A 57,671-nucleotide genomic window follows, 5' to 3' on the forward strand; every position below is an offset into this window, starting at 1 on the left:
CGACTGTACCGTATAAGCAGATTATTATTTCGACAGGTGAAGGTGCGAAGGCTGCATTATCTGCCTTTGATTATTTGATCCGCGCTGAGGGGTAATAATTTAAGAAAAAAGCCAAAGTATTTCTCAGATACTTTGGCTTTTGTTTATATTTTTTACTTTTAATCGGAATTTAGAACGCTTAGCCTAAGTTCTTTTTTTCTCTTTTTGTTTTATCTATTGTCTTTATTTACGCTTAGCTTAATGCTTAATTATGATCAAAAGATGACAAGAACATCATAAAAGTAATAGCGCTCTTCTTATTAACTTAAATAACGGTTTAAGTTATTTGTAAGTATATAGAATCAGGTACTTATACAGAAATTGAGTTATAAAATTTAAAATAATTAAATGCCTAATCATTCAATCTACCGATTCTAAGCTTTTTAAAATCTGACAATGATCTATTGTGGTTTGTGTGATACAGGATTGGCGCAGCAATTGAAGCTGTACTTGAAAATTTTGCAATTCAAAAATTTTACTTTCTACTTGTTTTAAATGCTCATCAATCAAATGATTAACTGCGTTGCAATCCCGATTCGGTTGCTGCTCAAGTGTTATTAGTAATTGAATTTCATTCAAAGACATATCTAAGGCACGACAACGCTTAATAAAAATTAAACGCTTTAAGACCTCATCATTATAATAACGATAATGATTTTCTGCGCGAAAACTGGGTTGTATCAGATTTTTCTTTTCATAAAAACGAATAGTATCTGGACTGAGTTGTGCCTTTTTTGCCAAATCTTTAATTAAATAATGTGGCGTAATTTTCATCATAAGACTTGACCTTGGAGTTAGTCCATAGTTTTGAATGAGCATAATACAACTGCTTTTAAAAGCAATGGAGAAAAGTATGACTTGTGGTTGCACCCCAGAACCGCCTCGCATAAACAGCAAGTTTAGGACTGCATTATGGATTGCATTGATTATTAATGCAGTCATGTTTTTGGTTGAGTTTATTGGAGGAACCTATGCGAATTCTTCTGCCTTATGGGCTGATTCTTTAGATTTTTTGGGTGATGCTGTGAATTATGGTATTTCACTGGCGGTATTGGGCCTGAGTCTATATTGGCGTGCAACTGTGGCTTTAATCAAAGGCATGACCATGGCTGCTTTTGGTGTAGTAGTCATCGGGAAAACGATCTCTGCCTATACACAGGGTATTCCACCTGAAGCGATCACAATGGGGATAATCGGGGTGTTCGCCTTAATTGCAAATGTTATATCTGCTGGATTTTTATATGCTTTTCGAGATGGTGATTCTAATATGCAATCGGTTTGGCTGTGTAGCCGAAATGATGCAATTGGAAATGTTGCGGTAATTTTAGCTGCGATGGGTGTATTTGGAACTGGAAGTTTAATTCCAGATATGCTGGTCGCTTTGATCATGTCAATATTAGGATTAACAGGTGGCTATCAGGTCATTAAAAAAGCAATTAAAGAACAACAAGACCATCCTAAATAGATTGAATTTTACGTATTTTTCATTCAGTTATAAGTATTATCATCATTTTGTTTAAAGAAGAGTGGTGCATCAAATTCAGATTTATAAAAATTAAAGCGTCATTTGATGCATTTTGCTCCAAAAATTTTCCCAAAGCTGTAAATATTGTTGAATGAGTTTCTCGTACTGAGATTGTTGATCACAGCTATAGCTTTGAGTAAGAAGGGCCCACAAATCTTCTTCATGGTTATTATCGTTGGCTAATTTTTCTGAATGATCGACTACACCATGACAAGCATAGTAACCTTCTGTGAATTCTGGATTATATTTCTCCAAATTTACTCTCAGCGCTTCGCTAAATTGAATAACTTGTAATTCTGCACAAGCTAAAATTAACAAGAGACCATTATAAGAGGATAGCTGATCTTGAATAAACTGATTTAAAGCATGTGCTTCTAAAACCACCTGTTCAGAATTAAGCGGTTGAACCTGTAAGGAGTTCAATAAATCCATATAATAAATGAGATGTGATTTTGCAGGCGAACTCAAACTTAGCTCATGCGTGTTAAAACCCAATTCATCTATTAAGTTCAGCGATAACAAATAACGTGCATGGGCTTTTGCATGAACACGGTCTGCATGATGAATATTCTCATGCTGCTCAAGTTGTAAGGCTTGATAAATGACCATGCTTAAAATATCGGTAAAGGTTTTTACAATTGCTGTAAAATAATTAAGATGGATAAATTTTAATTGATCAAGTGATAACATCTGATTATTTAAACGCGTTAAAATGGGATGTTCAAACAAGGGGTGCTGAGTACAGCTTTGTTTAAGCTGCCGAACTTCATTCACATGCTTATTCCACAAAGATGCTGGAATTGAGTGTTGAATAAACTCTAAAGCTGCTTTTCGTGCATATTCAGATTGTGTGAAAGAAAGCGTACTCATAAGGTAGAGATCAAATTTTAAGATATTTAATCATAGTAAAAAAAATATCAATACGCCACATTGTTTTATATAAAATACATTTATTTCAAATATTTGGCATTGCCATTTCTTGATGTGAGTGAATCTTACACATCAGTTTTTTTATGTCATAAAAAAATGATATACTATTACGTGTAGGTATTTGAATATTATAAAAATGTCCTTTTTTAATTTTTTTCACGGTTTATTCTTAAAATGAAGATAAGGTTGATAGGTAAATAAAATGTCTAAAAAAGACGACATCATACATACTGCACTGTATCTTTTTAATTCTCATAGCTATAACTCGATTGGAGTTGACCGGATTATTAGTGAATCCGGTGTTGCTAAGATGACATTTTATAAATATTTTCCTTCTAAAGCGAAACTCATTGAAGAGTGTTTGCATCGTAGGAATATGAATATACAAGATTCTTTAGGTTCTGCGATTGCGCAGTGTGAAAAAGATGATTATTTAGGACATATCAAAACCATATTTTTTTGGTATCAGGCTTGGTTTCATATGGACGATTTTAACGGCTGTATGTTTCAAAAAGCAGTTGAGGAAATATCTAAAATTTATCCATCCACCATGCAGCCTGCGACAGAATACAAAGAATGGTTATTGGAACGAATTCGTTTTGCCTTAGCACAGATGCAGATTAAACAGCCTTTACAATTGGCAATCCTGTTGACAAGCATTTTAGATGGCATGACTATACAGGCTCAAATTGATAAAAATTCAGTTAATATTGATGAGTACTGGAAACGGGTTGCTCAGTTGATTCAATTAGAATTAATGCCCAATTAATATTTTTAAGTGAATTCTTTTTGATCAATATGGAATTTTAGAAAATAAAAAAGCGTGTATATTTTTTATATCACGCCTCGCTGAAAGTTTCTTATTTAATATTTTAATCATTTTCATAAATGAAACTGACTAAAATATTAATGTTATGAGAAGTTTGAAAACTCCTTTCTTATATTATTTTTATGCTCCTAAAGTGCCCTCTGGATGTATTATTAATTCAGCTCAATGAAACAAAACAAGTATATACAGACCTGTCTGTTTATGTTTGAGAGTATAGATAGTTTTATTCCATAAGACAACAATTTGAGCTGAATTTTTGGTAAATTCTGACGAAAAAATATTGATTTGATTATAATTTAAACAATATTAAATTAAATTAAATAATTGAATTTAAAAAAAAACCGAGCAAATTGTTCGGTTTTTTAATATTTTACGTCTTATTTTTCAACAAATGCACGTTCAATCACATAATCGCCTAGTTGACCCATACGAGGTGATTCTTTCAACCCATGTTGATCAAGAAGCGCTACCACATCTTTCAAAAAAGCAGGGCTGCCACACAGCATTGCGCGGTCAACTTCAGGATTAAAACGCTCTAAACCAATTTTTTCAAAAAGTTCACCCGATTCAATTGCGGTCGTGACACGCCCTTGATTACGAAACTCTTCGCGAGTTACAGTTGGGTAATAAATGAGTTTGTCTTGAATTCCCAATTCTTGGAAAAACTCATGACTTGGAAGTTCATTTAGGATTAAGTCTTGATAAGCCAATTCTGAAATAAAACGTGTGCCATGCACAACAATGACTTTTTCATAGCGTTCGTAAGTTTCAGGATCACGAATCGTGGCTAAGAAAGGAGCAAGACCTGTACCTGAAGAAAGCAGGTATAAATTTTTACCTGGATTCAAATCGTCATGTACTAAAGTACCCGTAGGTTTTTTGGAAATTAAAATTTCATCGCCTACTTTTACTTTTTGTAAAATGGAAGTAAGTGGCCCATTTGGCACTTTAATAGAGAAAAACTCTAACTCTTCTTCATAGTTAGCACTAGCAATAGAATAAGCGCGCATTAAAGGCTTACCATTTACTTCCAAACCAATCATCACAAATTGACCATTTTTAAAACGTAGCGCTGTATCGCGTGTCGTTTTAAAACTGAATAATGTGTCATTCCAGTGGTGTACGTGAGTAATCTTTTCGACGTTGAAAGCAGCCATTAAAGGTCTCAATAAATTATCAAATTAGAACAGCTTACTATTCTAATCTAAAATCATTCTCGATAAACTGAATATAATGAATTGAACTTATCAGAAAAAGTGATTATGACAGACTTAAATCTGCCTATTATTGGGTATATGAATTCTCCTTATCTTGAAAAGTTTGGTATTCCTCGACAACCCAATTTGGTGCAAGTGGAATCTTATATTGAAATGGAAGTCCCCTTTAATGATGCATCTGCTTTTGAAGGAATTGAAGAATTTAGTCATCTGTGGCTCGTGTGGCAGTTTCATGACAATAAGAATCAGCACGAACAGACCAAATTCCGTCCACAAGTGAGACCGCCACGTTTAGGAGGAAATAAAAAGATAGGCGTGTTTGCAACACGTAGTATGTATCGTCCTGCACCGATTGGTTTATCTGTAGTGCAACTAAAATCTGTCAAAAAAATAGGTAAGTCCATTCGTGTTTATGTGACAGGAAGTGACTTACTTCATGGCACACCGATTATTGATATTAAACCTTATATTCAATATTCAGATGCAGTTCTACAGGCAGAAAGTGGGTATGCACAAGATGAACCTGAAAGAAAGGTGGTGGTCTGGAAAGATGTGGCAGAACAACAAAAACAATATTTAATTGAACATCAGATTTTAAAGAATCAAATGATTTATGAATTAGAACAGGTTTTATCACTCGACCCGCGTCCTGCTTACCAAAATAATCCAGAGCGCATTTATAAAATGAAATTTGCGCAGATGGATATCAGTTTTACGGTAGGTTTAAGTGAAGTCATGATTGTAGACCTTATTCCAATTGAGCAATTTAAAAAATAAGGGTGTTTCTTTTCATCCCGTGATTTTAAGCGAGATGAGTTTTAGTTTGTTATAGTGAAATGAGATCTGGGGGCGCAGCACAATGAATTTTAATTTTGAAATAGATACTGCATGGTGTTTAGAACAATTACAAAAAGATGGACGCATTACTGAACGCAATAAACTACTGATACAAACTACGCATCGTCAACGAGACCAACTTAAATGGCATCCGTTACAATGGATTGCTCAATTTAATTTGATTGATCAACTCCATCCACAATCCACTTTAACTTTAAATCGCTTATGTCAGTGGCTGGCAGAAAAAGCCCAGATCTCCTTTTATATTATTGATCCTTTGAAAGCAGATGTGCAGGCGTTGACCAATGTCATGTCGCAAGAATTTGCTGTACGCAACAGAATTTTGGCAGTTGAAATACAGCCTGATCAAGTATTAATTGCAACAGATCAACCATTTAAAAATGAATGGGTGGCAAATCTTGAACATAGTATTGCACCCAAAAAAATTCAGCGTGTATTGCTTAGTCCAGATCAGTTACAGCGTTATTTAGTTGAATACTATCAAGTTAGTCGTGCGGTGAATTCTTCGCAAAAAGCCAGCGCCTATGACCGAGATAATAAAGGGGTCGAAGCACTGTTGCAATTGGGAGATACTCAAAATCCTGATGCCAATGATCAGCACATTGTGAAGTTGGTGGATTGGGTTTTACAGTTTGCTTTCGAACAAGGCGCCAGTGATATTCATTTAGAGCCACGCAAAGATGCAGGTAAAGTGCGTTTTAGAATTGATGGGGTGCTGCATACTATTTATAAAATGCCTGCCAATACCTTAACTGCGGTCATTTCACGGATTAAAATTTTAGGCCGTATGAATGTCGCAGAAAAGCGCAAACCTCAAGATGGACGCTTGAAAACGCGAACACCTAAAGGACAAGAAACAGAGCTACGTTTATCGACTTTACCCACCGCTTTTGGTGAAAAAATGGTCATGCGTATTTTTGATCCTGAAGTATTGGTTCGCAGTTTTCAACAATTGGGTTTTGAGGGGGGATTACTGAGTGATTGGCAGGCATTAACTGCACATAGTCATGGCATTATTTTAGTGACTGGACCAACGGGTTCAGGGAAAACCACCACACTCTACTCTTCATTGAAACAGTTGGCCACGGAACAAGTGAATGTGTGTACCATTGAAGATCCGATTGAAATGTTAGAACCTAGCTTTAACCAAATGCAGGTCAATGCAGGTATTGATCTGGGTTTTGCGGATGGCGTGCGAGCACTCATGCGACAAGATCCTGATATCATTATGGTGGGGGAGATTCGTGACCATGATACGGCAAATATGGCTATTCAAGCAGCTTTGACAGGACATTTGGTATTATCTACTTTACATACCAACGATGCGCCTTCAAGTTTAACTCGATTGCATGATTTGGGTATCCAGCCATTTTTAACTGCAGCGACTATTTTAGGTGTTTTGGCACAACGTTTAGTCCGTAAACTTTGTCCACATTGTAAGCAGGAAAGCTTTATTAATGAGCAAGAATGGAAGCATTTAACCTTCGATTACTCTATTGAAATGCCCGATTTTGTTTTTCAAGCAATGGGTTGTGAAGAATGTAGACAGACGGGATATAAAGGACGGGTGGGTATTTATGAGTTTATGCCCTTAAGTTTAGAAACAAAACAATTGATTGGGGCAAATGCTCACTTGAATCAATTACGTGAACAAGCCAAGAAAGAAGGGATCGAACCGCTGCGTATTGCAGGTGCACGTAAAGTCCTCGATGGTATGACGACTTTAGAAGAAGTACTGCGTGTGGTACCTCTAAATTAATTTCTTGAAAATGAAGAGATCTTAAGATTCACCTCATCTTTATTTGTTTTAATCATTTTATCGAAATGATGAACAACAAAATGAGGATGTAACAATGAATATGATCTCTAAAGCAGCTTTAATTACCGGTTTAGTCGGAGCTTCTACATTTGCTTTGGCGAATACAGCCATTAATCAAACAGCGATTGCACCGACGACGACCACATCGGTCAAACAAGCTTTAACTTTAAAAGATGACAGCAAAGTGCAATTAAAAGGTTATGTTGTAAAATCTGTTGGCGATGAAAAATATCAATTCCGCGATACGACTGGCAGTATTACAGTCGATATTGATGATGAGTTATGGCAAGGTAAACCTGTCAATGCCACCACACCTGTAACACTGATTGGTGAAATTGATATTGATTATAAACCAGCAAAACGTGTTGAACTTGATGTAGATGCTGTCCAGTTTTAAATTGAGAACTTTGTCTAGTTAAGAATTTATTTAGAGAATCAGACAAACCATCTCAAATTTATTAGCGGATTTTCTTCCAAAAACCACATGAGTTGCTCATGTGGTTTTTTAAATTAAGTCATCTATAAAGCATGATATGTTAAGGTTCAATCAGGATTGAATTCGGGTACAAGAGATGCGGATTTTATTGGCAGAAGATGATGTATCTCAAGCAGAAAGCATCAAAACATGGCTAGAAATGGACGGTTATAATATCGATTGGGTCGATCGCGGGGATCATGCTATTTTAGCGATTGAACAACATCGTTATGATTGTGTGCTTCTGGATCGTGGTCTCCCTAAAGCAACAGGGGATGATATTCTGAAAGCCTTACGGCAACAGGAACAGCAAACCCCGGTTATTTTTATTACCGCGCGCGATAGCATTAATGACCGTGTAACAGGTTTAGATTTGGGTGCAAATGATTATTTGGTCAAACCTTTTAGTTTGGAAGAGCTTTCTGCACGAGTGCGATCACAACTCAGACAGCATCAGACGAGTGTAGGACCATGTTTGCACTATGCCAATTTAGTGTTAGACCCACACGCAAAAACAGTCAGTCAAAATGGTGAGACTATCAATTTAACGGCCAAAGAATTTCAGATTTTATTTAAATTGATGCAAAAACCTGAACATGTCATTACGCGGGATCAATTAGAAGAATCTCTTTATGCTTGGGGCGATGAAATAGAAAGTAACGCAATTGAAGTATTTATTTATCAATTGCGTAAGAAGATAGGCAGTACACTGATTAAAACCATTCGTGGCCTAGGTTATCGTATGAGTCAGAATTAATATGGCAAATCTTGTGTCTTTACAAAGCAAACTCGTCAAAACCTCATTGTTTAGCTCAATGGTGGCGGGTATGTTGGCTTTACTTCTTTTTGTCGCGATTTCACTGTATCAAACCATGCAAGTGCAAGATCAACTCATGGATGAAGTGAGTGATATGCTGTTAATTTCTGATGTGACGCGGGCTGCTGGACAACAGGTTGATGAGTTAAGTGATGAATTTGATATTCAATATCTATTAAAAGATCAACACCAAGTGCTAACGCAATCCAAAGATTTCTACATAGAAAAGCACAGTAAAGCTTTTGATGACAACTGGATTCCGGGTTATCACTTTATTTGGCAAGATCAGCAATTGTGGCGCACTTATGTAGCCGAAGATTCAGAACTTAAAATGTCGGTATGGGTGATGCAACCGATCGGTCAGCGCTTTAAAGAACTGGCTCAAAATATGCTGCTATATGGCGTTATTCTAATTTTATTGTGGTTGTTACAATGGGGGATTTTACATTATTCAGTAAAGCGACAATTTAAAATCATTCATCAATTATCCAAAGATATTGCTGAAAAAAATGCAGATGATTTAGCCCCTATTCAACAGAAAGCCCCACAGTTAAAAGAATTACAGCCGATGGTATGGCAACTCAATCAGTTATTACAACGCTTGCAGCAATCGTTGCTTGCCGAGCAACGTTTTACAGCTGACGCATCGCATGAATTGCGCTCACCATTGTCTGCAATTCAAATGCGTTTACAGGTTTTAAAACGAAAATATCCCGATTTAAGTCAAGATTTAGTGAGTATGCAAAATGATGTCAATCGGGGCACACAAGTTTTAGAGAATTTACTTTTACTGGCCCGATTGGATCCAACGAATACCAGTCAGCTTCCTAAAACTCAGGTTAATCTTCAGCTTCTTGTAACAGAGGTATTAGGTGCCTTGCAGCCATTTTCACTTGAGAAAAAAACAGATATTAACAGTCAGGTAGAATCTCAACTTTTTATTTTAGCCAATGAGAAATTGCTCTTTAGCTGTCTGCGAAATTTAATTGATAACGCTATTCGCTACACCCCAATCAATGGACAAGTCATGATTCAGGTTTATCAGCATGAAGACAAAATCATGATCAGGATTGATGATAATGGACAAGGTGTAACGCCTGAGGTATTGACTCATTTAGGTGAGCGTTTTTATCGAGTTTTAGGAACAAAAACGCAAGGTTCAGGCTTAGGAATTTCAATTTGTAAAAAAATTATCGATTTACATCAGGGGGATATTTCTTTTTCTCAATCAAGCTATGGTGGTTTAAGCGTTTTACTTCAATTACCCTTAACATTACACGCTTAAAAAGCAGTATGTTGCGCACATACTGCCTATTTCCACGATTATTATTATTTAGGTTTTTGTTGTTTTATTTGGTCAGAATGAGACGATTGTTCCGTGTTAAACGTAAACGATATTCTTCACCAGCATGCATAATTCTAATTTCTCGACCTAAAGAAAATAAGTTATTCGAATGCAGCATAGGTAATGAATGGGCTGCTTCGTTATTACGGGTAAATAAGCTAAATGGTGCGTTCATTCCGTCGACTCCGTGGTATATGTGGGAACGATTTAAATGATAATCATTATCGAATAGACCTGTCAATCAATTCTTTTAAATTTTATAAAAAACTTAAATTTACTTACACTTTGTAATATTGCCAGTTAAAAGGATAGAGCATGTTTAAACCGAGTATTGATATTGCGATTGGGATTTTGTTACATCAGAACAAAATCTTAGTGGGTTGGCGCGAAGCAAAACAACATCAAGGCAATAAACATGAATTTCCCGGAGGTAAGGTGGAAGAGGGTGAGACCCCATTAGCAGCATGCCGACGAGAAGTTTATGAAGAAGTGGGGGTGGGGTTAAAAGATTGGTCGGCATTTGATGTGATTCATCATGAATATGATGATGTCGTGGTCAATTTACATTTATTTCAAGCAATTGTACCTGAAGCCTTATTAAATGAAGTTCAACAGCCTTGGTCGTGGTATAGCCGTGAGCAATTACTCGATTTAAATTTTCCTCAAGCAAATGAGGGGATGATTCAACGTTTGTACTGGCCACATCAAATTAAAATTTCAGAACAGTTAGAAATAGCCAAATCACTCACGCAAGACCAGTTGTTGTATTGGCGGGTAGAAAGTACTCCAGAGCGTGTCATAGAGCTTTCTGAATTAAGTGTAGAGCATTTATCGAGACTTATTGTAAATACTGAGCTCTATCAGCAATTAAGTTCCATTCAGCAGCAGTATATAGCGACAATTCATTTAAAACAGACGCAAGTTTTGACTTTTAGTGCAGCAGATTTAAAAGTAGGTAAGCGATATATTGCGGCTTGTCATGATCTAGCTTCAATTCGACATGCTCAGAAAATAGGCTGTGATGCTCTTCTACTGAGTCCTGTTTTGGCTACAGAAACGCATTCAGAGGCGACAACGCTTGGATGGGAGCAGTTTGAAAAGCTTGCTTCACAAGTGGATATTCCTGTATTTGCATTAGGTGGAATGAAAGCGAGTGAGTTGAATTTAGCACAGCAACATGGAGCTTACGGCATCGCAGGCATTCGTTTTTTATAAGCCTTGAAATAAATAAAAAGAAGCGATCAGAAGAGATATTCACTCTTTGAATCGCTTCTTGGTATTAGGCTAATAACCCTTATCTATTGCTTGAGTGCTTTTTGCGCCTGCTGAATGGTTTTTTGATCATTTTGCTGCTGTGCAGCTTTCAAAATAACCAGCCATAGCTGTTTTTTCATCGCATTGCTTTGCGCATAACTGAGTCCACGTTGGGCTAACGCTTCGGCATTCACAGGTTTGTTTTTTTTCTGTGCAACCAACGCCAAATATAAAAAAGTTTCTGCAGATTGTGGTGCTAAGCGTTGTGCTTGCAAAGCAGCCGCTTCGGTTTCATTCCATTTACCCTGTTTATATGCAAGCTGTGCGTTTTGCATCAGTTTTTTAAAGGCAGGAAGTTGACGACCATCCTCAAATTGCTGAGTCTTTCTTTGCTCAGGTATAACAACTTGCATTTTTTTACGCTGAATTTCTTCACGTTCATAAGGTGTAATAATAACGCCAGAAGGGGTTTTAGTCTCTGGCTTTTCGGAAGAAGGTGATTTTTTGGAATCTTGAGAGGGAGGTATAGGTAAGCTTTGACAACCTACTAATACCACAATGCCCAAGCTTAAAGCTATTTTCGTACAAGTATTCAAACAAACATTCATGACCAATTTTCACCATTAGTTTTCATAACGACCACTTGAAATAATCTGAGTATTACTCGAAAGATCGCGTTGCATTTCAGTTTCACTTTCATGAATATAGTTTTCAATACTATCGTTTGGATCGACGGGCGCTTGAGTATTTTCCGTATCAGGATTGTAAACAGGTTCGACTTGGTAATAGGGTAGACCGCAAGCAGTTGCTTGACGTGGAACGCTATTCCGCAACAGTGGAATGTACATTGCACCTTCACAGCCTTGTGCAGATAAATGTCCCGTTGCACGATCAATCCACTGCCATTGCACATTTTCAGTTTGGCGTAAATTCACTGGCTTTTGGCGTAGCTGGTTCATGACATTGGTCCAAACAGGCAATGCTCCTGAAGAACCTGTTAAACCTGTGACTTTATTGTCATCCAGACCCAACCAAACAACACTTAAATAATTTCCTGAATAACCAGCAAACCACGAATCGCGTGTATCATTGGTTGTGCCTGATTTACCTGCCAATTTTAAATCTGCAGGTAATGTGTTGTAGGCTGAACGCCCTGTACCTGAACTCATCACTTGTTGTAAGCCATAATTCAAAATATAGGCTGCAGATGGATCAATCGTTTTTTGCACACTTAAGCCATAACGTTCGAGTAAACGTCCGTTAGAATCGACAACAGCACGAATCGATTTAATCGGATATTTAAATCCACCCGTTGCAAAATTACTATAAATACTCATCACTTCCATGGGTGACATATCAACTGCACCCAAGAAAATGGATGGATAACTCGGAATATTTGAAGTTACACCAAATTTTTTCAGGTGATTGCTAAAGGTCGACACCCCAAATTCTTGACCCAAGCGAACAGCTGAAAGGTTATAGGAATTTGCTAGCGCCGTAGCCATCGGCACAATACCGTGTTCGCCGCCGCTATAGTTTTTTGGTGTCCAGCTTTTTCCTTCACTTCCAATCGTTATATGACTATCTTCAATTGGACTTGCCCATGTATAACGTCCCGATTCTATTGCACTTAAATAGATGACGGGCTTAAGCAAAGAACCGACTTGACGCTTAGCATCTAAGGCACGATTAAAACCAGTAAAGTCTTGGGTCGAGCCGACAGCTGCAACCAATTCACCGTTTTCTGGATGAGAAATTAAAACTGCCCCTTGTAAATCTTTTAATCTTTTAGGATTAGCATTGCTTAAACGAGAAACAGAGTTTTTAAAGGCATCTTGTACTTGAATTTGAGCAATTGGATCAAGCGTGGTAAAGATTTTTAAACCTTGATTGGTTAAATCACCTTCTTGATATTCTGTTCTCAATTGGCGACGTACAATATCTAGAAAATCTGGAAAACGTGCAGGCCCAAGTGTAGGTTTGGCAATCACATTTAATGGTCGTGCAGTTTCTTGCTCAAACTGTTGTTGGCTAAGATAGCCCATGACCAGCATATTGTTTAAAACAAGATCACGACGTTTTTTTGCACCTTCTGGATTTTTCCATGGATTAAAAAGAGAAGGTCCCTGTACTAACCCAACCAAATAGGCTTGCTGAGCAGTATTTAATTCGCGCAAAGGCAAACCAAAATAGAACTGGGCAGCTAAACCATAACCATTAATAGAATAATTACCATTTTGCCCCAGATTCACTTCATTAAGATAAGCTTCTAAAATCTCATCTTTATCATAATGAAGCTCAATCAACATCGCCATAAAGGCTTCATTCACTTTGCGTTTTAAAGTTTTTTCAGGGCTTAAATAAAAGTTTTTGACCAATTGCTGAGTCAGCGTAGAACCGCCTTGACGTTTCCCACCGGTTACATTACTCACCAAGGCGCGTGCTGTACCCCGAATTGAAATTCCATGATGGTGATAAAAATTACGGTCTTCTGTGGCAATTAAAGCTTCGATTAAAGGTTTTGGTACATTCTTGAGTTTGATTAAGACACGATCTTCATTATGTTGGGGATATATTCCGCCAATTAATAAAGGCTCCAAACGCGCAATTCCTGTAGAAGAAGGCTTGGTTGCACTCACTTCTGAAATTTGGTTATTAGCAAAATTTACTTTGAGAATTTGCTCAGGTTCTACGCTATCACCAAAATCAAAACCGCGTGTATGAACGTATAACTCATTTCCAGAAGTCACATAACTACCAGATTTTGTATAACTTTCCGAGTTTTTGTAGCCTAGTAGCTTTAATTCTTGAGTAAAGTCTGTCTGATTTACAGGTGCGTTGGTGTAAACCTCCAAAGGACGTGCAAAAACTTTGGCTGGAATATCCCAACGTTGTCCTTCAAATTTATCTCTTACAATATTATCCATGCGTATTAAGTAGATACTAAAAACGATAAAAACGCCGATGACTAATATTGAGAAAATAAGGGCCAGTAAACCGATACCGCGTTCAGACTTCATCAATTGTTCTAAAATCCCAATAAATTGTGCTAATCATGCGAAGCTTTTCAATATTTTGCAATAATTAATCTGTGAATAAGCAGGAAAAATTATCCTGAAGAAGCCAATTTTATTGGGTTCAACGATTGTTTTTTAAATATTTTAGTGAGGGTTGACGAATATTTTTAAATTACGTTTTTAATTGAATCTCTTGAAAAGATATAATGAAGAATAACTGTTTTAAATGAGCTTAAGTTTATGAACACAACAGGAAATCATCTATCTTTCAATAGAGATCACGATTTTTGACATATTAGACGTGTGATTTTTTATTCAGCAATTCTATAAAGAATTAAATCGCTATTTAGGTGAATAATAAATAAATTACGATATGTATAAGGTGTTCAAAAAAGTTCAATAAACCAGACTTTAAATGCCCTGTAAATTTTTTTAAAATGCAGAGGGTTAATGCTATGATATAGATGGGTCGTAGCGGAGCGATGATGCAGGTGCAAATTTCACATAAAAGTTTTCGGAATATTGGGTTGATAGGGCGTCCAGATAAATCCTCCGTCGTTGAAACATTAAGTCTTATTCATGATCATCTTTTAAATCTGGGTCTACATCCTGTTTTTGATTCGGAAACAGCGAAATTAGTCCCTTATAGCAATACACAAACGGTCAGTCGTAGCTTATTGGGTGAAGTGGTTGATTTGGTGATTGTGGTGGGTGGTGATGGATCTTTACTGCATGCCGCAAGAGCGTTAGTTAAACACAATACCCCCGTCATTGGCGTAAACCGTGGTCGTTTGGGTTTTTTAACCGATATTAAGCCAACTGAAGTGATTTATAAACTCGATCAAGTTTTGAAAGGTGAATTTCAGCTTGATCGTCGTTTTTTATTGGAAATGGAAATTCGGTCTAAAGGTGAAATCATCTATGATGCGATTGCATTGAATGATGTGGTGTTGCATTCAGGTCGCTCGGTACATATGATTGATTTTGAAATGAATATTGATGGACAATATGTATATCGGCAACATAGTGATGGTTTAATAGTATCTACTCCGACAGGGTCGACAGCGTATGCCTTATCAGGTGGTGGACCGATTGTTCATCCAGGGATGGATGCAATTTCTTTAGTGCCAATGCATCCGCATACTTTGTCTTCACGACCGATTGTGGTCGGTGGGCACAGTGAAATCAAGATTATCATTCGTGAAAATCGTGTGCTACCGATGGTTAGTGCAGATGGTCAACATAGTGTTTCACTGAGTGTAGGTGACAGTTTACATATCCGTAAACATCCATTTAAATTGAATCTACTTCATCCGCCAGGTTACGACTTTTATATGGCATGTCGAACTAAACTTGGCTGGAATCAAGACTTTGACTCTTTACAACAGCAGGATTAAATGATGAATATTGAACAAATGTTGGCTGTACTCGATCCTGATATTGTTTCGCGCTTGAAGACAGCAGTAGAAATTGGAAAGTGGCCTAATGGCATTGTATTGACTCAAGAACAACGTCAAATTTGTATGCAAGCCGTGATTGCATGGGAAGCTCAGTATTTACCTGAAAAAGAACGTAGTGGTTATATTGATAAAGGACATAAAGAGGAAGGTGAAGAGTGTGATTCGCATGTTCCAGAACCTGAATTTAAACCAATTCGTTTTGTCTAAATATTTACTTTTAGATAAAAAAGACACTGAGGTGTCTTTTTTTTATGAGTTAATGATTTAAATCAAAGCCTATGATGGTCACATCAAGTTTCAATCTTTTAAGAAGTATTGTTTAGGTGTATTTTATTCGTGACAGGGTAAAATGCGGAGTGCTACTCCGCAAGAACACCGATCTCATATGATGAAATGTTGTTTTGTCATTAAAAAATTAATCCACTTTGAAACGTGTCGCCCAAAGCTGTTTGGCTTTTAATATGGCTTGATCATAAGAGTCATAAACGCCCATGGTATATAAAGCAATACCCATTGTTTCAGTAACGGCTATTTCACCATACTCATGGTTTTGTTTACCTTCCCATACCGCTTTAAATACATCTAAATCGAGTTGTTCTTCTATTGGGCTACGGTTAAGCGTTAATTTTGGTAATTCATGTTCATAAAGTTCACCATTTTGAATTCCGCAAATTAAAGTTTTAGCATCTGGGTTACGTTCAAATTCGCCTGCTTCACCTTTAATGACAGCACTATTTTTATAACCTAATTTAAAAGCAGCTTGTTGATGTGAACTCCGATAAGCAGGGTGAAAAATAGCCTGCAAGGTTGCTTTCGCATTGAATGGATTAATTAAACGTGCAAGCGTGTGAATGGGCGAACGTAAACCCATCACATTTCGCAATGCAATTAAATCGCTTAATTTGGGTGAAATGACATGTAGAGGAATAAAAGCAAAATTAAATTGTTGTAATTGTTGTTCCACATCTATTTCATTTTGGCAAATATGATAACCGAAGTATTCTAATACCTGTTCGGTATATACGCGATTAAGGGTATGTCCAGAAGCACCATGCATGACGATTTTATAACCTTGTTGTGCCAGTGTTAATGCTGCCAGTAAAAACCAAGGATAATGTTTACGTTTGCCCGCATAAGAAGACCAATCTAAATCTACATGCAACGCTTTAAAATGAAGTTGATCACGTGTTGCTTGCACGAAACCTGCTAACTCATCAACAGACTCTTCCTTGACACGTAACAGCATTAAGAATGCCCCAAGCTGTACGTCTAAAACTTCATCATTTAAGATCATACTAAACGCTTGATAGGCTTCTTCATAACTGAGCGAGCGAGCACCACTTTTGCCTTTACCAACAATACGAACAAATTGGGCAAATGGATGCTCAATATTTTTATAAAGATTTCTTTTTGTATCCATGCCAATCACAGTATTTCGTATCAAAATGAGTTTCCTCACTATGACATAAAAATAAAATGAAGAAAAAAATAATATCTATATTAGACTAATGTCTGAATGGATTTTGTGTGAAAAACAATCGAAAAGGATACGTGTTAACATTTTTTGATCTAAATTCAAGTACACTTTCTGCTTATAGAATTTATTTAAATTTTCATGATCTCCTTAATCCATTTTTATGACAGCTCATTTAAAGACCAGCTGTAAAATGGGTTATTTCACTTATGAATATTTTCTCATCTTTAGATCGGGTTTTCACAAGAACTCATTGTCTTTTTGCATCTTGTAAAAAGGTCAGGGTTGTATATTCGTAAGAATAGGCAAGACAAAATAGATATTTCTGCGTGCGGAAATACATGAAGAAGTTATGATTATGGCTAAAAAACCTTTATACAAATCACTTTATTTTCAAGTGATTGTCGCTATTATTGCCGGCGTGCTCATCGGTCATTTTTTTCCAAGTGGAACACAACTCGTTAATGGTGTTGAAAAACATGTACCCGGTCTGGGAGAACAATTAAAACCTTTGGGTGATGGATTTATTCGTCTCATCAAAATGATTATCGCACCTGTTATTTTCTGTACTGTCGTGAGTGGTATCGCAGGTATGGAAAGTATGAAATCGGTGGGTAAAACCGGTGGTATTGCATTACTTTATTTTGAAATTGTTTCGACTATTGCCTTATTAATTGGCCTGCTGGTCATTAATATTGCTAAACCCGGTGTAGGCATGAATATTGACCCTGCCTCTTTAGATATTTCGGGTATTTCTAAATATGTGGAATCAGGGCAGTCTCAGTCTACTCTTGATTTCTTCATGAATATTATTCCAAATACTGTGGTGGGGGCTTTTGCGGAAGGCGAAATTCTTCAGGTATTGTTGTTTGCAATTTTATTTGGTTTTGCTTTACATAAATTAGGCGAGTCAGGCAAACCTGTACTGAAATTTATTGATCAAGTATCACATGTATTCTTTAATATTGTGAACATGATTATGAAACTTGCGCCAATCGGTGCATTTGGTGCCATGGCCTTTACGATTGGTAAATATGGTATTGGTAGCCTTGCACAATTGGCTCAGTTGATTATCTGTTTCTATATTACCTGTTTACTGTTTATCTTCATTATTTTAGGATCTATTAGCCGTTTCTGCGGTTTTAGTATCTTAAAAATGATTCGTATGATTCGTGAAGAGCTGCTGATTGTATTGGGCACATCTTCTTCAGAATCGGTTTTACCCCGCATGCTGAAAAAGCTTGAAATTGCGGGTTGTGAAAAGTCAGTCGTCGGTTTAGTCATTCCAACAGGTTATTCATTTAACTTGGATGGGACGTCTATTTACTTAACCATGGCCGCTATTTTTATTGCACAAGCGACCAATACACAACTCGATGTTTCACATCAGGTGACATTGCTGATTGTGCTTTTGATTTCCTCGAAAGGTGCAGCGGGTGTAACGGGTTCAGGTTTCATTGTGATGGCTGCAACATTATCTGCAGTTGGACATATTCCAGTAGCAGGTTTAGCGTTGATTCTAGGTATTGACCGTTTTATGTCAGAAGCACGTGCATTGACTAATCTTGTAGGTAACTCTTTAGCGACGATTGTTGTAGCAAAATGGGTCGGACAATTAGACACAGAAAAGCTTCATCATGCTTTAAATAACCCTGAATATATAGATGCCAAAATGCTGGAAGAAACCAATTCAGCACATCATTAAAATATCATTTAAAAAATAGGAAGCTGCGGCTTCCTTTTTTATTGGCTAAAAAATCACGCATGATGAGGCAAATGGAACATGACAGATCACTTTAAAATGAATAGGATGAGCAGAAGAAAATAAACAATAACCCGATACAAGGATGCTATATGTTGGCTTATGATGCTGATTTAGAACTATTTCGTGATAATTTCAAACGTTTTATGAGTGAGCATGTCGCTCCCCATTATGAACAATGGGAACATGAAGGCATTATGCCGCGTTCTATTTGGAATTTATTGGGTGAGAATGGTTACTTGTGTATCGATGTGCCAGAAGAGTATGGCGGTTATGGCGTTCCTACGCATTATTCGTTGATGTTGGTTGAAGAGTCTGCGCGTGCGGGGTTTTGTGCTTTATCAACGGGAATTTCATGCCATTCTGAAATTGCAGCACCTTATATTTTGCACATTGGTACAGAATCACAAAAACAATACTGGTTGCCTAAAATGGTGTCTGGTGAAGTTGTTGGTGCAATTGGGATGACAGAACCTGGTGCAGGTTCAGATTTACAGGCGATGCGAACCAATGCCATTTTAAATGCTGATCATTACCTGCTCAACGGTTCAAAAACATTTATTTCAAATGGTCAGCATGCCGATTTGGTTATTTTAGCAGTAAAAACTGATCCTCAAGCACGCGCAAAAGGCGTATCTTTAATGTTGTTAGATACCCATTTAGACGGTTTTAAAAAGGGAACCAATCTCAATAAAATTGGTTTACATTCACAAGATACTTCAGAGTTATTTTTCGATAATATTAAAGTGCCCAAAGATCAACTCTTAGGGCAAGCAGGACAAGGTTTTGCTTACTTAATGCAGGAACTTCCACGTGAACGTACTGCGATTGCTTCAACGGCAATCGGGGCAATTCGTGGTTCTATTGATGTAACCGTTGCCTACGTTAAAGAGCGCCAAGCATTTGGTCAAGCGATTGGTCAATTCCAAAATACCCGTTTTGTTCTTGCTCAAGCAAAAATAGATGAGTTAGCCACCGCTGCTTTTTATAATCAAAATGTCGAACTGTATATGCAAGGCAAATTGGATGTAGAAACTGCAGCTGCCTTAAAAAGTTTTGCAACCGATATGCAAATGAAGATTGCCGATAATTTATTGCAACTTTTTGGTGGCTACGGATATATGTCTGAATACCCAATTTCACGTTTCTTTGTCGATGCGCGTATTCAACGTATTTATGGCGGAACCAATGAAATTATGAAAGAAATTGTCGCACGTAGCTTATTGGGCCGTTAATTACTGCGTTAAAAAGAGTTGAAGGACTCTTTTTAACGCCCTAAAACCAGCAAACTTTCTTGAATAAATGCGGGTAAATCCTCGGGTGAGCGAGAAGAAATATATAAATTATTATCGTTCACTACGCCAGCATCACGGTAAACAGTACCCGCATGAATAAGATCGGGTGCAATCCTTTGAATGGTCGCTATTAAGGGACTATTGACTACTTCAGTATTAATTAGAAGTGAAGAGCGATCACAAATTCAAAATTACAAGTGACTAAATTAGCGATTTTTTTTGACATTATTATTCTCCGAGTGCTTTATTGAGAATTTTATAATATTGATTAAAAAAACAACATAATGATTAATTTCAATATTTTGATAATTTTTGAGACTTCATTATCATTTGATTGCCCTGCAAAAAAATCAGGAATAAAATCAAACACTCATTTCTCATTGTACAATCTAAAATATAAAAAATCTGATTAAACTCAAGACCAATTCAACTTAATGCCTGATCTGAGTTTTAAAATGATTATTCAAGAAGGCTGATTAGATCGATAAATGATGCAGACATATATGTTGAAATGAGTTCTAGATTGAAATGAAACTTCAAATTATTCACCAAACAAAAATTAAAATGATGGTGATTTTAAATGCCTTAAAATTGATGAATAAATCAACTGTATGTTTTTAAGACTGAATCAAGCAAAGTTTGATTGCGTAACATTTAAAAGCTAACTATTGTTATACTGTTTGCATAAACCGTTTTTGTAACAGGGCGATATAACAATGATCAACGATGATCAAAACACGATGACTTCTCTAGACCTTCCTAAAATCCGTGAAGATATTGACTCTGTCGATCAGCAGATTCAACAACTGATCAATCGCCGTGCAAAATTGGCGGAGGCTGTTGCAAAAGCAAAATTTGCATCAGAAGAAAATCCAATGTTTTATCGTCCAGAGCGGGAAGCACAAGTTTTACGTAATGTCATGGAACGGAATGAAGGCCCTTTATCTGATGTCACTATGGCGCGTTTATTTCGTGAAATTATGTCTGCTTGTTTAGCGCTTGAAGCACCTCAAAGTATTGCATTTTTAGGGCCAGTTGGCACTTATACTCATTCAGCAGTATTGAAACATTTCGGTCAAGATGCCATTGTGCGTCCGTTGCCTACCATTGATGAAGTGTTCCGTGAAGTGGAAGCGGGTAGTGCACATTATGGGTTAGTGCCTGTTGAAAACTCATCTGAGGGTATTGTTAATCATACTTTAGACTGTTTTAAAGCCTCACCTTTAAATGTAATTGGTGAAGTAGAGCTGCGCATTCATCATCAGTTTTTAGTTTCATCGAATACGCAAAAAAATAGTATTAAACAAATTTATGCCCACCAACAAACATTGGCGCAATGTCGTGGCTGGCTTGATGCGCATTATCCTGGGGTCGAACGCGTTGCATTAAATTCAAATGCAGAGGCGGCACGTCGTATTCGTAATGAATGGCATTCGGCTGCGATTGCATCGGATGTCGCTGCAAATATTTACGAGTTAGAAATTCTACAGAGCAACATTGAAGATAATCCAGAAAACACCACGCGTTTCTTGGTCATTGGACGTGAAAAAGTGCCGCAAAGTGGCAATGATAAAACGTCTTTACTTATTTCTGCACACGATCGTGCAGGAGCATTGCTTGAGATTCTTGCGCCTTTTGCAAGACACAATATTAGTCTTACCAGCATTGAAACACGTCCAGCCTTACCTGAAAAATGGGCGTATGTCTTCTTTGTGGACTTAGAAGGGCATGTTGAACAGGACAATGTTAAGGCAGCGATTGAAGAAATTCGTCCTTTGGTCAAAGAAGTTCGAGTTTTGGGTTCTTATCCAATCGCGGTATTGTAATCAGGGTTTATGAAATAGTCATGTCACAACCTCTATTTAAAAAAGTTGCATTTATTGGGCTCGGATTGATTGGTTCAAGCTTGGCTCGAGTAATCATTGCTGAAAAATTAGCAGATCAAATTGTGGCATCGACACGTTCGCAAAAAACATTAGATGATGCTAAAGCACTCGGATTGATTAAAGAAGGTTATAGCAACCCTATAGATGCTGTACAAGGTGCAGACCTTGTGGTTTTAGCTTTGCCTGTGCGTGCGACACAGAAAATTTTGGAAACCATCAAACCGTATTTATCAGATCAGACCATTATCACTGATGTAGGTAGTACCAAAGGTAATGTAGTTGAAGCAGCCAAAGCTGTCTATGGTGAAAACTTGCCGGCAGGTTTTGTTCCAGGTCATCCGATTGCAGGGGCAGAACATACCGGTGTGCATGCAGGTAAGGTTGATCTATTTGTTCATCATAAAGTGATTTTAACACCACTTCCAAGCAGTGGTGACTGGGCTGTAAATAAATTAATTCAATTGTGGCAAGCTGCGAAAGCAGATGTAATTTGCATGGATGTTGATAAACACGATGAAGTGTTGGCACATACCAGTCATCTTCCGCATTTGATGGCATTTAACTTGGTTGAACAATTGGCTAGCCGAGAAGATAATTTTGATATTTTTCGTTATGCTGCGGGCGGATTTCGAGACTTTTCCCGAATTGCCGCCAGTGATCCGCATATGTGGCATGACATTTTTTTTGCCAATAAAAAAGCAATTTTGAAGGCGGTAGACGGCTTTGAAAAACAGCTCGCAACGTTACGTCAATTAATTGAAGATGAAAACTCACAGGCTTTAATGGGGGTGTTGGGACATGCGCAAGCCGCACGACAACATTTCAATCATATGCTTGCCAATAAACCTTTGATGGAGAAAAATAAAGTGACACAACAATTTACTATTTTACCCGGTGCGAAAACTTTCCAAGGTAAATTTACGGTACCCGGTGATAAATCAGTGTCACATCGCTCCATCATGTTTGGCGCAATTGCAGAAGGTACAACGCGTGTTACCGGTTTCTTGGAGGGTGAAGATGCTTTGGCGACTTTGCAGGCTTTTCGAGATATGGGTGTCAGTATCGAGGGGCCTAAAAATGGTGAAGTCACCATTCATGGGGTGGGCATGCACGGTTTAAAAGCCCCTGCTAGTGCTTTGTATATGGGGAACTCTGGAACCTCCATGCGTTTACTTTCAGGTATGTTGTCTGCACAAAAGTTTGATTCGGTGATGACGGGTGATGCATCGTTGTCTAAACGCCCAATGGAAAGAATTGCTCAACCTTTGCGTGCAATGGGTGCGCAAATTCAAACCACGGGCGAACGTGGTACACCACCTGTGTCTATGATGGGTGGTCAAAATCTACAAGGCATTCATTATGATTTGCCTATGGCTTCTGCACAGGTGAAATCAGGTATTTTATTGGCAGGTCTATGGGCAAAGGGTGAAACTTCAATTACTGAGCCTGAACCTACGCGTGACCACTCTGAACGTATGCTACGTGCTTTTGGTTATGATGTAAAAACTGAAGGAAATCGTATTTCATTACAAGGCGGTGGAAAGCTGATTGGGACTGACATTCAGGTTCCATCAGATATTTCTTCAGCGGCTTTCTTTATGGTCGGTGCTGCAATTACTGAAGGTTCAGATATTACCTTAGAAGCTGTTGGTATTAATCCAACACGTACAGGTGTAATTGAAATTTTGAAACAAATGGGTGCAGACTTAACTGTAGAAAACGAACGGATTGCAGGCGGTGAACCGATTGCAGATATTCGCATTAAAGGCACACGTACTTTAAAGGGTATTCATATGCCTGAAGATCAAGTTCCTTTGGCGATCGATGAATTTCCTGCACTTTTTATTGCAGCAGCATGTGCTGAGGGTCAAACCATTTTAACAGGAGCTGCGGAGCTTCGAGTCAAAGAGTCTGATCGAATTCAAGTGATGGCAGATGGTTTAAAAACGATGGGAATTGACTGCACACCGACGGATGATGGCATTGTTATTGAAGGTCAGGGCAAAGCGGGTGACTGGTCTGCAATTTTCACTGGTGGTGAAATTGAATCACATCATGATCATCGTATTGCCATGAGTTTTAGTATGGCGGGTTTACGTACTTCAGGTGCAATTAAAATTGTAGGAACAGAAACGGTTGCAACCAGTTTCCCAACCTTTACTGAACTGACCAATCAAGCAGGGCTTACTATTCAAGTGAGTGAATAATTGGTCTGATATTTGTTATTTGTTTGAAAACAACCAAGCTTTTGCTTGGTTGTTTTGTTTTTATTGCTTATTCTAAAACCATACAATAAAAATGAACTTGGATCAGGAAATGAGAAAACTACAATTTACCGCACATTGTGAAAAGCATAATCTGGCTTCAGCACAGTCCAATGATTGTGATACGACTCAAGCTTATGTAGCGGATCTTTTGGCACAGCAACTTGAACAATATGGCTTTAAGACTCAAAATATCTGCACAGATTCAAAGCAATTGTCGGTAAGTGTGGAAAATCATCCATTACCTTTATCTGTCACTTGTCGAAAAAAGCCTGAAAATGGCCTATTGATGTGTGAAATTTCTTCACATCCTGAAGAGGAGCAGGATTGGTTTTCAAGGATTGAAATACAAAGCGTGATTAAACAACTGGCGCAAGCGGTCGAAAATACGTTAAAGCAAGACGAATCTTTTGCTGAGTTTGAGTGGAAAGGCTAATTGAATAGATAAAAAAATGCTGAATTGGTTTTTCACAATTCAGCATTTTTTAGGACAGAACAAGTTTAATATTTTGATGGGTCAACGCGCTTATAACTGGATGTGCTATAAGACTTATTCCACACGTAACCAAGTTTGGCTACGTCCCACAGCAGAAACGCCTAAATAACCTCTCAAAAATAGTTTTTTCCCATTTGGACTAATTTTACCTTTTAGGCTATACAGCTTGCCTGAAACGGGATCAATGATTTTGCCATGAGTATATTAATATTATTTTCAGTCTTTAAACCTGTAATCACTTGCATACCAATAATAGGCTTATCTGTGTAGGGTGCAGGGCAGTTGGTGCAGAACTCTTTTGGTGTATAACCTAGACGAGGAGTTGCTTTCAGTGCAGTTCCAGCATAAGTCCCATTGGCTTGCTTTTCAATTTTCACCAGACCTTTGGGTTCTCCAGTTTTATCATCGATATAACGCCAAGTCCCTATAATGTCCTGAGCACAGACTGATGTGGTGGCTATAGTGACTAAAATTGCCCCGAGAATTGTTTTCATAAAATCCCTGAATATTTTAAAAATTATTTAAATGAATAGCTCTCACGAGCTAAGATTTTGATTGTATAATTTATTATTTGAATAATGATATGCAGAATATATCAAGTTCAAGAGTAGATTATTGCATAAACTACCATTAGTAGAATTAAACTCTTACTTACTTTTTAAACAGGCATTTGATGGGGATAATACTCATTGAGTTTAGCGCTCAAAAGAAAGCTTAAAATTATTTTGGGAAGACAATAAATATAACGGACGACTAATGAAGCTGCTTGAAATGGCGTATTAAGCGTTTGAATAGAAAAAGAGATACGTCTAGATTAAAAATAAAAATTTCAAGAAAGAAAGGGACTAATGTTAGATAGCCATTTCTTTCTTGAACTTAGTAATGCGTTAAATCCGCAGGAAACGTGTAATCGCAATACGTAACTGTTTTAAGTAACCTGTAAAGAAATGATTCGCACCAGGTAAAACAGTAATCAGATGGCGTTGTGGTTTTGCCCAAACAATCAGGTCAGATAATAAAGTCACTTCATCACCTTCACCATGAATGAACAAAATATCACCTTTAATTTCAGGGGTGACATAGTGACGTAAACCAGCAACAGTTGCAGTGGGCAAACCACATAAAATGACTTGTACTGGCTTAATTTCATCTGGCAGGGCGTGGTAGCTTTTTGCCATAACATGAGCGCCAAAGCTGAAACCACCGACATAAAAAGGCAGACCAATATGCTTAGAACGAACTTGTTTAATGACTTCTAGAGTATCGTCAGTTTCACCAAAACCTTCATCATGAAGACCTTCACTTTGGCCAGAACCACGAAAACTGGGGCGATACACAATACAACCACGCTCCATAAACATTTGTGCCAAAAGTGTAGGAACTTTATGTTGGGGCGTACCGCCTTGTAATGGATGAGGATGAGATACAACCGCGAATCCTTTCACTTCACCCTGTGGATAATCTACAAATACTTCAATTTTTCCAGCAGGTCCTTGAATGAAAATTTGCTCGGACATATGACAACCGACTAATAACAGGAGAATAGGCTATTTTACCGATAATGTTCAGTAAAAACACAAATTGGAAATAAAATAACGCTGCTGTTATAGTCTGTTTAATTATTTTTTGATCAGGTTGTCCATGCTCGCCTTAATTTCTCCTGCAAAAACGTTAGATTATGAATCTGCTTTACCCATGGATCTTTTTACATTACCAAGATTGTTGGAACATTCACAAGAACTTATAGACATAAGTCGTAAGTTATCTGTCTCAGATTTATCCAGTTTAATGCACATTAGTGAAAAAATTGCCAAACTGAATGTCGAACGCTTCAATGATTGGCAATCAGAGCTCAATTTTTCAAATGCACGTCAGGCAATCTTTGCTTTTAAAGGGGATGTGTATACTGGTCTAGATGCCTATCATCTTAAAGATACGGATATTGAGTTTGCTCAACAACATTTGCGTATGCTGTCTGGATTATATGGTTTATTGCGTCCACTCGATTTAATGATGCCTTATCGTTTAGAGATGGGAATCAAATTAAAAAATGCCCGTGGGCATAACCTATATGAGTTTTGGGGTAGTCATATCACAGATTTAATTCATCAAGATTTGGAAGAAACCAATTCTAATCTGTTGTTAAATCTTGCTTCGGATGAATATTATAAAGCTGTGATCTCAACTCATTTGAAGGCTGAGATTATTAAGCCTGTATTTTTGGATCAAAAAAATGGTCAATACAAAGTCATTAGTTTCTATGCTAAAAAAGCACGTGGCCTGATGGCACGCTATATGATTGAAAATAAAATTGAGAAGGTTGATGAATTGAAATCATTTGATATTGATGGTTATTCTTTTGATGCGGCCAGTTCCTTAAAAGGCGAACTGGTGTTTAAACGCAATGAGCGAATAGCCTAAGCAATATTATCAAAAAGGCAGAGTCCAATGCAGACAGATCTTCAACAGTTTAAGCAATATTGGAGTCTGCTGGCTATCGCTCATCAATGGTCCGATGGCTTAAGTTTAAAGGTCTATCAGCGGCTTGAGGCGGCTTATACAGAGCCGCATCGGTACTATCATAGCGTACAGCATATTGTAGAATGTCTGACTCTATTTCATCAGATCAAAGCTCAGTTGAATGATCCTCTTGCCGTGGAAATTGCAATCTGGTTTCATGATGTGGTTTACCAACCACAAGCTTGTCATAATGAAAAGCAGAGTGCACAACTCATGAGTGATTATTGTGCCGATATTTTGACTTCAAGTCAGCTCAAAAAAGTGTTTCGCTGGATTGAAGCAACGGAGCAACATCTACCTACATTTGAAACGGATTTACAATATTTACTGGATATTGATTTGGCTATTTTGGCTAGTTCTGTTGAGCGTTTTGAACAATATCAACATCAAATCTGGCAAGAGTATCAATGGGTTGAACCAGATATTTATAGAAAAAAACGTCAGCAAGTACTGACTTCTTTCTATCAGCAACAACCCTTATATCATACTTGCTTTTTACATGAAAAATTAGAACAACAAGCCAAATTAAATCTCGTGAATGCTTTAACGAAAAAGGCTTAAAGTCCTTGCTTAAAGTCCCTTAAATGCTTCTAGTGCACGCAGTCGGCTTTGTTTTAAATCGACCATGGGTTTGGGATAATTGAGCTTGAGATCAGGATTTCGTGCATAGGGATCATGAATACTCTTTGCATCTAAATGTGCCAATTCAGGTAACCAAGTGCGGATATAATCACCTTGTGGATCAAATTTTTGTGACTGACTCACTGGATTGAAAATACGAAAATAGGGCACTGAATCCGTACCTGTGGAGGCGCACCATTGCCAGCCACCATTATTTGCGGCCAAATCTCCATCAATTAAATGTTGCATAAACCATTGTTCGCCTAGCCTCCAGTCTATTAAAAGATTTTTAGACAGAAACATCGCTACAATCATGCGAACACGATTATGCATCCAGCCAGTCGAAAGCATCTGGCGTATGCCTGCGTCTACAATAGGAATACCCGTTTGACCCATTTGCCAAGCGTTTAAAGCTGTTGAATCTTCAATCCAAGCAAGCTTTAAAGTATTTTCTTTGAAGGGTAAGTGTTTAGAAACTTGAGGAAAGTCAAATAAAATATGTTGATAGAACTCACGCCACAAAAGTTCATCCAGCCAAATTTGTTGACCCTCATGATCAATGTGAAAATGACCTTGTTGTTCACAAAATAATGCTTGGATACATTGGCGAATAGACAATATCCCGATATTTAAATAAGTTGAGAGTTGACTGGTGCCATCTAAATTGGGGAAGTCGCGCAGAGTTTGATAGGTACACATTTTATTTTTTATAAAATCATCGAGCAATTTTACTGCGTGCTGTTCAGTCACAAACCATAATTCTGCACTTGAACAAAAAGAGGCACGGCCCATCAACGCTTCAAAACTTGGAACAGTTTGAGAGAAATTTTCTATTTGATAGGATAAATTTTGTTTTTCAGGTTTTGGATAGCATGTGGGTAAGCTGATACTTAAGCGCTCGTAGCAGTTTTTTTTGAATGCGCCAAATACTTTATAAGGGAGATCAGATTTATTGCGAATTGTGGCAAGCGGGAATAAAGTCCGATCATGATAAAGCTCAACTGAAATATTTTTTTTCTCAAGTAAATATTGCAAGTCAAAATCACGTTTAAGTTCATTAACCCCTAATTCAATATTGGCATGTACTGTTTGAACTTTTAGTTCTGCACACACTTGAGCAATTGCTTCTGGAATATTTTTCCATAGAGGAACTTTTAATACAATCAGAGCAATATTAAGCTGTTCTAAATCCACTTTTAATACGTTTAACTGGCGTAGATAAAAATCAATTTTAATATCGGCATCATCATGTAATGCCCATTGTTCAGGAGATAAAATGACAAGCGCAGCTGTTTGGCCTTGTTGTGTTGCGTGCCAAAGCGCAACGTGGTCATTTAGACGTAAATCTTGTCTGAACCAAAGTAGTTGCATCTATTTTACCTTAAGTCGGTAGTCTAAAATAAAAGAATTATAAACAAGAAAATTCAAAAAAGAGGAAACAAATTTTAATCTAAACTTAAAAGTCTAAAACAGAATTTGATATCAGTATTTTTATTTCAATATTGACTGAATTGGCAATAAATTGAGTAACTAAAATATACTTTTGATTATATTCTTCTAAAAAATTTGTTATGATGAGTAAAGTTTTTTTAGAACATTATTATTATGAAAAAGCTCTTGATTCCCATTTTAGTCATGGCTGTCATTCTTCTCGGGTATTTTATTTTCCAAGAATCAAAAACAAAAAATGAAGAAGTAAATCGCATCATCCATGAAATTTCTGCTTTAAATGTACAGATTCATTCACTCAATTTTAGATATTTCATGATTTAGTCATACGCTCACTGAGCGTCTAGGTGCTCTTTTTAATTCGCTTAAAATAACGTTGAAAAGTCTGGCATTCTAGGATTTTTGATCAAATAAAAAACTATATCTTATTGAATCTTATTTAAAAATAAATTTTAGAAACAATCAAAAATCATTGTGTTATAATTTGTTCGAATCAAAAATGAATCATTTTATTCATTCACCAAATATTTGATTTCTGAGCTCAGTAAGCTGCATAAAAATTATGCGGCTTTTTTGTTTAAAGTTTTTCCATTTAATGTATTTGAGCTGTTTTAAAATGGTTGAATTTTTTATAGAAATACTAATATATCAATTGCTTAGATAGTTATAAAAGGAATGATTGATTTTTCTAGTCACTCATTCCTTTTGTCGCATGCTGACGGCATAAAGTTTACTTTAAAGGGTGAAGTTCATGATGGCTCCTAATCCATCTTCAGAGAATCTGCTTGAGCGCTTATTTAAGTTAAGCGAAAACAAAACTAATTTTCGTACCGAAGTTCTTGCTGGTGTAACCACTTTTTTAACCATGTGTTACATCATTATTGTCAATCCTATGATTTTATCCGAAACGGGAATGGATCATGGTGCAGTTTTTGTCGCAACGTGTCTTGCAGCTGCGATTGGTTGCTTAGTGATGGGGTTGATTGCCAATTATCCAATTGCCCTTGCACCAGGCATGGGTTTGAATGCTTACTTTACTTATTCAGTTTGTATGGGAATGGGCGTTCCTTGGCAGACTGCTTTAGCCGCAGTATTTGTATCGGGTTTGGTTTTCATCGCGATCAGCATGTTTAAAATTCGTGAAGCGATTGTAAATGCTATTCCTATGTCATTAAAGTTGGCCATTGGAGGCGGAATCGGTCTTTTTCTTGCTTTGGTTGCATTAAAAAATGCCGGTATTATTGTCGATAATCCTGCGACTTTGGTGGGTTTAGGTGATTTAAAACAACCCTCAGTGTTACTTGCATTGCTCGGATTTTTAATGGTTGTAGTAATGCATCAGTTTAAGGTTCGTGGTGCGATTATTATCAGTATTCTGGTCATTACCGCAATTTCTACCGCATTGGGTTATAACCAGTTTCAAGGCGTGGTGGGAGAAATTCCATCTATTGCACCTACATTCTTGCAAATGGATTTTGAAGGTCTATTTACTGCAAGTTTGATTGGTGTCATTTTTGTCTTTTTCTTGGTCGATTTGTTCGATTCTACAGGCACATTAGTGGGTGTCTCTCATCGTGCAGGTCTATTAAAAGATGGTAAATTACCACGTTTAAAGAAAGCATTATTTGCTGATTCTACTGCTATTGTAGCGGGTGCAGCATTGGGAACGTCCTCTACAACGCCCTATATTGAATCATCTGCAGGTGTAGCTGCAGGTGGGCGAACCGGTTTAACCGCAGTTGTTGTTGGGATAATGTTCTTGCTTTGTCTTTTTCTTGCACCTCTTGCACAATCTGTACCTAGTTTTGCCACTGCACCTGCCTTGTTATTTGTTGGTGTGTTGATGATTCAGGGAATTGTGCATATCGAGTGGGATGAAATTACGGAAGCTGTCCCTGCATTTTTAACCATTGTATTTATGCCATTTACCTATTCAATTGCTGATGGTATTGCAATGGGTTTTATCAGTTATGCATTAATTAAATTATTTACAGGTAAAGCAAAAACTGTGCCTTATATGGTGTGGATTATCGCTGTGTTATGGACACTAAAATTTGCCTTATTTGGCGGTTAATTTTCTAAATTTACAGTAGGGTGTAAACTCAAGTTTGCACCCTTTTTTATTTATTAAGGATCAGGTATGAATCAAATTGAGCTCATTCGTGTTTTGCCAAAAGCAGAATTGCATGTACATATTGAAGGGACATTTGAGCCAGAGCTGATGTTTGCGATTGCACAGCGTAATCAAATAGAGATTCCTTATCAATCCGTCGAGGAAGTCAGACAGGCCTATAACTTTCATAATCTTCAATCTTTCCTCGATATTTATTATGCAGGTGCTGCTGTTTTGGTGGTTGAACAAGATTTTTATGATTTGGCTTGGGCTTATTTTGAAAAATGTGCTGAAGATAAGGTGATGCACACAGAAATGTTCTTTGACCCACAAACGCATACAGATCGTGGTGTTGCATTTGCAACCGTTATCAGCGGTTTGCAACGTGCTTGTGATGATGCACAAACAAAACTAGGGATTAGTTCACATTTAATTATGTGTTTTCTGCGTCATTTAAGTGAAGAAGCAGCATTTGAAACCTTAGAACAAGCTTTACGCTTTAAAGACCAAATTATCGCTGTTGGTTTAGATTCAAGTGAAGTGGGACATCCGCCTGCCAAATTTGAACGAGTATTTGCAAAAGCACGAGAACAAGGTTTTTTGGTGGTCGCACATGCAGGTGAAGAAGGGCCAGCAGAATATGTGTGGGAGGCTTTAGATGTTTTGAAAGTCAACCGTATTGATCATGGGGTGCGTTCTGAAGAAGATCCTAAGCTGATGCAGCGTTTAATTCGTGAGAAAATGCCTTTAACAGTATGCCCGTTAAGCAATTTGAAACTGTGTGTGGTTGATGATATGGCGCAGCACAATATTCGCCGTTTATTGCAACAGGGCGTACATGTAACTGTAAATTCAGATGATCCATCATATTTTGGTGGTTATATGAATGATAATTTCATAGCAATTGCGGAAGCTTTAGATTTGTCTCATGAAGAAATAAAGCAATTGGCCAAAAATTCGTTTGAAGCTTCTTTTATTACTGATCATGAAAAACAGAAGTGGTTAAAACAGATTGACGCTTTAATCTAATCAAGCGTATCTAATTGAATTTTTATTCAGTCTATCTGTTTAAATAGGTGGGCTGAATAAGCACTTTAATGTTCTGCATCCATGAGGTTTTGACATGAAAAATTTTTTATTTTGGATATTCATGACTGGCTTGTTGGTACTTTTAGTGTGGTTGTTGATCACCGATTCAAAATATTCATTAACACAAAAAATACTAAAACCTGCAGTCGAGCAAAGCTGTAAAACTGAATTAAATCAATCGAAAATTTGGCAGTCCACTGCATTTTTTGTCGGTAAAACACGTCAAACAGAATTACAAAATCAAATTTGTACATGTGTTGGTCATCACGCACTCAAAGATATTCCAAGTAAAGATTTACTTAATGCCTTAGTCAATCAATCAGCCAAAAAAAAGCTCACGAAACAAGTGGTTTTCAACAGTCTATCAGGCTGTACACAAGAGGTATTAGCTCTATCTTTTAAATAAAAAGTCGCCTCAGTCCGTGCATCTACCTAGGCGACATTTTATTCAAATTTTTTAAAAGATTATTTCTGACGTGTCATGCTTTTTAAAACATTGTCTTTATCAATAAAATGATGTTTTAGCGCAGCAGCAAGATGTCCAATCACGAGAAAACCTGCAAACCAAGATAAGTAAATATGTACAGGTTTAACAATGGCGAGTAGTTCTGGATTATCTTGAACCAAGCGTGGAATTTCAAATAAATATAAAACAGGTGCAGGATGTCCTGCGCTCCAGCTAAATAAACAACCTGTAATTGGTAGAGCAAGTAACATTAAATACAGTGCTAAATGTCCAAGATGTGCCAGAACTTTCATTGTGGCTGACATGCTGTCTGGAAGTTGAGGGGCAGGATGTGTATAACGCCAGAACAACCGAATCACCACTAAAAATATAATGGTGGTTGCAATATTTTTATGCAAACTAATCACTTGTCCTTTAAAGCTACCATCGACGTCATAGCTTAAAAAATTGCCGCTATAAAATCCAATCAGCCAAGCTGCAATAAAAATGATGGCCATGATCCAATGCAGCATTTGTGCAGTACGCGTATAATAGGGTGAAGAATTCTTCATGTTTTTCCAACACATTATTTTTTAGTTTAAATATGCTAATCAAATTCAATCTTTAAAAAAATCTTAAATATAGAACGAAGCGTATAATTTTTGAAACACTCTGAATGGTATGCTTTTTACTCAAATCAATTTAAGAACTGAAATTATAACGAAATATACATTTCTTATCACAAAAAGATTCGTCAGAATACGCCCAACATCTTGTAGATCTTTGGATTAAATTGTGAAAAAAATAATTGCTTTATTTATACCTTTAACTTTGGCTTTAACAGCATGTGTGTCAACAGGCACAGCGACCAATACAACAGGAACAACAGGTTCTCAATCAGCAACTCAGCAATTGGGCACTGCAGCGCTTAAAATTGCGATTAATACCAAATGTACTACTGAGTTAAACAACACACCTGCATGGCAAACTGCAACTCGACTTATGACGGATACACAAAAACAAAATATTCAGAGTGAAATCTGTGGCTGTGTGAGTGAAAAAGCACCTCAAAGTGTAACTGCTGTAGATTTAGCGACTGCTGCAATTGATCCCGCAGCGCGTAATACAATTGTTTCAAATGCAGTCACTAAAACCATTAATGCATGTGTGGCTGAAGCAGTACAATAAATTCTTTAGAACGAGAGTAAATAGGCTGACTGGTTCAGCCTTTTTTTTAATAGGTAGGTTAAGTTGTGAAAATTGCGGGTGTGGATGAGGCAGGGCGTGGTCCTTTAGTCGGTTCAGTAGTGGCTGCTGCAGTAATTTTGGATCCTGATAATCCAATACAGGGATTAAATGACTCTAAAAAGCTTTCCGAAAAAAAGCGAGAATCATTATTTGTAGAGATACAGGAAAAAGCACTGGCTTGGGCAATTGCTGAAGCAAGTCATGCCGAAATCGATGAGATGAATATTCTTCAAGCTTCATTGCTGGCCATGCGTCGAGCTGTAGAAGGCTTAAATATTTCGCCTGAACATGTTTTGGTAGATGGCAATAAAATTCCGCAAGGACTTGCGATGAGCTGTGATGCAGTTATAGGGGGAGATTCAATTCATGCGGAAATTTCTGCTGCCAGTATTTTGGCAAAAGTCACGCGTGATCGTGAAATGGTAATACTTGATCAGCAATATCCACAATTTGGATTTGCTAAACACAAGGGCTACCCGACCAAGGCACACTTTGAAGCGATTGCTGTGCATGGCGTAATTGAGCAGCACCGTCGCAGTTATGCACCTGTTAAGAAAGTTTTGGCTTTACTTGAACAAAATTAAATTTTAGAAAATTTAAAGCGGCTTATGAAAGCCGCTTTAGAGAATGCTAGTTTTAATGTTTAACGATTAAAACTATTTTCAGTATTTGGGGTGAAACTCTCTTCTTCAAAAGAGGGCTGGTAATCTTGATCGAGATTTTGAAGATGTTCATGCATAGCGCGTTCGTGTTGAATACGTTGATAAATTTCTTCACGATGAACAGACACTTCTTTTGGAGCATTTACACCAATTCGAACCTGATTTCCTTTAACACCAAGTACAGTTACACTGACTTGATCCCCAATCATTAACGTTTCTCCGACGCGTCGAGTCAGAATCAGCATGTTTATCTCCTTGCAAAATGCTAAACCTGCAATTGATCTAAAATTAACGAAACACAACCTTAAAATAAGTATCAAAGAAAATTTTAACTAGGCCATGTAAAAAACATCGCATTAGATACTATCTTGTTAAAATTTTCTTAAAATCTTAGGGCTAATATAACAGAGCCACTATAAAAAAAACTAGAGTGGCCCTGATTTTTTGTATCGTTTTTAAAAATTGTCTAACAATGACGATTTTTGACAGTATAGGTTATGCGCGGACGCTAGATTCACCATGTTCACGGTCTAAACCAAATGCAGTATGTAAGGTGCGAACGGCAAGTTCTAAATAGTTTTCTTCAATAATTACAGAAATTTTAATTTCTGAAGTCGAAATCATTAAAATGTTAATGCCTTCTTCAGCTAGCGCTGTGAACATTTTACTTGCAACACCCGCATGCGAGCGCATGCCAACACCGACAATTGATACTTTTACAATATCTGAGCGGGTAGCAACTTCACGTGCACCGATTTTTTGTGCTGTATCTTCTAGAATAGCTGTGGCTTTTTTCAATTCACCGCGGTTAACTGTGAAAGTGAAATCAGTTGTACCATCTTCTTCAACGTTTTGGATAATCATATCCACTTCAACGTTAGCATCGCCAATTGGACATAAGATTTTAGCTGCAATACCTGGTTCATCAGGCACACCTAGAATCGTTAATTTTGCTTCGTCACGGTTAAATGCGATACCAGAGATAATTGGCTGTTCCATGTTGTCTTCCAATTCAGTAGTAATAAGAGTGCCGACGTTTTGTTTAAAGTCTTCGTCAAATGCACCATCGTCGTCATTATCAAAACTTGATAATACACGTAAAGGCACTTGGTATTTACCAGCAAATTCAACTGAACGAATTTGAAGAACTTTAGAACCCAAAGAGGCCATTTCAAGCATTTCTTCAAAAGAAATACGATCCACTTTTTTTGCTTTTGGTGCAACACGTGGGTCGGTGGTATACACCCCATCCACATCTGTATAAATTTGGCATTCATCTGCTTTTAGTGCAGCAGCAAGGGCAACACCAGACGTATCTGAACCACCACGACCTAAAGTGGTGGTATTGCCATTTTCATCGAAACCTTGGAAACCTGCAACGACAATGACACGGCCTGCATTTAGATGCTCAGTCATGACATCGGTATCAATCGCTTCGATGCGTGCTTTAGTATAAGCACTATCTGTTTTAATACCGACTTGGCGACCAGTCAGTGATTTAGCTTCAACCCCAATAGAGTTTAATGCCATCGCTAACATGGAAATCGTAACCTGTTCGCCTGTAGAGACCATTTGATCAAGTTCACGCGGATCAGGAGTTTCGGTAATGGCTTTGGCTAAAGCAAGTAGGCGATTGGTTTCACCACTCATTGCCGATACAACCACAACAATCTTGTGACCGTGATCATGCCAACGCTTTACACGACGAGCAACATTTAAAATGCGCTCTGGAGTACCCATAGAGGTACCACCATATTTTTGAACGATTAATGCCATAGTTGTTCCATAAAAGCCATGATGCTGAATTACCTCTTCAGCATCAGTTACACAAAAAGTGAAGTTTTATTTTGCAGCAAGCCAAGCATTTAAATCTGCCATCACTGTTGCAAACTTCTCGTTCAGTGGCGCGCCACCTTGTGCCAAATCAGGTTTACCACCACCTTTACCACCTAATTCCGTGGCTAGATGTTTGATAATGTCACCTGCTTTAATAGTGTTAGTAAAATCTTTTGCTACCGAGGCAATAAGACTTACTTTATCACCCTCTACACCTGCAAGCACAATCACTGCATGTTCTAATTTAGATTTAATCCCATCATGCAAGTGACGAAGCGCTTTCGCGTCCATATTTTGCACAGTGGTAATTAATGTAGAACGACCAGCAATAGTTTCAACTTGGTTTAAAAGTTCCGATGCTTGGAAGTTAGCCAGTTTTTGATTCAGTTGTTCAATTTGTTTCTGCAATTGATACGCTGTTTCAACAGTTGCTTCAACTTTTTCAACAGTTTGATGATTTTGTGCTTTTAAGAGGCCATTGATGGATTGAATATCGGCATCTGCTTTTTGAATGACTTCAACTGCTTTAGTGCCTGTCACAGCTTCAATACGACGAATGCCTGCTGCAACACCACCCTCAGAGGTAATTTTGAATAACCCAATGTCACCCGTGCGCTTGACATGAATACCACCACACAGTTCAATCGAGAAATTTTTCTCCTTAATCACTGAACCCATAGAAAGCACGCGGACATGATCACCATATTTTTCACCGAACAACATCATTGCACCTTTTGCTTTGGCAGATTCGATGTCTAAAAGTTCAGTTGAGACTAAGGTATTGGCAATCACTTCACGGTTAACAAGGCGTTCAACTTGTTGAAGTTGTTCAAAGGTTACAGGTTGATCATTGGCGAAATCAAAACGTAAAATGTCACTCGCAACCAATGAACCTTTTTGCTGAACATGTGCACCTAAAACTTGACGAAGTGCTGCATGTAAAAGGTGAGTTGCAGAGTGATTACGCGCAGTCGCTGCACGAATATCTGCTTTTACAATCGCTTCAACAATTTGAGCGGCTTTTAAGCTACCCATCGTGACAATACCTTGATGGACGAATGCACCACCTGATTTTTTGGTATCTTGAACTTCAAAGATACCCGTATCGTTTTTGAATAAACCTGTATCGCCAATTTGGCCGCCACTTTCTGCATAGAAAGGGGTTTGATTTAAAACGATAAGTGCTTCATCACCTTCATGAACTTCATCAACTTGCTCGCCATCTTTGTAGAGTGCAATAATTTGCCCTTGACCTTGAGTCAGGTCATAGCCATCAAACTGAGTTTCACCTTCAACATTGACAATGCTGTTGTAATCGATAGCAAATTTACCTGCATCACGTGCACGTTGACGTTGCGCAGCCATCTCTTTTTCAAAGCCTGCTTCGTCAATGGTTAAATCACGTTCACGTGCAATATCTGCGGTTAAGTCTGCAGGAAAACCATAAGTGTCGTAAAGTTTGAATACCGTCTCACCTGGGATTACATTACCTTTTAAATGAGCCAATTCGCCTTCAAGCAATTTCAAACCTTGCTCAAGTGTTTTGGCAAATTGTTCTTCTTCTTTAAGTAATTGCGCTTCGATACGCGCTCGATGAATTGCCAGCTCAGGGTAAGCCTCACCCATAACTTCAATAAGTGGTTGTAGCATTTTGTAAAAGAATGAACCTGTAGCGCCCAATTTATTGCCATGACGGACAGCACGGCGAATAATGCGACGTAATACATAACCACGACCTTCATTAGAAGGATTTACACCGTCTGCAATTAAGAAGCTGCAAGAACGTGCATGGTCAGCCACAACTTTCAGTGAGGCAGGGTAATCAACTAATTTGTTATTTGCCGCAGCGTCTGCTTCAATTTTTGAGGTATCTAAACCAATAATTTCGGCTGCATTTTTGAGTAAATGTTGGAACAGGTCAATTTCATAGTTAGAATTAACATGTTGTAAAACAGCTGAAATACGCTCTAAGCCCATACCTGTATCGACGGAAGGAGCAGGTAAAGCATGCAATACACCATCAGCAGTGCGGTTGAATTGCATGAAGACGTTGTTCCAAATTTCAATGAAACGGTCGCCATCTTCTTCAGGTGTACCTGGTAAGCCACCCCAAATATGATCCCCATGATCGAAGAAAATTTCAGAACAAGGACCACAAGGACCTGTGTCGCCCATCGCCCAGAAATTGTCTGAAGCATATTGGCCACCTTTATTATCGCCAATACGGATAATACGGCTGGCATCTAGGCCAACTTCTTTGTTCCAAATTTCAAATGCTTCATCATCGGTGTGGTAGACAGTGGCATAAAGTTTGTCTTTAGGCAGAGCCAACCATTCTTCACCCGTCAGAAAATCCCATGCAAATTTGATTGCATCACGTTTGAAATAATCGCCAAACGAGAAATTACCCAGCATTTCAAAAAATGTATGATGACGTGCGGTATAGCCAACATTGTCTAAGTCATTGTGTTTACCACCAGCACGAACACATTTTTGTGACGATGTTGCGCGAACATAATCACGTTTTTCCAAACCAAGAAAACAGTCTTTAAACTGGTTCATCCCAGCATTGGTAAACAATAAGGTCGGGTCATTGGCGGGTACAAGTGAACTCGACGCGACACGTGTATGCCCTTGCGATTCAAAGTAACGCAAAAATGCTTCACGAATTTCAGCTGATGTCATAAAACGAGTACTCACAACCAAGTCACTCCATATATTTCGTATTGGCGAATAGTGTGCCAAGCATTTTCATGAAAATGAACTGCTTTGACGCACTGTGCTTAAAAATTTAAAACGCCAAATTATAACGGAAAAAGCCGTATGCACCAATCACTTTAAGTTGAATTAATGATAATTCTATTGAATTGATGTCATGCATTTTTTATTAAAATCGTAGCTTTAGCCTTAAAATAATACAGGTCTTCAGCGGTATTTTGAGATAAAGATAGTGTAGGCATTTTAAGCAAATATTTTAAAGATAAGCAAAAGTAAAGTGAGCTGTAAAATAGGTTTTATGAGGGATTATTCTATTTGATAAGCACAATTGCTAAAAAGAGTAGGGAGAATACGCTGAAATCTATTAACATATACAGGTGTTTACATTTACCCCAAAGTTAAGGATATCTGATGCAACGAGTAGCCATTAATGGTTTCGGGCGAATTGGCCGTAATGTTTTACGTGCTTGGTTTGAAAATCCTAAAGATTTTCATTTTGATATCGTAGCGATCAATGATGTGGCAGATGTGGAAACCTTAATCCATCTCTTTAAATATGATAGTACTCATGGACGTTTTAAAGGAAAAGTTGAAGTCTCAATAGAAGATGAACAGATTTATTTGAATATTTCAGCGGGTGTAGCACACTTAAAAGTACAGGTTTTTTGCCAAGCACAACCGGAACGATTGCCTTGGAATACTTTAAATATTGATGTGGTCCTTGAGTGCACAGGATTATTTCGTTCACGAGAGGCTGCCACTCAACATATTCATGCAGGCTCGAAACGCGTGATTATTGGTGCTGCACCGTTCGATAGTGTTGATGCAGCGATTGTATATGGCGTCAATCACCATGAAGTCAAAAGCACAGATCAAATTATTTCTAGTGTATCGTGTACTACACAGGCTTTGGTTCCATTGGTCAAAATCATTGATGATGCGTTTGGAATTGATACTGCTTTAATGACCGAAATACATGCGGTGACAGCAGATCAATCGGTGCTCGATCATGCACACCGTGATTTACGTCGTGCAAGAGCTTCGGGTCAAAATATTATTCCTACTACATCTTCAGCTTTGGGTGCACTTAAACAAGTCATGCCCAAAATGGAAAACCGCATTGATGGTTATTCAATTCGCGTTCCGACCATCAATGTCGCTGCTATTGATTTAACGTTCATTTCGTTGTCACCGATTACAGTACATAAAATGAATGAAGTTTTAATTAAAGCGGCACAATTTGATTATGCTGAAATTATGGAGGTGACCGATGAACCTTTAGTTTCATCGGACTTTAATCATTCACCTTATTCTTTAATTGTCGATTTGAGTCAAACATTAGTGGTTGGTCATCAAGCTAAAGTTTTTGCTTGGTATGACAATGAATGGGGCTATGCCAATCGCTTACTTGATTTGTGTGAATCATTCACTTAAAAGCTGAGTTTATTTGTTTATACAAGCTTGCCTGTAATTACTCCTTTGTTTTTTTGGTTTATTAGATGAATTGAAGGGGCGAATTATTATTTGATAAAAAATAAAGAGGAAGCGTTAAATTTTAAGATTAAATTGGATATGATGAGTGAGAAATAATAAAACACAATAAGAGTAAAAAAGATGCTAATCATGATTTGGGGCTTTATTCTGCTACTGGCGATAGCTGTTATATTTTTAATTTGGATGGAAATTAAAACTCAAAATAATGCCATCAATGACCATAAAGTGAATCATCAACTGAAAGAAAAAGTGGCTCATTTAGAAAATAATCTAAAAAAATCTTTAGAAATCATGCAAGATTTGGCTAAGAAAATGCATATCCAACAAGAAGTGCTTGATAAAACTACAGCTAAATTAAGTCAGGTCGAACTCCAAAATGCAGAATTAACGCATTTGTTGGCAAAAGTGGTCACCTCTATCCGTAAAGAGTAGAATAAGCGAACACTTCTGGTTCGATCAGGTGTTTCAAAAATCCTTACGCTCTGCAAGTGAATAGTGATAAGTAATCGAAAACTTGACATACAGCGCATATCCTTTAGTTATAGTCAGTTCATCGCAAGACATCACGTTCCAAATACTTTTGTTAATCGCTTGTTTTGTATTATTTTTAATCATACTAGATGTTTTAATAAAATCGAGTCATCTACTCTAATTGAATAATCAGGATTAACCGTCTTTTTATGAAAAAGTCAGGTGCATCGCTATAATTATCGTGCTAAAATATGAGAAATCGGGTGTGTTCCCGATTTTTTTATGCGGATAACTTCCGCGCTGACAGAATTTAGGTTTACAACATGCCCATTTCAGAGACATGGTTATTACCTGATGGTGTAGCTGATGTATTACCCGAACAGGCGCAAGTGATTGAAACTTTGCGTCGTGACGCACTCGATTTCCTCGCCTCTCGAGGTTATCAATTGGTGTATACGCCATTTATTGAATACATCGAATCTCTATCTTCTCTTTCAGAATCGAATCAAGATTTAGACTTAGCCACTTTTAAAGTTATCGATCAAATATCAGGTCGTTTACTTGGTGTGCGCGCAGATATGACACCGCAAGTGGCTCGTATTGATGCGCATGTGAACCCAGTAGAAGGTGTGGCACGTTATTGCTATGCTGGAACTGTTTTACATACTAAACCTCAAGGTTTTAATACTACACGTGCACCTTTACAGTTAGGTGCAGAATTATTTGGTTCAGACAGTATTGATGCTGATGTTGAACTGATTGATGTCATGATTAATTTGCTTGAACAAGCAGGATTAGCAGACGGCATTCATTTAGATTTAGGGCATGTTGGTCTGTTCCGTAGTATGGTTAAACAAGCAGGTTTAAGCAAAGAAATCGAAGGTTTGCTTTCAGACCTGTATCAGCGCAAAGCCTTGCCTGAACTTGCAGAATTTACACAATCATTAAAATTTGGTGCAGATTTTTACACTTTGGGTCGTTATGCGAGTGATTTAGACGCATTGCAAACGCATTTAAGTGCTGAAATTTTTGCTGATGTTGCATTTAAGCAAACGTTTGCTGCATTAAAAACCACCCAAAATCAAATTCAGAACCGTTGGCCCAATCTACATATTGGGATCGATGTGGTAGAGCTGCGCTCATATCACTATCACACGGGTTTAATGTATGCCGTTTATGCACCAAACCGTGCTGCACCGCTTGCACAAGGTGGTCGCTATGATGGTATTGGTCAGCATTTTGGACGTGCGCGTCCTGCAACAGGTTTTAGTTGTGATCTTTATGCCTTAAGTGCAGGCCAATTTACAGATTTAAATGTAGTGGTCGCACCAAAAGGTGTAGATACAGATTTGCTTAAAGCCATTTCTAATGCGCGTACCCAAGGTTTTAGTGTAATCCAATTACTCGGTAATGACAGTCTAAGTTCAATCCCACATGCCACCCATGAATTGGTGAATGTGGCGGGTGAGTGGAAGGTCGAAAAGATTTAATGATTTGAGTTGGTTCTAAACCACTAATTTAAGTTTTCAATTTTAACAGCATGATGCAATGAGGCTATTATGGGCAAGAATGTTGTGGTACTTGGTACCCAATGGGGCGACGAAGGTAAAGGTAAAATCGTTGACCTGCTCACAGATCAAGCGGCTGCGGTAGTTCGTTACCAAGGTGGACACAACGCTGGTCATACACTCGTGGTTGGTGGTAAGAAAACTGTATTACACCTCATTCCATCGGGTATTTTGCGTGAGAACGTACTTTGCTTAATTGGAAACGGTGTTGTACTTTCACCGGCTGCTCTAATTGAAGAAATGGACATTCTTGAAAAAGAAGGTGTTCCAGTTAAAGAACGTTTACGTATTTCTCCAAACTGTCCTCTTATTCTTCCAAACCATATTGCACTTGACCAAGCGCGTGAGAAAAAACGTGGTAACGCGAAAATTGGTACCACAGGTCGCGGTATTGGGCCGGCGTATGAAGACAAAGTAGCACGTCGTGCTATTCGCGTTGCGGACTTGGTTCGTGGCGGTGAAGCTCTCGTTGCTCAACTGACTGAATTGTTGGATTACCATAACTTCCAATTGACTCAATATTATGGTGTTGAAGCGATCAAGTTAGAAGATGTGATTGCACTTTGCGACCAATGGCGCGAAGTCGTTGCTCCACTGGTCGTAGATGTGACCACTGAATTACATAATTACCGTAAAAACGGCGAGAACATTATGTTTGAAGGTGCGCAAGGTTCACTTCTGGATGTTGACCATGGTACATATCCGTATGTGACTTCTTCAAACACGACTGCGGGTGGCGTAAGTTCAGGGTCGGGTTTAGGGCCGTTACATCTTGATTATGTACTTGGTATCACTAAAGCATATACAACACGTGTGGGTGCTGGACCATTCCCAACTGAATTGGTTTATGACGCTGCAAATGACGTAGGTGATGCAATTGGTAAGCACCTAGGTGTAATTGGTCATGAGTTTGGTGCTTCAACTGGTCGTCAACGTCGTTGTGGTTGGTTCGATGCAGAAATTTTACGCCGTTCAGTCGATGTAAACTCACTTTCTGGTATTTGCTTAACTAAACTTGATGTTCTAGATGGTTTGGAAGAAGTAAAAATCTGTGTAGGTTATGAAGCAGCAGATTCAGGTTGTGTCGGTTCATCCGATGCGCTTGCATTTGAAAGCTTAAAACCAATTTATGAAAGTATGCCAGGTTGGTCTGAATCGACAGTAGGTGCAACCGATGTTGCGCAATTACCTGAAAATGCGATTGCATATGTAAAACGTATTGAACAGTTAATTGAATGTCCAATTGATATTATTTCTACAGGTCCTGACCGTGCAGAAACAATAGTATTGCGTCATCCATTTGATGCTTAAGCTAAGTTAATCAAATATGAAAAAGCCTCGCTTAATGTGAGGCTTTTTTGAGTCAGCTATTTCTAAACACTTATTCTTTTATATATTTTAGGAAATTTTGGGGAGACTAAAGTTGCAACAAAGAATTCTGTTTAAATCATGCGTGCTTGTTAAAATACAGCATATAAAATGAAAAGCAGGCGATGCGGAATGCATAAAAATATTTCGGGAACGATTTTTTATTCCTTACTTTTTGCGATGGGGGGGACTCCAACGATTGCAATGCTGATTATTCAAGCACAAACGCAAGACCCAAAGATTATATATAGTGCATTTATTGGACTCACGGTGATTTTAGCGTGTATTTTGGTGCCTGTTATTCTTATTCAAAATGCTATTTTATTTTTTAAAAGAAAAAATGAGCAGCTTGAGCAGAAAATCAAACCACTTTGCCAAGTATATTTGGTTTTAAATGCATTTTGTCTGATTTATTGGCTTATTTTTCAGTTTCTTAACTAAGTACGTTTACATAAATGATATGAATGTGGATGCAATAATAATTTAAAGCAGAGCGACTATTACTTATAATCTGCTTAAAACTGATATCTATTTTCAAGGCGGAGATTATTATAATGAATAACAAACTCATATTAAGTTTGTGTGTGGCAGGCATAGTTACAATTTCAGGTTGTACGACAGTTGCTGACATGGCGGGGGCAGATTCAGCGACTCTCAATGTGGCAGCTGCGCAAGGTTTTAATAAAACCATTCAGGAAGCCAGTGCCAATAAAACCTTAGATACTTCATCTGCAACTTATAGACGAATTAATTCGGTATTTTCACGTTTAAAACCCTATGGTGATCAGATCAATCAAACGGGCCAAAAGTTTAACTGGCAATTGGCAGTTTTAAAGTCAGATCAAGTGAATGCTTATGTGGCACCCGGTGGTAAGGTTGTATTTTATACAGGCATTGTCAATAAACTGAATCTAACTGATGCTGAAATTGCCGCAGTGATGGGCCATGAAATGGTGCATGCTTTAGAAGAGCATTCCAAAAATAAAATTGGTGCACAAGCTTTAACAAATTTGGCTTTAAATATTGGACTGAGTGCTGCAGGCAATAATGTAGGACAACTTGGTGCTGCTGCTGCACAGTTGGGTTCACAAGTGGGTGTAGGCTTGCCTTATTCACGTAGTCTGGAAAGTCAGGCTGACCAAGGGGGATTGCTTCTTATGGCCCGTGCAGGTTATAACCCACAAGCAGCTATTACACTTTGGGAAAAGATGAATAAATTAGATGGTGCAGGTGGTTCATCATTCTTGTCTACTCATCCATCAAACAGCCAACGTATTGAAGCGATGCGTAAAAACTTACCTGCTGCACAAGCGATTTATAACAAGCGTTAATTATTGATTTGATCAATAAAAAAGGATGCGCTAAGCATCCTTTTTTATGCCATGCATTTGGCAGTAAAGTTAAAATTTTAGAACCAATCACAAGCTTACATTGTTGGCTTTTTCCGATTCGTGTAGAAAGCTGTGTATCAAAACTAATCTAAGGCGCTGGATTCGGTTGTTGGCGGTGAATGGCTTCAATCCCTTCTAAAATATCGGTAGACAATTCAATTTCAAATGCTTGAATATTCTCTTTCAGTTGATTTAAATTGGTGGCTCCGATAATTGTAGTATTGACAAAAAATTGTTGTTTAATGAAAGCCAATGACAGTTGTGTCAGAGTTAAATCATGTTGTTCTGCAAGTTGTGCGTATTGCTCGGTTGCCCATTCACTTTGTGGATTGCTGTAACGACTAAAACGAGAATATAAACTGATCCGAGTATTTACAGGACGTGCACCATGGCGAAATTTTCCTGTTAAATAACCAAATGCTAATGGTGAATAAGCTAGTAAGCCGATGCTTTCATGATGTGCAATTTCTGACATGCCTATTTCATAGGTGCGATTTAGTAGGTTGTAAGGGTTTTGTACACTCACGAATTTTTCCAAACCTAATTTTTCTGCCAAATGTAAGAATTTCAAAGTTCCCCATGGAGTTTCATTGGAAAGACCAATATAGCGAATACGCCCATTTTTAATTTCATGGCTTAAAGCTGTTAGTGTTTCTTCTAAAGCGGTTATCTCATCAGTATTCTGTGCTTCAGTGTTGCCATAACCCAATTTTCCAAAAAAATTGGTAGGGCGTTGAGGCCAGTGTAATTGATACAAATCAATATAATCAGTTTGTAAACGTTTTAAAGAACCATCAATTGCAGAACCAATGTCAGCAGCATTAAATCGTGTTTGTCCATCACGAATATGGCTACCGCCTTGTGAAGGGCCAGCAATTTTAGACGCGATAAAAAGTTGGTCACGCTGCCCGCGCTGCGCAATCCAATTCCCTAGTATCGTTTCAGTTGCACCTTGAGTCTCAGGCTTAGGTGGTACAGGATACATTTCCGCAGTGTCCCAAAAAAATAAACCTTGATCTAGTGCATATTCAAGTTGTTCAAAAGCATCTGATTGGGTATTTTGTTCACCAAAAGTCATGGTTCCTAAACATATTTCAGGCAGAAGAATACCCGTATTGGCTAAAGCTTTAAGTTGCATGCAGAATGGTCCTTTCATTTTTTCATGATCAAATTTAAAAATATCTCAAATAAAACGTGCTGATTTATCTATATGAGTTAAATCATAAATTGTTTTAGCATGGCTATAAAATTTACAAAATGATACCGATAAAATGAAGGCATAAAAAAAGCAAATCTTAGATCTGCTTTTTTTATGGCTTCATTTTATTAAATTGATATGAGCCCTTATTCTTCATCCTCATCTTTAATGAGGGAAGAATCTATCTCTTCTGAAGCCACATCAAAAATAAGAATGGCTTTGCCTTCTGTTTCGATCATGCCTTGTTCTTCAAGCGTTTTTAAAACACGTCCGACCATTTCGCGGGAACAGCCGACAATACGGCCAATTTCTTGACGCGTAATCCGAATTTGACGACCATTGGGTAAAATCATAGCTTCAGGTTGAGATGAAAGGTCGATTAAACAGCGTGCAATACGTCCAGATACATCGATAAATGCAAGGTCAGTCACTTTACGTGTGGTATTTTTTAAGCGACGTACGAGCTGTGCAAAAACGGCATAGCTTAAATCGGGATACTGTTTGCTCAATTCATGGAAATTCTCATAGCTTATTTCAGCAATTTCACATACGTCACGTGTGCGAACTTCGGCAGTACGTTGTGAGTTAGCTTCAAATAGGCCCATTTCCCCAAAAAAGTCCCCTGCATTTAAATAGGCAACCACAATTTCACGTTCATCATCTTCACGTAAAATAATAGAAACTGAACCTTTTAAAATTAAATACAGTGATTTAGATTCAGTACCTGCATCTACAATCGCAGTGCGCTTTGGGTAGCGGTTAATATAGGCACGTTTTAACAATGCTTTAACAGACTCTGGTAATTGACCAGGAGAAAGGGCGTCTGTACTGAGTTGTGAAAAGTTTGCAGTCATGCTAACGGTTTCCCGATTATGGATAAAATAATAGATCGCACAAGACCTAATCTGAACTTGCCATATAAGAGATGAAATTCCGTATCAACTCAATTTATGTTAGTGTTAAGGCACTTCGTAAATTTATAGATTTTTTTGGGTAGTTGCAATGCAAACAAGTGTTCATTGGCTAGAGAATGTTGCTTTTGAAGCAAAATCGGAAAGTGGTCATCAAATTGTTATGGATGGTGCGGAAGCCTATGGCGGTGAAAACCGTGGCCCACGTCCCATGGAATTGATATTAATGGGACTGGGTGGTTGTGCTTCCTTTGATATTGTGACTATTTTAAAGAAGTCTCGTCAAAATGTGATAGGTGTCATATGTGAGCTAAAAGCGGATCGTGCAGATACTATTCCTGCTGTATTTACTAAAATTCATTTACATTTTGTGGTCACAGGCAAAGAAGTAAAAGAGAAACAAGTGGCTAAGGCTGTCGAGCTTTCTGCTGAAAAATATTGTTCCGCCAGTAAAATGTTGTCAGATGGTGGGGTAGAAATTACTCATGATTTTGAAATTATTGAAACTGTGTAAAGCAAAAAATTCAAAATGGTGATTGATGATTAAATCACCATTTTTTTATAAAATTATAATGACTTTAGAGAACATCATTTTTCTATATTCACATTAAGCACAAATTTTGCATTTTTCATCTTAAATTTTTTTATTATTAAATAAAAACCAAAAACCAAAAACCAAAAACCAAAAACCAAAAACCAAAAACCAAAAACCAAAAACCAAAAACCAAAAACCAAAAACCAAAAACCAAAAACCAAAAACCAAAAACCAAAAACCAAAAAAGTTAATTAAATTTTTTAAATCAACAGGTGAAAATAACGAATTATCCCAGAGAGATTGTGGAAGGATATGTGAACTATTTTTTAAAATAGAATTTGATACATATCGTACTTAATTCAACTTGAAAAAATTATTCATTACACCCATATTATAAATAACTTCTATCTTTTTTATTATTAACTATTGAAAAATAAAATATTTTTTAGAAATCATATTGAAAAATAGCAAACCATTCCCATTTATTATTCAAGTACAAAATTTGTTGTGAGGAATAACAAAATGCGATTTGAAAAATTTACAAACCGCTTGCAGCAAGTCTTATCAGATGCTCAATCTTTGGCAATGACTAAAGACAATACCGCAATTGAAGGTATTCATATTTTATCTGCATTATTGCAAGAACCTGCCAATATTAGTTTATTACAACAAGCGGGTGCAAACTTAAGAGACCTTCAAACCAAGTTACAGCAAGCATTAAATGATGCAGCTATTCTTTCTAATCCAACAGGAGATATTAACCTGCATCCTGAAGCTGTCCGTGCTTTAAACTTAGCAGACAGTTATGCTCAAAAAGCAGGAGATGAGTTTTTATCGACGGATTGGGTTATTTTAAGTTTGGCTGAAACGGGCGTGACAAAAACTTTGCTCAACAGTGTTGGTGTTACAGCAGATGCTTTACGCAAAGCAATTGAAAATATTCGAGGTGGTGAACAAGTCATGAGCAATAACCATGAAGATCAGCGTGACTCACTAAATAAATACACCATTGATTTAACTGAGCGTGCGATGTCAGGAAAGCTAGATCCTGTGATTGGACGTGATGAAGAAATCCGTCGCACCATTCAAGTACTATCTCGTCGAACTAAAAACAATCCTGTGCTTATTGGTGAACCAGGCGTAGGTAAAACCGCTATTGTTGAAGGTTTGGCACAACGTATTGTTAATGGTGAAGTACCTGAGGGCCTGAAAGGTAAGCGTGTTTTATCTTTAGATATTGGTTCATTGTTGGCTGGCGCAAAATATCGTGGCGAATTTGAGGAGCGGTTGAAAGCACTGCTCAAAGATTTGGCAAAATATGATGGAGAAATCATCTTATTTATTGATGAGTTGCACACTCTAGTCGGTGCAGGTAAAGGCGATGGTGCAATGGATGCGGGTAATATGCTCAAACCTGCGCTAGCACGTGGAGAATTACGTTGTGTCGGTGCCACGACACTGGATGAATATCGACAATTTATTGAAAAAGATGCTGCACTTGAGCGTCGTTTTCAAAAAGTATTGGTGGATGAGCCAAGTGTAGAAGATACCATTGCAATCTTGCGTGGTTTAAAAGAAAAATATGCAACGCACCATGGCGTTCAAATTTTAGATTCAGCCATTATTGCTGCAGCGAAAATGTCACATCGTTATATTACAGACCGTCAACTTCCCGATAAAGCTATTGATTTAATTGATGAAGCAGCTTCGCGGATTAAAATGGAAATTGACTCTAAACCTGAGCCACTTGATCGTTTAGACCGGCGTTTGATTCAATTAAAAATACAGTTAGAGGCGGTGAAACAGGATGCTGATTCAGTCAGTAAAGCCGAAGTTTCACATCTGGAAAAACAGATTCAAGATGTTCAACGTGAATATAGTGATTTGGAAGAACAATGGATTTCCGAGAAAAGATTGGTAGAAGGAACCAGTCAAGCGCAAGTTGAGTTGGAAAAAGCACGCACTGCTTTTGAAAAAGCCCAACGTGAAGGTGATTTGGCAGAAGCAAGTCGTTTGCAATACGGTGTAATTCCTGAGTTGCAAAAACGTTTAGATGCTGAAGAAGTGATAGAGGAAAGCAATGAAGAACCTAAACTGATTCGGACCAAAGTGACTGAAAATGAAATTGCAGAAGTAGTCAGCGCTGCCACGGGTATTCCAGTGACAAAAATGCTGCAAGGTGAACGTGAAAAATTACTTCAAATGGAAGACTTCTTACATCATCGTGTTGTTGGACAAGATGAAGCTGTAATCGCTGTATCAAATGCAGTTCGTCGTTCACGTGCAGGTTTATCCGATCCTAATCGTCCAAGTGGCTCATTTTTATTCCTTGGGCCGACAGGTGTGGGTAAAACCGAATTGACCAAAGCATTGGCAAACTTCTTATTTGACAGTGATGATGCCATGGTGCGTATTGATATGAGCGAGTTTATGGAGAAACATTCTGTAAGCCGTTTGTTGGGTGCACCTCCAGGCTATGTGGGTTATGAGGAGGGCGGCATATTAACTGAAGCCGTACGTCGTAAACCCTATAGTGTCGTGCTCTTTGATGAAGTTGAAAAAGCACATCCCGATGTCTTTAATATCTTGCTACAAGTTTTGGATGATGGACGATTAACAGACTCTCAAGGTCGCGTGGTTGATTTTAAAAATACAGTGATTGTTTTGACTTCTAACTTGGGTTCTCAAGACGTGCGAGAATTGGGCGATAATCCAAACGAGGAAGATGTTCGCACAGTCGTCTTGGAAGCTGTTTCACAGCATTTCCGTCCAGAATTTATTAATCGAATTGATGAATTAGTGGTGTTCCATTCATTGAAAAAATCACAAATTCGAGGTATTGCCGATATTCAATTGAATCGTTTACGCTCACGACTAAGTGAAAAAGAGATGCGTCTTTCTGTAGATGATAGTGCTTTTGATCAATTGATTGATGCTGGTTTTGACCCAATTTATGGTGCGCGTCCATTAAAACGAGCTATTCAGCAACAGGTTGAAAATACTTTGGCTCAAAAAATCTTAAAAGGTGATTTTGTACCAGGGGATACTATCTCAATCACCAGTGAAAATGGTCAACTCATTTTTGAGAAAATGAAATTGAGTTAACTGCATGGTTTAAATAGGCATAAAACCTAGCTTCGGCTAGGTTTTTTTAATAAAAATATTGAAAAAGACTTTTTTAGTCAAAACATGACAAAATTTTTCATTTTTTTATGTAAAAAGAACCTAAGTCCTTTATTTAAAAAATAATTATCATAATTGAATAATTCTCTCTATACTTTATTTGAATAACAAATAAACAACGTGAGATAAAAAATGTCTAAATTAAAGTGGGGTGTTGGTGGAATATTTACGCTTGCTGTCGCAGCAGTAGGGGGGAATCTTTATGCGGATAAAAATTTAAAGACTTATTATCAGCAAGGGAATCAACAAGCCAAAAATCTGAGTGTAAAATATCAGAACTTTCATATGGGGTCATTAAAAGGTCATGCTGATTGGACAGCAGAATTGGTGCTCGATCCGTGTAAGCCAAAAGACCTGATTAAATTTAGTGGTCAAGATACGATTAAACGTAGTTGGAATGGCTATTCCGTTCAATCTGATATTAAAATTACTCAAGCGCAGGGTTCGCTTCAATCTCTCTTAAAAGAACCGCTCAAAGCAAAAACTACAATCAATTGGTTAGGTACAATGCATACTGCATTAACCACACCATTCATCTCTCGTAATGAAGCTCAAATACAATCCAGATTAGAGCCAATTACCTTAGAATTTCATGCCAAACAGATCAATCAACAATTAAAAATATTGGATTTACAGCTTGAAATTCCGAGTCTGAGCGTTATTGATGCCAACTCAAATTTTCAAATGACAGGACTTAAACTAGAAACCAATCAAGGTCTGAACGGCCAATATCTAGAATCGGGTAAAACCAAAATAAAAATGGATTTACTCAAAATGTCTAGCCGTGAGACTAAAACTCCGATAAATGCTGAACTTAAGAATTTGAGCATAGAAACTCAAAGTGAGCTAGAAGAACGTATTTTAAATACCAGTACGTCGCTCAAACTTGATGAAATGACAATGCCTTTTGTACCTGCCATGCAAAATCTACAGCTTAATTTTAATGTCACGAATTTGAATAGACAAAAACTACAGCATTTTTTCGATCTTGTCGTCAAAGGTGAAAAAAGCTGTTTGGCGAAAGAAAAATTGGTGCAAGATATCGAACCTGCTTTGTTGGCCGTCATCAACGAAGGCTTTTATTTCGAATCTAAGAATAATCAATTTAAGATGGGCAAGGGTGTCGCCAAAGCCAGTATGAGTGGTCGGATTATGCCAAGTCATCAGTCTAATTTGATGGGTATGGTTAAAATGATGCCAAGTCTCATGGAATATAAAGCCGATGTCGAGTTTGATAAAAATATCATGTCGAGTGTCATGAATAATTATATGGCAAAAGCAGGCAGCCCAATGACTGAGCAAAATCTTGAAAATATGTTGTCTACAATGCAGCAGTCTGGGCAAGTAAAGCGTGATGGAGATACTTTAAAAATGTCGCTCGAATATAAATTTGGGGAAAAGAAATTTTTAAATTAAAGTGAAATTTAAAAAAAGGGAAGAATGTTATATTCTTCCCTTTTTCTTGCTGTATATCGGGAAATTTAGAAAGTGATTGTTGTTATATAAAATACTTGCTAGCTTGCATTATAAATAAAAACAAGGACAGTCTCCATCATGAAGATGAGCAATAAGAAAAACTGTGGAACACAGTGGTATAAATCATTTATCAGTACAAGTTTACTTCTTCTCGTGTGCTCTTTCAGCAATGCAAAAAATGCTTTGCCGGATGATCAACTTTCGGAATTAACCAGTAACTCAAATAATGTAGATTTGAAAAGTATTCAGCGTGCGCTTAGAAGTATTGATCAACCTTTAGAAAAACAGCAACAAGAAAGTGAACATTTAATTGATTTGAATGTTCACAGTATTCAACCACAGTCTATGGATGAAGCTGTCGTGCTAGAGTATCAATTACAAAAGAAAAGAATGGTTGAGCAAGCCAGTTCGAATGAAAAGAGGAACGCAATTTTAGCGATTATCGGATTATTCGACACGGACAATACATCAGATAACTTAAAGCGATATCATGATGATGGGATTACCGTAGAGATGATGCGCTAACGCGCACTTCATCTCTGGGCAATTAAAAATTAATTTTGAGGATGTTTGATTTTCCATGCACGATGAATTTTAGTATTACGTTTGAAGTCTAAACCAATCGTTTCACTGGTAATTTCTTGTACATCAAAGAACGCCAAAATTTCTTCGTCCATTTCGAAAGCACGATAGTTATTTGAAAAATACAACGTTCCATCGGTCGTTAAACGATTCATTGCACGTTTAAGGAGCGATAAATGATCACGCTGAACATCAAATGTGCCATGAAATTTTTTCGAGTTAGAGAAAGTTGGAGGATCAATGAAAATCAGCTCATATTGCTCATGACCTTCTTTTAACCATTCGAAACAATCACTTGAAAAGAACTGATGTTGCTGGTCAACATGATCGACGGTCAGACCATTGAGGACAAAGTTTTCTTTAGACCAATTTAAATAAGTATTGGATAAATCCACGCTGGTTGTGCTGGCAGCACCACCTAAAGCAGCATGTAAACTTGCAGTCGAAGTATAACTGTATAAGTTCAATACATGTTTACCTTTGGCTTCCGCCGCAATACGTAAACGCATTTGACGATGATCCAAGAATAAACCTGTATCTAAATAGTCAGTCAGATTAACCAAAATTTTGGCTTTGCCTTCTTGAACAATAAAACGTTTAGACGCAGTACTTTGTTTTTCATACTGAGTTTTACCTTCTTGACGAGCACGAGTTTTAATAAAGATCGCATCACGCCCTAAGCCTGTAACCGCACGAATCGAAGCTAAAGCTAAATTAAAACGCTTTTTTGCTTTTTCTGGATCAATGATTTTAGGTGGCGCATATTCTTGAACATGCAGGCGATCACCATACAAATCGACAGCCACATTAAAGTCAGGCAAGTCAGCATCGTATAAACGTAAACAATAAATATTGTCTTTCACAGCCCATTTTTTCAAGGCTTGCATATTCTTTTGCAAACGATTGGTGAAGTCTTCAGCACCTTCAATCGGATCAAACTGCTGAGTTTGCCAAGTGGTTAAAAAGGGTTGGCTTACTGTGGTGGGTTTAATGGTACCGAAACGGATATAAATTGGTAATTTACCATTCATTAAACGTAAAAGTTGTGGATCATTAAATGCCAAGACATCAGCTTGTTCAACTTGTGACGCAATCACTGCCGCATATTGATTGGCAAAGTTTTTTTGCAACAGCGCAGACAAACCTAAATATAAAGCACGGTTTGAAGCTTTCTCACCTAAGCGTTCACCATAAGGTGGATTGGTCACCACAAATGCAGTTTTACCTTCAGATTGGAAATCAGGCCAATCTGCAAGGGTGCGTTCTTCAATTTTGATCTGATCAAGAACCGATTCAAATCCTGCTGCAATAATATTTTGCTTGGTCGCTTTGACTGCTTCCCAATCTGCATCAAAAGCATAGAAACGTGGTAGCTGTTTTTCTAATGCCGCTTGATGACGTTCAGCCGCTTCATTTTTGATGGACATCCATAAATCATGGTTATGTCCATTCCAACCATTAAAGCCAAAACGACGTACTAGACCTGGTGCTCGATCTGTCAGCATCATCAGTGATTCAATAATAAACGTACCTGAACCACACATTGGATCTAAAATAATATCGGGATTACGTTCTATTAACTTGGCTTTCTGTAAAATGGCTGCTGCCAAATTTTCTTTAATCGGGGCATCGGTCATAAAGTGACGATAACCACGCTTATGCAAAGAATCGCCAGATAAATCTAAACAATAGGTATGCTGAGTTTTACCTGCGAGCACATAAAGCGTAATTTCAGGCTGCTTAATATCTACACTTGGTCGTTTACCCACCGCTTCCATAAAGGAATCGACCACACCATCTTTGACACGCAAAGTGGCAAATTGGCTATTTACTCGAATATCACGTTCTAAATGAAGGCGAATGGCAAAGGTACTTTGTGGTGCAAAAATGAGTGACCAATCAAAATTCATTGCACCTTCATATAACTCTTCTGCCACATCACGTGCATCATGAGTGAATTCAAGCTCATGAGTGTGAATAGGCGTAAGTACACGAGAAGCCAAGCGAGACCACATGCAAATACGGTATGCATTTTCTAACGTGCCTTGGAAAACTAAACGTCCCGGAAAGCGTTCAATATTTTGAACACCTAAACCTTCCAATTCTTCTTGGAGTAAGGTTTCAAGCCCATCTGCACAGGTGACCCAATATGTAGAAAGACGTGGTTTCGAATTCATGCAAATTTCCAAAAGCAGTTAAGCAATCGAATATTTTAACGTATTTTAGCGGATAAAAGTTTTTAAATTGGAATAAAGAAGTAAGTCAGATTGAAAAAATTAATATTTTATTCATTTAACAAATAGAAGTGGTATATATTTTGCAGTCTCCAGTGTAGAGAAATGCATCACTTAGGTGATTTTGAACAAAATGCATGTTTTTAGAATTTTGATTTAACAAGGGGATGTTAAATGAAACTTGTAAGTGGAAGTGGAGATGCAATTCATCCTGAATCTTTTTCTATTGCAACACTCGTGTATGCGCGATTAAGACGAGTCACGGGTCGGGTAATTGATGTAAAGTATTTAGTGCAAGATCAAGTCTATGCCCAATATGTGATTGAATTAGCGACATCAACTCAGGATTTGGAACTCAATCAACATGCAATGCGGTTGCAGGCTTTAATGGGGCTTGGCGAAAAAATACAACACGTTGTATTACCAGAAATCCCGCAGCAAGAGGATGTGATTGAACCTGAAATAACCGAAGAAGAAATTTATAAAGCCCAAGTATCTCATCATTATATTGGTGCATTACGTTAAGTTTTAGGCTCAAAATACTCCAGATTATTTTGAGCCTAACTATACATTTATCGTTTATGCATGGGTGCTGCATCATCTTTAAATCGTCAATTGAAGTTGATTGAGTGAACTGCCATCTTTAGGGGAATTCTGTATAATACGTTGACTTAACAATAAGGAATCTCTCATGCACTTGGCGGCATTGCATACTCCGAGCCAGATTCAACTCAATTCACAGGGTAATCTTAAACATTTCTTGACTATTGATGGTCTGTCTAAAGAAACCCTGACCAAAATACTTGATACAGCCCAATCTTTTTTTAATGAACAAAATCAATTGATCACCCTACCTTTACTTGAAGGTCGTACGGTGATGAATTTGTTTTTTGAAAATTCGACTCGTACCCGTACCACATTTGAAGCGGCAGCCAAGCGTTTATCGGCCAATGTATTAAACATTGATATCGCACGTTCTAGTACATCTAAGGGTGAAACTTTACGCGATACTTTGTGGAATCTTGAAGCCATGGCAGCCGATATTTTTGTGGTCCGTCATTCATCTTCAGGCGCAGCACATTTTATAGCGCAAACAGTTTGCCCACAGGTTGCGATTATCAATGCAGGGGATGGTCGTCATGCTCATCCAACCCAAGCGATGCTCGATATGTTAACGATTCGCCGTGAAACTAAAAAGCCATTCGAAGCTTTGAGTGTTGCTATTATTGGAGATATTAAACACTCGCGTGTAGCACGTTCAGATGTTGCTGCATTGCAAACTCTAGGTTGTAAAGATATTCGCGTTATTGCACCGAATACATTGCTCCCTTATGGTTTTGAGGAATATGGTGCAGATGTTCGCCTGTTCAATAATATGGAAGCAGGCATTCAAGATTGTGATGTCATTATTACTTTACGGATTCAAAATGAACGAATTGACTCACCTGCATTAGCATCACAAGCTGAATTTTACAAAATGTATGGTTTAAATAAAGAACGTCTAGCAATGGCAAAACCTGATTGTATTGTCATGCACCCGGGGCCAATGAACCGTGGTGTAGAGATTGATTCCAGTATTGCAGATGGGCCACAAGCTGTGATTTTAAATCAAGTGACCAATGGGATTGCAGTGCGTATGGCTGTACTTGCACTTTCGATGCAAGGTCAGTTGCAAGAGAAGGGTTTAATTGAAGCGATTGCGGGATAATAAAAAGTCATGAGTATAGTCAAAATTGAAAATGTACGTGTCCTCGATCCAATCAAACAAAAGGATAGCGTAGAAACTGTCTATCTAGC

At 37.8% G+C, this 57,671-nt stretch carries 53 protein-coding genes and 2 pseudogenes (1 of these 55 running past the window's edge); 37 read left to right on the plus strand and 18 right to left on the minus strand.

Going from position 1 to position 57,671, the window contains the following annotated elements; genetic code table 11:
• A pseudogene (locus GA0116959_RS14350) lies at nucleotides 1-95 on the plus strand (FAD-dependent oxidoreductase); the annotation flags it as partial.
• A 304-nt stretch (nucleotides 96-399) separates the two neighbouring features.
• On the opposite strand, the gene GA0116959_RS09905 reads toward GA0116959_RS14350, so the two are convergent.
• A complete protein-coding gene (locus GA0116959_RS09905) occupies nucleotides 400-816 on the minus strand; it encodes a Cd(II)/Pb(II)-responsive transcriptional regulator (RefSeq protein WP_244878588.1) in 417 nt (138 codons plus the stop codon).
• Between the two features lie 76 nt (nucleotides 817-892).
• On the opposite strand from GA0116959_RS09905, the gene GA0116959_RS09910 reads away from it, so the two are divergent.
• Complete coding sequence (locus tag GA0116959_RS09910) at nucleotides 893-1,504, plus strand: cation efflux transmembrane domain-containing protein (RefSeq protein ID WP_092720569.1); 612 nt, start codon at nucleotides 893-895, stop codon at nucleotides 1,502-1,504.
• A gap of 90 nt (nucleotides 1,505-1,594) precedes the next feature.
• Here the strand turns inward: GA0116959_RS09910 and GA0116959_RS09915 are convergent, their stop codons facing one another.
• Nucleotides 1,595-2,434 (minus strand): hypothetical protein, encoded by an 840-nt coding sequence (locus tag GA0116959_RS09915; protein ID WP_092720570.1) that lies wholly within the window; start codon nucleotides 2,432-2,434, stop codon nucleotides 1,595-1,597.
• A 262-nt stretch (nucleotides 2,435-2,696) separates the two neighbouring features.
• On the opposite strand from GA0116959_RS09915, the gene GA0116959_RS09920 reads away from it, so the two are divergent.
• Nucleotides 2,697-3,263 carry a TetR/AcrR family transcriptional regulator gene (locus tag GA0116959_RS09920; RefSeq protein ID WP_092720571.1) on the plus strand — a complete coding sequence of 189 codons (567 nt, stop codon included), beginning with the start codon at nucleotides 2,697-2,699 and terminating at the stop codon, nucleotides 3,261-3,263.
• A gap of 437 nt (nucleotides 3,264-3,700) precedes the next feature.
• Here GA0116959_RS09920 and GA0116959_RS09925 read toward each other — a convergent pair whose 3' ends face one another.
• Nucleotides 3,701-4,480 carry a ferredoxin--NADP reductase gene (locus tag GA0116959_RS09925; protein ID WP_053578219.1) on the minus strand — a complete coding sequence of 260 codons (780 nt, stop codon included), beginning with the start codon at nucleotides 4,478-4,480 and terminating at the stop codon, nucleotides 3,701-3,703.
• A 105-nt stretch (nucleotides 4,481-4,585) separates the two neighbouring features.
• On the opposite strand from GA0116959_RS09925, the gene tsaA reads away from it, so the two are divergent.
• From tsaA to GA0116959_RS09950, 5 genes are all read left to right on the plus strand, one after another.
• The gene (tsaA, locus tag GA0116959_RS09930) at nucleotides 4,586-5,317 is read left to right on the plus strand and encodes a tRNA (N6-threonylcarbamoyladenosine(37)-N6)-methyltransferase TrmO (RefSeq protein ID WP_092720572.1); all 732 of its coding nucleotides are present in this window, start codon (nucleotides 4,586-4,588) and stop codon (nucleotides 5,315-5,317) included.
• Between the two features lie 82 nt (nucleotides 5,318-5,399).
• Nucleotides 5,400-7,157 carry a type IV pilus assembly ATPase TfpB gene (tfpB, locus tag GA0116959_RS09935; RefSeq protein ID WP_092720573.1) on the plus strand — a complete coding sequence of 586 codons (1,758 nt, stop codon included), beginning with the start codon at nucleotides 5,400-5,402 and terminating at the stop codon, nucleotides 7,155-7,157.
• 94 nt (nucleotides 7,158-7,251) lie between these two features.
• On the plus strand, nucleotides 7,252-7,614 hold the full coding sequence (locus tag GA0116959_RS09940) for a NirD/YgiW/YdeI family stress tolerance protein (RefSeq protein WP_053578217.1): 363 nt from the start codon (nucleotides 7,252-7,254) through the stop codon (nucleotides 7,612-7,614).
• A 175-nt stretch (nucleotides 7,615-7,789) separates the two neighbouring features.
• Entirely contained in the window at nucleotides 7,790-8,449 is a 660-nt protein-coding gene (locus GA0116959_RS09945; protein ID WP_092720574.1) for a response regulator transcription factor, read from the plus strand.
• Between the two features lies 1 nt (nucleotide 8,450).
• Nucleotides 8,451-9,794 carry a sensor histidine kinase gene (locus tag GA0116959_RS09950; RefSeq protein ID WP_092720575.1) on the plus strand — a complete coding sequence of 448 codons (1,344 nt, stop codon included), beginning with the start codon at nucleotides 8,451-8,453 and terminating at the stop codon, nucleotides 9,792-9,794.
• Between the two features lie 64 nt (nucleotides 9,795-9,858).
• Here GA0116959_RS09950 and hemP read toward each other — a convergent pair whose 3' ends face one another.
• Complete coding sequence (hemP, locus tag GA0116959_RS09955) at nucleotides 9,859-10,029, minus strand: hemin uptake protein HemP (RefSeq protein ID WP_053578214.1); 171 nt, start codon at nucleotides 10,027-10,029, stop codon at nucleotides 9,859-9,861.
• 140 nt (nucleotides 10,030-10,169) lie between these two features.
• Here hemP and GA0116959_RS09960 point away from each other — a divergent pair, with 140 nt between their 5' ends.
• On the plus strand, nucleotides 10,170-11,069 hold the full coding sequence (locus GA0116959_RS09960; RefSeq protein WP_092720576.1) for a thiamine phosphate synthase: 900 nt from the start codon (nucleotides 10,170-10,172) through the stop codon (nucleotides 11,067-11,069).
• Nucleotides 11,070-11,152: 83 nt separating this feature from the next.
• Here GA0116959_RS09960 and GA0116959_RS09965 read toward each other — a convergent pair whose 3' ends face one another.
• Together GA0116959_RS09965 and mrcB are read right to left on the minus strand one after the other, a co-directional pair.
• Nucleotides 11,153-11,716 (minus strand): hypothetical protein, encoded by a 564-nt coding sequence (locus GA0116959_RS09965; RefSeq protein WP_092720577.1) that lies wholly within the window; start codon nucleotides 11,714-11,716, stop codon nucleotides 11,153-11,155.
• 15 nt (nucleotides 11,717-11,731) lie between these two features.
• Nucleotides 11,732-14,128, minus strand: a complete 2,397-nt coding sequence (gene mrcB, locus GA0116959_RS09970; protein ID WP_092720578.1) for a penicillin-binding protein 1B — start codon at nucleotides 14,126-14,128, stop codon at nucleotides 11,732-11,734.
• 461 nt (nucleotides 14,129-14,589) lie between these two features.
• Between mrcB and GA0116959_RS09975 the strand changes: the two genes are divergently transcribed.
• Complete coding sequence (locus tag GA0116959_RS09975) at nucleotides 14,590-15,522, plus strand: NAD(+) kinase (RefSeq protein WP_406741606.1); 933 nt, start codon at nucleotides 14,590-14,592, stop codon at nucleotides 15,520-15,522.
• A gap of 3 nt (nucleotides 15,523-15,525) precedes the next feature.
• On the plus strand, nucleotides 15,526-15,792 hold the full coding sequence (locus tag GA0116959_RS09980) for a YeaC family protein (RefSeq protein ID WP_092720579.1): 267 nt from the start codon (nucleotides 15,526-15,528) through the stop codon (nucleotides 15,790-15,792).
• Between the two features lie 208 nt (nucleotides 15,793-16,000).
• Here GA0116959_RS09980 and GA0116959_RS09985 read toward each other — a convergent pair whose 3' ends face one another.
• Complete coding sequence (locus GA0116959_RS09985) at nucleotides 16,001-17,005, minus strand: glycosyl transferase family protein (RefSeq protein ID WP_092720580.1); 1,005 nt, start codon at nucleotides 17,003-17,005, stop codon at nucleotides 16,001-16,003.
• A gap of 412 nt (nucleotides 17,006-17,417) precedes the next feature.
• On the opposite strand from GA0116959_RS09985, the gene GA0116959_RS09990 reads away from it, so the two are divergent.
• Nucleotides 17,418-18,764: a dicarboxylate/amino acid:cation symporter gene (locus tag GA0116959_RS09990; protein ID WP_092720658.1), complete on the plus strand. Its 1,347-nt coding sequence runs from the start codon at nucleotides 17,418-17,420 to the stop codon at nucleotides 18,762-18,764.
• Nucleotides 18,765-18,913: 149 nt separating this feature from the next.
• Nucleotides 18,914-20,056: an acyl-CoA dehydrogenase family protein gene (locus GA0116959_RS09995; RefSeq protein ID WP_092720581.1), complete on the plus strand. Its 1,143-nt coding sequence runs from the start codon at nucleotides 18,914-18,916 to the stop codon at nucleotides 20,054-20,056.
• 32 nt (nucleotides 20,057-20,088) lie between these two features.
• Here the strand turns inward: GA0116959_RS09995 and GA0116959_RS14200 are convergent, their stop codons facing one another.
• Complete coding sequence (locus GA0116959_RS14200) at nucleotides 20,089-20,301, minus strand: DJ-1/PfpI family protein (RefSeq protein WP_141684229.1); 213 nt, start codon at nucleotides 20,299-20,301, stop codon at nucleotides 20,089-20,091.
• 531 nt (nucleotides 20,302-20,832) lie between these two features.
• Here GA0116959_RS14200 and pheA point away from each other — a divergent pair.
• The 4 genes from pheA to GA0116959_RS14275 all read left to right on the plus strand — a co-directional run bounded on the left by pheA (nucleotide 20,833) and on the right by GA0116959_RS14275 (nucleotide 24,871).
• A complete protein-coding gene (pheA, locus tag GA0116959_RS10005; RefSeq protein ID WP_053578208.1) occupies nucleotides 20,833-21,942 on the plus strand; it encodes a prephenate dehydratase in 1,110 nt (369 codons plus the stop codon).
• A gap of 20 nt (nucleotides 21,943-21,962) precedes the next feature.
• Nucleotides 21,963-24,209 (plus strand): bifunctional prephenate dehydrogenase/3-phosphoshikimate 1-carboxyvinyltransferase, encoded by a 2,247-nt coding sequence (locus GA0116959_RS10010; RefSeq protein ID WP_092720582.1) that lies wholly within the window; start codon nucleotides 21,963-21,965, stop codon nucleotides 24,207-24,209.
• Between the two features lie 109 nt (nucleotides 24,210-24,318).
• A complete protein-coding gene (locus GA0116959_RS10015) occupies nucleotides 24,319-24,702 on the plus strand; it encodes a hypothetical protein (RefSeq protein ID WP_092720583.1) in 384 nt (127 codons plus the stop codon).
• 16 nt (nucleotides 24,703-24,718) lie between these two features.
• On the plus strand, nucleotides 24,719-24,871 hold the full coding sequence (locus GA0116959_RS14275; protein WP_171256904.1) for a hypothetical protein: 153 nt from the start codon (nucleotides 24,719-24,721) through the stop codon (nucleotides 24,869-24,871).
• On the opposite strand, the pseudogene GA0116959_RS10020 reads toward GA0116959_RS14275, so the two are convergent.
• A pseudogene (locus GA0116959_RS10020) lies at nucleotides 24,817-25,256 on the minus strand (DUF2147 domain-containing protein). The gene GA0116959_RS14275 and the pseudogene GA0116959_RS10020 overlap by 55 nt on opposite strands.
• 393 nt (nucleotides 25,257-25,649) lie before the next feature.
• A complete protein-coding gene (locus GA0116959_RS10025) occupies nucleotides 25,650-26,279 on the minus strand; it encodes an alpha/beta hydrolase (RefSeq protein WP_092720584.1) in 630 nt (209 codons plus the stop codon).
• A gap of 124 nt (nucleotides 26,280-26,403) precedes the next feature.
• Here GA0116959_RS10025 and yaaA point away from each other — a divergent pair, with 124 nt between their 5' ends.
• Together yaaA and GA0116959_RS10035 are read left to right on the plus strand one after the other, a co-directional pair.
• Nucleotides 26,404-27,183: a peroxide stress protein YaaA gene (gene yaaA, locus GA0116959_RS10030; RefSeq protein WP_092720585.1), complete on the plus strand. Its 780-nt coding sequence runs from the start codon at nucleotides 26,404-26,406 to the stop codon at nucleotides 27,181-27,183.
• A 27-nt stretch (nucleotides 27,184-27,210) separates the two neighbouring features.
• Nucleotides 27,211-27,843 (plus strand): HD domain-containing protein, encoded by a 633-nt coding sequence (locus GA0116959_RS10035; protein ID WP_092720586.1) that lies wholly within the window; start codon nucleotides 27,211-27,213, stop codon nucleotides 27,841-27,843.
• A gap of 9 nt (nucleotides 27,844-27,852) precedes the next feature.
• Here the strand turns inward: GA0116959_RS10035 and GA0116959_RS10040 are convergent, their stop codons facing one another.
• Nucleotides 27,853-29,274 (minus strand): cryptochrome/photolyase family protein, encoded by a 1,422-nt coding sequence (locus GA0116959_RS10040; protein WP_092720587.1) that lies wholly within the window; start codon nucleotides 29,272-29,274, stop codon nucleotides 27,853-27,855.
• A gap of 829 nt (nucleotides 29,275-30,103) precedes the next feature.
• Between GA0116959_RS10040 and GA0116959_RS10045 the strand changes: the two genes are divergently transcribed.
• The 3 genes from GA0116959_RS10045 to GA0116959_RS10055 all read left to right on the plus strand — a co-directional run bounded on the left by GA0116959_RS10045 (nucleotide 30,104) and on the right by GA0116959_RS10055 (nucleotide 32,960).
• Complete coding sequence (locus GA0116959_RS10045; protein ID WP_053578201.1) at nucleotides 30,104-31,426, plus strand: NCS2 family permease; 1,323 nt, start codon at nucleotides 30,104-30,106, stop codon at nucleotides 31,424-31,426.
• A 66-nt stretch (nucleotides 31,427-31,492) separates the two neighbouring features.
• Nucleotides 31,493-32,494: an adenosine deaminase gene (locus tag GA0116959_RS10050; RefSeq protein WP_092720588.1), complete on the plus strand. Its 1,002-nt coding sequence runs from the start codon at nucleotides 31,493-31,495 to the stop codon at nucleotides 32,492-32,494.
• A 121-nt stretch (nucleotides 32,495-32,615) separates the two neighbouring features.
• A complete protein-coding gene (locus tag GA0116959_RS10055) occupies nucleotides 32,616-32,960 on the plus strand; it encodes a hypothetical protein (RefSeq protein ID WP_244878589.1) in 345 nt (114 codons plus the stop codon).
• A 59-nt stretch (nucleotides 32,961-33,019) separates the two neighbouring features.
• On the opposite strand, the gene GA0116959_RS10060 is transcribed toward GA0116959_RS10055, so the two are convergent.
• A complete protein-coding gene (locus tag GA0116959_RS10060; RefSeq protein ID WP_092720590.1) occupies nucleotides 33,020-33,571 on the minus strand; it encodes a cytochrome b in 552 nt (183 codons plus the stop codon).
• A 223-nt stretch (nucleotides 33,572-33,794) separates the two neighbouring features.
• Here GA0116959_RS10060 and GA0116959_RS10065 point away from each other — a divergent pair, with 223 nt between their 5' ends.
• Nucleotides 33,795-34,187, plus strand: a complete 393-nt coding sequence (locus GA0116959_RS10065) for a hypothetical protein (protein ID WP_092720591.1) — start codon at nucleotides 33,795-33,797, stop codon at nucleotides 34,185-34,187.
• Between the two features lie 65 nt (nucleotides 34,188-34,252).
• On the plus strand, nucleotides 34,253-34,831 hold the full coding sequence (gene rnhB / locus GA0116959_RS10070) for a ribonuclease HII (RefSeq protein ID WP_092720592.1): 579 nt from the start codon (nucleotides 34,253-34,255) through the stop codon (nucleotides 34,829-34,831).
• Between the two features lie 59 nt (nucleotides 34,832-34,890).
• On the opposite strand, the gene csrA is transcribed toward rnhB, so the two are convergent.
• From csrA to alaS, 3 genes are all read right to left on the minus strand, one after another.
• On the minus strand, nucleotides 34,891-35,154 hold the full coding sequence (csrA, locus tag GA0116959_RS10075; RefSeq protein WP_053578195.1) for a carbon storage regulator CsrA: 264 nt from the start codon (nucleotides 35,152-35,154) through the stop codon (nucleotides 34,891-34,893).
• Between the two features lie 250 nt (nucleotides 35,155-35,404).
• Nucleotides 35,405-36,685 carry an aspartate kinase gene (locus GA0116959_RS10080; RefSeq protein WP_053578194.1) on the minus strand — a complete coding sequence of 427 codons (1,281 nt, stop codon included), beginning with the start codon at nucleotides 36,683-36,685 and terminating at the stop codon, nucleotides 35,405-35,407.
• 66 nt (nucleotides 36,686-36,751) lie between these two features.
• Complete coding sequence (gene alaS / locus GA0116959_RS10085; protein WP_171256905.1) at nucleotides 36,752-39,445, minus strand: alanine--tRNA ligase; 2,694 nt, start codon at nucleotides 39,443-39,445, stop codon at nucleotides 36,752-36,754.
• A 429-nt stretch (nucleotides 39,446-39,874) separates the two neighbouring features.
• On the opposite strand from alaS, the gene GA0116959_RS10090 reads away from it, so the two are divergent.
• The 6 genes from GA0116959_RS10090 (at nucleotide 39,875) to GA0116959_RS10115 (ending at nucleotide 45,695) form a co-directional block, all read left to right on the plus strand.
• Nucleotides 39,875-40,897, plus strand: coding sequence for a type I glyceraldehyde-3-phosphate dehydrogenase (locus GA0116959_RS10090; RefSeq protein ID WP_053578192.1), 1,023 nt, complete (start codon nucleotides 39,875-39,877; stop codon nucleotides 40,895-40,897).
• Nucleotides 40,898-41,077: 180 nt separating this feature from the next.
• On the plus strand, nucleotides 41,078-41,389 hold the full coding sequence (locus tag GA0116959_RS10095) for a hypothetical protein (protein ID WP_092720594.1): 312 nt from the start codon (nucleotides 41,078-41,080) through the stop codon (nucleotides 41,387-41,389).
• Between the two features lie 362 nt (nucleotides 41,390-41,751).
• On the plus strand, nucleotides 41,752-42,918 hold the full coding sequence (locus tag GA0116959_RS10100) for an ATP phosphoribosyltransferase regulatory subunit (protein WP_092720595.1): 1,167 nt from the start codon (nucleotides 41,752-41,754) through the stop codon (nucleotides 42,916-42,918).
• A 69-nt stretch (nucleotides 42,919-42,987) separates the two neighbouring features.
• The gene (locus GA0116959_RS10105; protein WP_053578189.1) at nucleotides 42,988-44,307 is read left to right on the plus strand and encodes an adenylosuccinate synthase; all 1,320 of its coding nucleotides are present in this window, start codon (nucleotides 42,988-42,990) and stop codon (nucleotides 44,305-44,307) included.
• Between the two features lie 189 nt (nucleotides 44,308-44,496).
• Nucleotides 44,497-44,805: a hypothetical protein gene (locus GA0116959_RS10110; RefSeq protein ID WP_092720596.1), complete on the plus strand. Its 309-nt coding sequence runs from the start codon at nucleotides 44,497-44,499 to the stop codon at nucleotides 44,803-44,805.
• Between the two features lie 113 nt (nucleotides 44,806-44,918).
• Nucleotides 44,919-45,695, plus strand: coding sequence for a M48 family metallopeptidase (locus tag GA0116959_RS10115; RefSeq protein WP_053578187.1), 777 nt, complete (start codon nucleotides 44,919-44,921; stop codon nucleotides 45,693-45,695).
• Nucleotides 45,696-45,843: 148 nt separating this feature from the next.
• On the opposite strand, the gene GA0116959_RS10120 is transcribed toward GA0116959_RS10115, so the two are convergent.
• Both GA0116959_RS10120 and crp read right to left on the minus strand, forming a co-directional pair.
• Nucleotides 45,844-46,893, minus strand: a complete 1,050-nt coding sequence (locus GA0116959_RS10120; RefSeq protein WP_092720597.1) for an NADP(H)-dependent aldo-keto reductase — start codon at nucleotides 46,891-46,893, stop codon at nucleotides 45,844-45,846.
• A 206-nt stretch (nucleotides 46,894-47,099) separates the two neighbouring features.
• Complete coding sequence (gene crp / locus GA0116959_RS10125) at nucleotides 47,100-47,807, minus strand: cAMP-activated global transcriptional regulator CRP (protein ID WP_053578185.1); 708 nt, start codon at nucleotides 47,805-47,807, stop codon at nucleotides 47,100-47,102.
• Between the two features lie 148 nt (nucleotides 47,808-47,955).
• Between crp and GA0116959_RS10130 the strand changes: the two genes are divergently transcribed.
• The 4 genes from GA0116959_RS10130 to GA0116959_RS10150 all read left to right on the plus strand — a co-directional run bounded on the left by GA0116959_RS10130 (nucleotide 47,956) and on the right by GA0116959_RS10150 (nucleotide 53,583).
• Nucleotides 47,956-48,378: an OsmC family protein gene (locus tag GA0116959_RS10130; protein ID WP_092720598.1), complete on the plus strand. Its 423-nt coding sequence runs from the start codon at nucleotides 47,956-47,958 to the stop codon at nucleotides 48,376-48,378.
• A gap of 543 nt (nucleotides 48,379-48,921) precedes the next feature.
• On the plus strand, nucleotides 48,922-51,504 hold the full coding sequence (gene clpB / locus GA0116959_RS10140) for an ATP-dependent chaperone ClpB (RefSeq protein ID WP_092720600.1): 2,583 nt from the start codon (nucleotides 48,922-48,924) through the stop codon (nucleotides 51,502-51,504).
• A 210-nt stretch (nucleotides 51,505-51,714) separates the two neighbouring features.
• On the plus strand, nucleotides 51,715-52,998 hold the full coding sequence (locus tag GA0116959_RS10145) for a DUF945 family protein (protein ID WP_092720601.1): 1,284 nt from the start codon (nucleotides 51,715-51,717) through the stop codon (nucleotides 52,996-52,998).
• 138 nt (nucleotides 52,999-53,136) lie between these two features.
• Nucleotides 53,137-53,583, plus strand: a complete 447-nt coding sequence (locus GA0116959_RS10150; RefSeq protein ID WP_092720602.1) for a hypothetical protein — start codon at nucleotides 53,137-53,139, stop codon at nucleotides 53,581-53,583.
• Between the two features lie 29 nt (nucleotides 53,584-53,612).
• On the opposite strand, the gene rlmKL is transcribed toward GA0116959_RS10150, so the two are convergent.
• Nucleotides 53,613-55,817: a bifunctional 23S rRNA (guanine(2069)-N(7))-methyltransferase RlmK/23S rRNA (guanine(2445)-N(2))-methyltransferase RlmL gene (gene rlmKL, locus GA0116959_RS10155; RefSeq protein ID WP_092720603.1), complete on the minus strand. Its 2,205-nt coding sequence runs from the start codon at nucleotides 55,815-55,817 to the stop codon at nucleotides 53,613-53,615.
• 231 nt (nucleotides 55,818-56,048) lie between these two features.
• Between rlmKL and GA0116959_RS10160 the strand changes: the two genes are divergently transcribed.
• The 3 genes from GA0116959_RS10160 to GA0116959_RS10170 all read left to right on the plus strand — a co-directional run.
• Entirely contained in the window at nucleotides 56,049-56,399 is a 351-nt protein-coding gene (locus tag GA0116959_RS10160; protein ID WP_092720604.1) for a hypothetical protein, read from the plus strand.
• A gap of 166 nt (nucleotides 56,400-56,565) precedes the next feature.
• Entirely contained in the window at nucleotides 56,566-57,582 is a 1,017-nt protein-coding gene (locus GA0116959_RS10165; RefSeq protein ID WP_053578178.1) for an aspartate carbamoyltransferase catalytic subunit, read from the plus strand.
• A 9-nt stretch (nucleotides 57,583-57,591) separates the two neighbouring features.
• Nucleotides 57,592-57,671, plus strand: partial view of a dihydroorotase gene (locus tag GA0116959_RS10170; RefSeq protein ID WP_092720605.1) — the start only. It continues 1,156 nt past the right edge of the window; only the first 80 of its 1,236 coding nucleotides appear in the window; the start codon lies at nucleotides 57,592-57,594; the stop codon falls past the right edge of the window.

It is taken from the genome of Acinetobacter albensis, assembly GCF_900095025.1.
Lineage (GTDB): Bacteria > Pseudomonadota > Gammaproteobacteria > Pseudomonadales > Moraxellaceae > Acinetobacter > Acinetobacter albensis.

Coding starts and splice junctions, on each gene's coding strand:
- GA0116959_RS10055 (WP_244878589.1), top strand. CDS start 32,616: ATGACTGGCTTGTTGGTACTTTTAGTGTGGTTGTTGATCACCGATTCA.
- GA0116959_RS10035 (WP_092720586.1), top strand. CDS start 27,211: ATGCAGACAGATCTTCAACAGTTTAAGCAATATTGGAGTCTGCTGGCT.
- GA0116959_RS10045 (WP_053578201.1), top strand. CDS start 30,104: ATGATGGCTCCTAATCCATCTTCAGAGAATCTGCTTGAGCGCTTATTT.
- GA0116959_RS10165 (WP_053578178.1), top strand. CDS start 56,566: ATGCACTTGGCGGCATTGCATACTCCGAGCCAGATTCAACTCAATTCA.
- GA0116959_RS09990 (WP_092720658.1), top strand. CDS start 17,418: ATGGCTAAAAAACCTTTATACAAATCACTTTATTTTCAAGTGATTGTC.
- GA0116959_RS09960 (WP_092720576.1), top strand. CDS start 10,170: ATGTTTAAACCGAGTATTGATATTGCGATTGGGATTTTGTTACATCAG.
- csrA (WP_053578195.1), bottom strand. CDS start 35,154: ATGCTGATTCTGACTCGACGCGTCGGAGAAACGTTAATGATTGGGGAT.
- GA0116959_RS10080 (WP_053578194.1), bottom strand. CDS start 36,685: ATGGCATTAATCGTTCAAAAATATGGTGGTACCTCTATGGGTACTCCA.
- GA0116959_RS09995 (WP_092720581.1), top strand. CDS start 18,914: ATGTTGGCTTATGATGCTGATTTAGAACTATTTCGTGATAATTTCAAA.
- GA0116959_RS10025 (WP_092720584.1), bottom strand. CDS start 26,279: ATGTCCGAGCAAATTTTCATTCAAGGACCTGCTGGAAAAATTGAAGTA.
- GA0116959_RS09980 (WP_092720579.1), top strand. CDS start 15,526: ATGAATATTGAACAAATGTTGGCTGTACTCGATCCTGATATTGTTTCG.
- tsaA (WP_092720572.1), top strand. CDS start 4,586: ATGACAGACTTAAATCTGCCTATTATTGGGTATATGAATTCTCCTTAT.
- mrcB (WP_092720578.1), bottom strand. CDS start 14,128: ATGAAGTCTGAACGCGGTATCGGTTTACTGGCCCTTATTTTCTCAATA.
- GA0116959_RS09910 (WP_092720569.1), top strand. CDS start 893: ATGACTTGTGGTTGCACCCCAGAACCGCCTCGCATAAACAGCAAGTTT.
- tfpB (WP_092720573.1), top strand. CDS start 5,400: ATGAATTTTAATTTTGAAATAGATACTGCATGGTGTTTAGAACAATTA.
- GA0116959_RS10090 (WP_053578192.1), top strand. CDS start 39,875: ATGCAACGAGTAGCCATTAATGGTTTCGGGCGAATTGGCCGTAATGTT.
- GA0116959_RS10100 (WP_092720595.1), top strand. CDS start 41,752: ATGCCCATTTCAGAGACATGGTTATTACCTGATGGTGTAGCTGATGTA.
- yaaA (WP_092720585.1), top strand. CDS start 26,404: ATGCTCGCCTTAATTTCTCCTGCAAAAACGTTAGATTATGAATCTGCT.
- GA0116959_RS09920 (WP_092720571.1), top strand. CDS start 2,697: ATGTCTAAAAAAGACGACATCATACATACTGCACTGTATCTTTTTAAT.
- GA0116959_RS10110 (WP_092720596.1), top strand. CDS start 44,497: ATGCATAAAAATATTTCGGGAACGATTTTTTATTCCTTACTTTTTGCG.
- GA0116959_RS09975 (WP_406741606.1), top strand. CDS start 14,590: ATGGGTCGTAGCGGAGCGATGATGCAGGTGCAAATTTCACATAAAAGT.
- GA0116959_RS09940 (WP_053578217.1), top strand. CDS start 7,252: ATGAATATGATCTCTAAAGCAGCTTTAATTACCGGTTTAGTCGGAGCT.
- rlmKL (WP_092720603.1), bottom strand. CDS start 55,817: ATGAATTCGAAACCACGTCTTTCTACATATTGGGTCACCTGTGCAGAT.
- GA0116959_RS10010 (WP_092720582.1), top strand. CDS start 21,963: ATGTCACAACCTCTATTTAAAAAAGTTGCATTTATTGGGCTCGGATTG.
- GA0116959_RS10040 (WP_092720587.1), bottom strand. CDS start 29,274: ATGCAACTACTTTGGTTCAGACAAGATTTACGTCTAAATGACCACGTT.
- GA0116959_RS09950 (WP_092720575.1), top strand. CDS start 8,451: ATGGCAAATCTTGTGTCTTTACAAAGCAAACTCGTCAAAACCTCATTG.
- GA0116959_RS10095 (WP_092720594.1), top strand. CDS start 41,078: ATGCTAATCATGATTTGGGGCTTTATTCTGCTACTGGCGATAGCTGTT.
- GA0116959_RS09915 (WP_092720570.1), bottom strand. CDS start 2,434: ATGAGTACGCTTTCTTTCACACAATCTGAATATGCACGAAAAGCAGCT.
- GA0116959_RS09905 (WP_244878588.1), bottom strand. CDS start 816: ATGATGAAAATTACGCCACATTATTTAATTAAAGATTTGGCAAAAAAG.
- pheA (WP_053578208.1), top strand. CDS start 20,833: ATGATCAACGATGATCAAAACACGATGACTTCTCTAGACCTTCCTAAA.
- GA0116959_RS10150 (WP_092720602.1), top strand. CDS start 53,137: ATGAAGATGAGCAATAAGAAAAACTGTGGAACACAGTGGTATAAATCA.
- GA0116959_RS09965 (WP_092720577.1), bottom strand. CDS start 11,716: ATGAATGTTTGTTTGAATACTTGTACGAAAATAGCTTTAAGCTTGGGC.
- hemP (WP_053578214.1), bottom strand. CDS start 10,029: ATGAACGCACCATTTAGCTTATTTACCCGTAATAACGAAGCAGCCCAT.
- GA0116959_RS14275 (WP_171256904.1), top strand. CDS start 24,719: ATGCTGAATTGGTTTTTCACAATTCAGCATTTTTTAGGACAGAACAAG.
- GA0116959_RS10105 (WP_053578189.1), top strand. CDS start 42,988: ATGGGCAAGAATGTTGTGGTACTTGGTACCCAATGGGGCGACGAAGGT.
- GA0116959_RS10050 (WP_092720588.1), top strand. CDS start 31,493: ATGAATCAAATTGAGCTCATTCGTGTTTTGCCAAAAGCAGAATTGCAT.
- GA0116959_RS10130 (WP_092720598.1), top strand. CDS start 47,956: ATGCAAACAAGTGTTCATTGGCTAGAGAATGTTGCTTTTGAAGCAAAA.
- GA0116959_RS10015 (WP_092720583.1), top strand. CDS start 24,319: ATGAGAAAACTACAATTTACCGCACATTGTGAAAAGCATAATCTGGCT.
- GA0116959_RS10160 (WP_092720604.1), top strand. CDS start 56,049: ATGAAACTTGTAAGTGGAAGTGGAGATGCAATTCATCCTGAATCTTTT.
- GA0116959_RS09985 (WP_092720580.1), bottom strand. CDS start 17,005: ATGGATACAAAAAGAAATCTTTATAAAAATATTGAGCATCCATTTGCC.
- GA0116959_RS10145 (WP_092720601.1), top strand. CDS start 51,715: ATGTCTAAATTAAAGTGGGGTGTTGGTGGAATATTTACGCTTGCTGTC.
- clpB (WP_092720600.1), top strand. CDS start 48,922: ATGCGATTTGAAAAATTTACAAACCGCTTGCAGCAAGTCTTATCAGAT.
- GA0116959_RS10060 (WP_092720590.1), bottom strand. CDS start 33,571: ATGAAGAATTCTTCACCCTATTATACGCGTACTGCACAAATGCTGCAT.
- GA0116959_RS09945 (WP_092720574.1), top strand. CDS start 7,790: ATGCGGATTTTATTGGCAGAAGATGATGTATCTCAAGCAGAAAGCATC.
- GA0116959_RS10120 (WP_092720597.1), bottom strand. CDS start 46,893: ATGCAACTTAAAGCTTTAGCCAATACGGGTATTCTTCTGCCTGAAATA.
- GA0116959_RS09925 (WP_053578219.1), bottom strand. CDS start 4,480: ATGGCTGCTTTCAACGTCGAAAAGATTACTCACGTACACCACTGGAAT.
- crp (WP_053578185.1), bottom strand. CDS start 47,807: ATGACTGCAAACTTTTCACAACTCAGTACAGACGCCCTTTCTCCTGGT.
- GA0116959_RS10115 (WP_053578187.1), top strand. CDS start 44,919: ATGAATAACAAACTCATATTAAGTTTGTGTGTGGCAGGCATAGTTACA.